Source organism: Klebsiella sp. OBRC7 (assembly GCF_000293135.1).
GTDB lineage: Bacteria > Pseudomonadota > Gammaproteobacteria > Enterobacterales > Enterobacteriaceae > Klebsiella > Klebsiella michiganensis.
In genome coordinates this window covers 57,672-115,342 of sequence record NZ_ALNJ01000076.1, presented here as the reverse complement: position 1 = coordinate 115,342, position 57,671 = coordinate 57,672, and the positions used below count along the sequence as shown (strand labels likewise).

Genomic DNA, 57,671 nt, shown 5'->3' with positions numbered 1-57,671 from the left:
GCGCTGCCCTACGTGTGGCTGATCCTGCTGTTTCTGCTGCCGTTCCTGATCGTCTTTAAAATCAGCCTGGCGGAGATGGCGCGGGCGATCCCACCCTATACCGATCTGCTGGAGTGGGCCGACGGTCAGCTTACGTTAACGCTGAATCTCGGGAATTTCCTGCAGCTCACCGACGATCCGCTCTATATTGAAGCCTATCTGCAATCGCTTCAGGTGGCGGCGATCTCGACGTTCTGCTGCCTGCTGTTGGGGTATCCGCTGGCATGGGCGGTGGCGCACAGTAAGCCATCGACGCGAAATATCCTGCTGCTGCTGGTGATCCTGCCGTCATGGACCTCGTTTCTGATCCGCGTCTACGCCTGGATGGGGCTGCTGAAAAGTAACGGCGTGCTCAATAACTTCCTGCTGTGGCTGGGGGTCATCGACCAGCCGCTGGAGATCCTGCACACCAACCTGGCGGTCTATATCGGTATTGTCTACGCCTATCTGCCGTTTATGGTGCTGCCTATCTATACCGCTCTCACGCGTATCGATTACTCGCTGGTTGAGGCATCGCTGGATTTGGGCGCCCGACCGCTGAAGACTTTCTTCCAGGTCATCGTTCCGCTCACCAAAGGCGGGATTATTGCCGGGTCGATGCTGGTGTTTATTCCGGCAGTCGGGGAGTTCGTTATCCCGGAACTGCTGGGCGGCCCGGACAGCATTATGATTGGCCGCGTGCTGTGGCAGGAGTTCTTCAATAACCGCGACTGGCCGGTCGCCTCGGCGGTGGCGATCGTGATGCTGTTGCTGCTAATCGTGCCGATTATGTGGTTCCACAAGCATCAGCAAAAACAGGTGGGGGAACACGGATGAATAATTTGCCGGTAGTCCGTTCGCCGTGGCGAATTTTAATACTGCTGCTCGGCTTTACCTTTCTGTATGCGCCGATGCTGATGCTGGTGATTTACTCGTTCAACAGCTCAAAGCTGGTGACGGTATGGGCGGGGTGGTCGACGCGCTGGTATCGCGAGCTATTTCATGACGATGCGATGATGAGCGCGGTCGGCTTAAGTCTGACCATTGCCGCCTGCGCCGCGACGGCGGCGGTGATCCTCGGTACCATTGCCGCAGTGGTGATGGTGCGTTTTGGCCGCTTCCGCGGTTCAAACGCCTTTGCTTTTATGATCACCGCGCCGCTGGTGATGCCCGATGTGATTACCGGCCTGTCGCTGCTGCTGCTGTTTGTCGCGCTGGGGCATTCAATTGGCTGGCCATCGGATCGCGGCATGCTGACCATCTGGCTGGCGCACGTCACCTTCTGTACCGCGTACGTCGCGGTGGTCATTTCATCGCGCCTGCGTGAGCTGGACCACTCTATTGAAGAGGCGGCGATGGATCTGGGCGCCGCGCCGCTGAAGGTCTTTTTCGTCATTACGCTGCCGATGATTATGCCGGCGGTGGTCTCCGGCTGGCTGCTGGCTTTTACGTTATCGCTCGACGACCTGGTTATTGCCAGCTTTGTTTCCGGGCCGGGGGCGACGACGCTGCCGATGCTGGTCTTCTCCAGCGTGCGCATGGGGGTCAACCCGGAGATTAACGCCCTGGCGACGTTAATCCTCGGCGTGGTCGGGATTGTTGGTTTTATCGCCTGGTATTTGATGGCCCGCGCGGAAAAGCAGCGGGTGCGCGATATCCAGCGTGCAAGAAGCGGCTGAACCACCTAAAATCTGCAATAGAGTTAACATCGGCGCCGCATTTGTGGCGCCGTTTTCATGGAAGACTTTACGTTGGGATTGTTTACTAAAACGCGTTCGTCTCATGCTCGTCTTAACGTTCCTGCGCTGGTGCAGGTGGCGGCCTTCGCCATTATTTTAATCCGCGGCCTGGATTTGCTGATGATCCTCAACCAGCTTGGCGTTCAGGGAATCGCGGATTTTGTCCATCGCAGCGTGCAGACGTGGGCGCTCACCCTGGTGTTTCTCTCAAGCCTGGTGCTGGTATTTATTGAAATCTGGTGCGCGTTTTCGCTGGTAAAAGGGCGCAACTGGGCGCGTTGGCTGTTCCTGATGACGCAGATTATCGTGATTGGCTATCTGTGGGCCGCTTCATTGGGCTACGGTTATCCCGAGCTGTTTAGTATTGCCGGGGAATCGAAGCGCGAAATCTTTCGCTCCCTGGTGCTGCAAAAACTACCGGATCTGCTGGTGCTGGCGATGCTGTTTGTGCCGGCCCCGTGCCGACGCTTTTTCCGTTTACAGTAACGGTGATACAATCCCCGCCCCTGTTTTTTTGAAGGTCTTGTTATGCATTGCGCACTTTATGACGCGGGCCGCTGCCGCTCCTGCCAGTGGCTGGAACTGCCGGTATCCCAACAGCTCGCCGATAAAATGGCCGATCTTCGCGCGCTTTTGGCCGATGCGCCCGTCGCTGAATGGTGCGCACCGGTTTGCGGGCCGGAAAGCGGGTTTCGCAACAAAGCGAAAATGGTGGTCAGCGGTAGCGTGGAGCGCCCACTGCTCGGGATGCTGCACCGTGATGGCGCCCCGGAAGACCTGACCGACTGCCCGCTTTATCCGCAAAGCTTCGCGCCCGTCTTCGCTGCGCTCAAGCCGTTTATCGCCCGCGCCGGGCTCACGCCCTATAACGTTGCCCGCAGGCGCGGAGAGCTGAAGTACATTCTGCTGACCGAAAGCCGGCTCGAAGGCGGTATGATGCTGCGCTTTGTCCTGCGCTCGGAGACCAAGCTTGCCCAGCTGCGCGCTGCGCTGCCGGAGCTTCAGGCGCTGCTGCCGCAGCTGCAGGTGATTACCGCCAATATTCAGCCGGTGCATATGGCCATCATGGAAGGAGAGCGGGAAATTTTCCTCACCGACCAGCAGGCGCTGGCGGAAAATTTCAACGGCGTGCCGCTGTGGATCCGCCCGCAAAGCTTCTTTCAGACCAACCCTGTGGTAGCCAGCCGTCTGTATGCCACCGCTCGCGACTGGGTGCGCCAGCTGCCGGTCAACCATATGTGGGATCTGTTCTGCGGCGTCGGCGGCTTTGGTCTGCACTGCGCCACACCGGATATGCGCCTGACCGGGATTGAAATTGCCCCGGAGGCGATCGCCTGCGCGAAGCAGTCGGCGGCAGAGCTCGGCCTGCATAACCTGCATTTCCAGGCGCTCGATTCCACGCAGTTTGCCACCGGCGAAGGCGACATTCCCGATCTGGTGCTGGTGAATCCGCCGCGTCGCGGCATCGGCGACGAGCTATGCGCGTATTTAAGCCGTATGGCGCCGGAGTTTATTATCTATTCCAGCTGCAACGCCCGGACGATGGCGAAAGATATCGCTCGCCTGGCCGGTTATCGCATTGAGCGCGTCCAGCTGTTCGATATGTTCCCCCATACCGCCCACTATGAGGTGCTGACCCTGCTGGTTCGCGAAGTATAAACAAAATGTGAACTCTTCAGGTGCTGAAGATCGGGTAAGCTTGGCTAATCAGAACGTAAGAATAGCGGAGTGCTGCCGGTGGCAAAAAAAATCCTGTTGGTTGAAGATGATGAAGATATCGCCGCGCTGCTGCGCCTGAATCTGCTGGATGAGGGCTATCAGATTGTCCACGTGGCGGACGGAGCCCAGGCCCTGCGCCTGCTGGAAAAAGAGCTTTGGGATGCGGTGATCCTCGACCTGATGCTGCCGGGCGTCGACGGTCTGGAAATTTGTCGGCGCATTCGTCAGCAAACCCGCTATCTGCCGGTGATTATTATCAGCGCTCGCGCCAGCGAAACCCAGCGGGTACAGGGGCTGGAGATGGGAGCGGATGATTATCTGGCCAAACCGTTTTCGATTCTCGAACTGACCGCCAGGGTCAAAGCGGTGTTCCGTCGTCAGGAGGCGATGGGGCAGAATCTGCTGATGGATGCCGGTCGTATCGCCAGCCATGGTTTAAGCATTGACCCCTTGTCGCGCGACGTTAAGCTGCGCGGCGAGACGGTGGATCTGACGCCGCGCGAGTTCGACCTGCTCTACTACTTTGCCCGCCATCCGGGGGAGGTCTTTTCCCGCCTTGAGCTGCTTGATCGGGTGTGGGGCTATCAGCACGACGGCTATGAGCATACCGTCAATACCCATATCAACCGCCTGCGCACCAAAATTGAGCGCGACCCGGCGGAGCCGGACATCATTCTGACCGTCTGGGGAAAAGGCTATAAATTTGCCGTGGAGCGCAAAGAGGCGCAGCCATGATCCGCCGTCTCAGCCTCAGCCAGCGCCTGGCGCTGGTGTTTACCTCACTGCTGCTGCTCTGCGCCATAGCCGTTTGCCTGATCCAGCTGTACAGCAGCGCGCAGTACGGCAATGTCATGGTCCAGCGTCTCTCCGCCGGGCTGGCGCAGCAGATCGCCGCCCGTGAGCCGCTGCTGGACGCTCAGGGGCAGGTTGATCGCCGGATGCTGAAGCCGCTTTTTGATCGGCTGATGACCTTCAATCCCAGCGTAGAGCTATATCTGCTTTCGCCCGACGGCGAGCTGCTGGCCGACGCCGCGCCGCCGGGGCATATTAAGCGCCAGCGCATCGATCTGGCGCCGGTGCAAACGTTCCTGTCCGGCGGCGCCTGGCCGGTGTACGGCGACGATCCGCGCAGCCTTGATAAGCAAAAGGTGTTTAGCGTCGCGCCGCTGCGCCAGGACGGCCAGCTGCGCGGCTATCTCTACATTATCCTGCAGGGTGAAACCTTTAATGAACTGGCGGCGAGCGCCTGGCAGAAAACCTTGTGGAGCCTGCTGCTTTGGACTCTGCTGCTGGTGGCCGGTCTCGGCGGGCTGGCGGGCTGGCTTGCCTGGTTCTGGGTAACGCGCCCGGTGCGTCAGCTCACCGCGCTGGTGGCAACCGACAGCCAGGACAGTATTCATGCGATCAAGGCGCTGGCGGCGCAAACTCCGGAGGTGAACCCGGGGAATGAAGTGGCCGTGCTGCATAATCGCTTTATTGAACTGGCCCGACAGATTGCCGGGCAGTGGGACCGTCTGGCCGACAGCGATCGCCAGCGGCGAGAATTTGTCGCCAATATCTCCCACGATTTACGCACGCCGCTCACCTCTTTGCTGGGATATCTGGAAACGTTAAGCCTGAAGGCCGATCGCCTGACGATGGAGGAGAACAAGCAGTATCTGAATATCGCCCTGCGCCAGGGGAACAAGGTCCGCCATCTTTCTCAGCAGCTGTTTGAGCTGGCTCGCCTGGAGCACGGCGGGATTAAGCCGCAGCCGGAAACCTTCGTGCTGGCTGAGCTGGTGCAGGATGTCGCGCAAAAATTTGACCTGGCAATCGCGACGCGCAATATCGGTTTACAGCTGGATCTGGCCGCCGGGCTACCGCCGATAACGGCGGATCTCTCGATGATTGAACGGGTGCTGACTAATCTGCTCGATAACGCCATTCGCCATACGCCGGAAGGTGGGCTTATCCGCCTGACGGCGCGTCGTTCAGGGCCGGAGTTTATCGTCGAGGTGGCCGATAGCGGGCCGGGCGTTGCCGGTGAGCTGCGGGCAACCTTGTTCGAACGGCCTTCGGTGCTTGAACCTGGCGCGCAAAGCGCATCACGAGGGGGGCTGGGTTTGATGATTGTGCGACGGATGCTGCAGCTGCACGGCGGCGATATTCGCCTGCTTGAAGCGCCGGCAGGGGCCTGTTTCCAGTTTACCCTGCCGATTTAAGGTGGCGGATTGGCCGATCGCGATACCGGTTTACCGCCATCTGCTAACCGGTAGCCCGGGTAAGGCGTTTACGCCGCAACCCGGGAAATGCGCCGGGATTGAGGCTTTAGTGCGGCTTCGTCCCGGGCCGCGCTGCGCTTGCCCGGGCTACGGGGCCACGGCTGTCTGCGGGCCGGTAGCCCGGACAGGCGCGTCAAGCGCCGCCTCCGGGAAATGCTTACTCCGGGAACCACTGCTTGCTGATTTTCTCGTAGGTGCCGTCGGCTTTAATCGCCTTCAGCGCGGCGTTCAGTTTTTCCAGCAGCGCTTTGTTATCCGGGCGTACCGCAATGCCGAGGCCGGTGCCGAAGTACTGCGCGTCGGTCACTTTTGGCGTTGCCGCGCCCAGCTGCGGGTTGGTTTTCAGCCACTCGTTGACCACGGCGGTATCGCCAAACACTCCATCAATACGACCATTTTTCAGGTCGATAAACGCATTCTGGTAGCTATCGTAAGCCACGGTTTTCACTTCCGGATGTTTATCCTGCAGGTATTTCTGGTGCGTGGTGCCGTTTTCCATCCCGATACGCTTGCCTTTCAGATCGGCGAAAGAGTGGAAGGCATCTTTCTTCGAGATAACCAGCGCGGAGTTGGCGTAGTACGGGTCGGTAAACGCCACCTGCTTGCTGCGCTCCGGGGTAATGTCCATGCCGGAGATGACCGCATCATATTTCTTGAATTTGAGCGCCGGGATCAGGCTGTCGAAGGCATGGTTGGTAAACGTACACTCAGCCTGCATCTGCTTACACAGCGCGTTTGCCAGATCGATGTCGAAACCGGCGATCTGGTTATTGGCGTCCATCGATTCAAACGGTGGGTAAGTTGCAGAAACGCCAAAGCTGATTTTTTCTGCGGCAGCGGCGCCAAAGGCGAAAGTGCTAAGCAGTGCGGCCATAACTAACTTTTTCATTGTGGAACTCCCGTCGGTCAATCTTATGATGTTGTGCCGTGTCTGCGGCTGGGTCTAACAATGCCATCAAATGAATTTATATTCAATAATGATGAATGATTATTTTTATTAATTTAAAAAAAGACGGATAATTCAGTGAAGTTATCCGTCTTGGTCTGGCTATTTATGCGATTTTAATTACGCCGCTCAAAGGCCAGCGCTTTATGTTCAATCAGGCGCATCAGCAGCGTCAGCAGGCCGTTGACCACCAGGTAGACAATACCGGCGGCGCCGAACACCATCACATCATAGGTACGCCCATAGAGCAGCTGGCTGTGACCCATCACTTCCATCAGGGTAATGGTGTAGGCCAGAGACGTACTCTTGAACACCAGCACCACTTCGTTGGAGTAGGAGGAGAGGGCGCGTTTAAAGGCGTACGGCAGCAGGATCGCCAGCGTATCTTTCTTACTCATTCCCAGCGCGCCGCAGGATTGCCACTGGCCATCCGGGATGGCGCGAATGGCGCCATAAAACAGCTGCGTGGTATAAGCGGCGCTGTTGAGAGAAAGGGCGATCAGCGCGCAGAGCCAGGGCTCGGAAATCAGATGCCAGAGTACCGGATACTCCTGCAGCGACGGAAACTGTCCCGGGCCGTAGTAAATCAGGAAGATCTGCACCAGCAGCGGCGTGCCGGTAAACAGGGTGATATAGCCGCGCACGATCCACACCAGCCCCGGCGTTTTTAGCGTCAGAATGATGGTGAAGATCAGCGACAGAATCAGCGCCACGACGATAGAGGCCGCCGTCAGCGTCAGGCTGGTATGCAGCCCTTTTAGCAGTTCGGGTAAGTAATCAAGCATCAGCCCGGTCTCCGTTCGAAGCGCGTCGCACGCTGGTCAATACGTTTCAGAATGTACTGACTCAACAGGGTGATGACCAGATAGATTGCCGCCGCGATGATATACCAGTTAAACGGCTCCTGGGTTCGGGTGGCGATGCTTTTGGTTTGCAGCATCAGATCGTTGACGCTGATCAGGCTCACCAGCGCGGTATCCTTCAGCAGCACCAGCCACTGGTTGCCGAGTCCTGGCAGCGCGTGGCGCCACATTTGTGGCATCACTAAGCGAAAGAAAATAGCGGCTTTCGATAATCCCAGCGCCTGACCGGATTCCCATTGCCCCTGCGGAACGGCTTTAAGCGCCCCGCGCAGGGTCTGCGATGCGTAAGCGGCATACAGCAGAGAAAGCGCGATAGCCCCGCAGAGGAACGGACTGACGTCGAAGTTTTCAATCTGCATCTGTACCGGGATCTGCACAATGCCGAGATTGATCGTAAAGCCGTCAGAAAGGGTCAGCAGCAGCTGTGAGGAACCAAAATAGATAAACAGAACCACCAGAATTTCCGGTAGTCCGCGCAAAAGGGTGACAATGCCGGTTGCGAGCCAGGCGACCGGACGCAGCTTTACCGACTCGAGGACGGCAAACAGCATCGCCAGCACCAGGCCGATGATCAGGGCGCAAACGGCAAGGCCGACGGTCATCCCGGCGGCGCTTGCTAATGGAAAAAATTCGTTCATTCAGCGTTACTTCTGGAACCATTTGTTATAGATAGACTGGTAAGTCCCATCGCTTTTCACTTTTTCCAGCGCAGCGTTAAATTTCTGCTGCAGTTCGGTATTGCCCTGGCGCAGCGCAATACCGAGACCGGTGCCGAAGTAGTCTTTATCGGTCACCTTGTCGCCCACCGCGGCCAGCTTCGGATTGCTCTTCAGCCATTCGGTCACCACGGCGGTATCGCCGAATACGGCATCAATACGGCCGTTCTGCAGGTCCAGCTTCGCATTCTGGTAGCTGTCGTAAGGAACGGTCGTGATTTCCGGGTGTTTGTCGGTGATAAATTTCTGATGAGTGGTACCGTTCTGCACGCCGACTTTTTTGCCTTTCAGGGCATCAATGCTGGTGAATTTACCCTGCTGGCCGACGAACAGCGCGGAGTTTTCATAGTACGGGGTGGTGAACAGCACCTGTTTTTCACGCTCAGGAGTGATGTCCATCCCGGCCATGACCGCGTCGAAACGGCGGAACTTCAGGCTGGGAATCAGGCTGTCGAAAGCCTGGTTGGTAAAGGTGCAGGTGGCATCAATCTCTTTACACAGCGCGTTCGCCAGATCGACATCAAAGCCGACAATTTTGTTATTGGCGTCAATCGATTCAAACGGAGGGTAGGAGGCCTCGGTGGCGAAACGAATGGTCTGGGCTGCGGTAGCGGAGAGGCTCATGCCCGCAAGAAGAGCGGCAATCAGTACTTTTTTCATCGTCATTTCCCCGAAAACATCAATGTGAAAGATAGTTTTTAAACGCGTCGGTCTGCGGATGCGCGAAGCAGCCGGCATCACCTTGTTCAACGATATGGCCATTTTCCATATAGACCACGCGGCTGGCTGTTTTGCGCGCCACTTCCACTTCGTGGGTGACGATAACCTGCGTAATACCGGTTTCAGCCAGTTCGCGGATAATACTGACGATCTGGGCGGTGATTTCTGGATCGAGCGCCGCCGTGGGTTCATCGAACAGCAGAACCTGCGGTTCCATCATCAGGGCGCGGGCAATAGCGACGCGCTGCTGCTGGCCGCCGGAAAGATGCAGCGGGTAGCGATCGCTATAGGGTTTCAGGCGCAGACGTTCGAGCAGCTTTTCAGCGCGGGCGAAAGCCTGATCTTTGCTCAAACCGAGCACGCGGCAGGGAGCTTCAATCAGATTTTGCTGCACGGTCAGATGCGGCCACAGATTGTACTGTTGGAAGACCATACCCACGTTCTGGCGCAGCTCGCGAATGGCTTTGTCAGAAGGCGCTTTGGTAAAGTCGAAATGATTTCCGGCGATATGCAGCGTACCGGAACGCGGCATCTCCAGCAGATTGAGGACGCGCAGCAGCGAGCTTTTACCGGCACCGCTTGGGCCGAGCAGCACCAGCGTTTCCCCCTGCGGGCAATCCAGCGTGATGTCGAACAGCGCCTGGTGTGCGCCGTAGAAGCAATTAATGCCGTTTAATTTTATGCTCATCTGGGCAGTCTGATACATATAGCAATTGAGGCCGCAAATAGTACCTTTGGCAGAATAGTTATGCAATATTTATGCGTTAAAAGTTAAATGTAAACCATGTTTACATTTAAAGTTAGCACAAAATATGGCTTCGTGAAGGCGGGAGACGTCAATGTCGGCATTACCAGTGGAAATGGCGACATTTTACCGGGGTTATTTCATTCGGCCCGAGCGGCCCAACGCCTGGGTTAGCGTTTTTCCAGACTCTGACGCAGGGTGCCCGCCGGCGCATGGGCGTTGTTGCCGAGATAGCGCACGTCATCCACGGCCCAGCACTGGCCTTCCTGAATCATCAGCACTTCGTCTTTCCAGCTTTGGGTGCCCTGTTTCAGCTCCACGCGCAGGGGAATATTGCGCGCGTCGCGATTAGGGATGGTAGAGGCGCTGGCGACATCGGCGCTGTCGGCTGGCGTTGTGCTACTGGAGAAAAGATTTGACTGCAGCAGGGCGTTGTTAGACGGGTCCTGACGCGCGTCGTTCAGCAGTTTTGCCAGACCGTCGCTCAGGTATGGGCGCAGCGCGGTTAAATCGCTGTTGCGGTGCTGTACCTGGTAGTCATAAAACTTCTGCGCTACGTCATCCGGGCCGCCTTCGATGCAGGGGCCGCTGCGGGTGCCGTTATCTTTGTACGCAGGCGTGACGGTAGTACAGGCGCTGAGCGCCAGCGCGCAGGGGAGGACTAATGCAAGAACTTTGTAGCGCATGATGATTTCCTTATGAGCTCACTACGTTAGAATATCTTTTCAAGCATAGTGTATCAGATAGGGATTGTGCTTGACCCTGAGAGCTAACGCATTGAACGCTAAAGAAGGAGTTTGAACATGCAATTTTCAACTACGCCAACCCTCGAAGGTCAACCCATCATTGAATACTGCGGCGTCGTCACGGGGGAAGCGATTCTGGGCGCCAACGTATTCCGCGATTTTTTCGCCAGCATCCGCGATATCGTCGGCGGTCGCTCCGGCGCCTATGAAAAGGAGCTGCGTAAGGCCCGTGAAATTGCCTTTGAAGAGCTGAGCGAGCAGGCGAAGGCGCTGGGCGCCAATGCGGTGGTCGGCATTGATATTGACTACGAAACCGTCGGTAAAGATAGCAGCATGCTGATGGTCAGCGTTAGCGGCACCGCGGTGAAGACCCGCCGATGAGAATTTGCCGGGCAGGCGTACTGCTGGCGCTGCTGCTGGCGGGCTGCGCCAGCGAAAAAGGTATTATCGATCGCGATGGCTATCAGCTGGATACGCGCCATCCGGCGCAGGCGGCTTATCCGCGCATCAAAGTGCTGGTGATCCACTACACCGCCGACGATTTCGACGTTTCGCTGGCGACGCTGACGGATAACCAGGTGAGCTCTCACTACCTGATCCCGGAGAAACCGCCGCTGCACGGAGGCAAACCGCGGATCTGGCAGCTGGTGCCGGAAGAGGATCTGGCCTGGCATGCGGGCGTCAGTTTCTGGCGCGGCAGCACGCGCATTAACGACACTTCGATTGGCATCGAGCTGGAGAACCGCGGCTGGCAAAAAACGGCGGGGGTGAAAAGCTTTACGCCGTTTAATCCGGCGCAGATTGACGCCCTGATCCCGCTGGCGAAAGACATTATCGCCCGCTACCACATCGCGCCGCAGAACGTGGTCGCCCATGCGGATATCGCGCCGCAGCGCAAAGACGATCCGGGGCCGCTGTTCCCGTGGCGCAGGCTGGCCGAGCAGGGGATTGGCGCATGGCCTGATGCCCGGCGCGTGGCGTTTTATCTGCAGGGCCGTCCGTCATACGAGCCGGTAGACGCCGCAGCGCTGCTGGACGTCCTGGCGCGCTACGGCTATCAGGTGACGCCGGAAATGACGCCAGCGCAGCAGAAGCGGGTCATTATGGCTTTCCAGATGCACTTCCGTCCCGCGCGCTGGGACGGGGTTGCCGATGCGCAAACCCTGGCGATAGCCGAAGCGCTGCTGGAAAAGTACGGGCGCGGTTAATAGTGCAGCTTGCCGTGGTCCTTCAACCACGCGGCGGTGCGGAGAATCCCTTCATCCATCGTGATGACCGGCTGATAGCCTAGCTCCTGCTGGGCGCGGGAGATATCAAGAGTAAAATCAAAGTTCAGCTTAGAGACGCCGTAGTGGGTAAAGGCGGGCTCTTTCGCTGACTTATTGCCAAAGCGCTCCATGCTGCGGGCGATGATATCCAGCATAGGATAGGGAACCGAACGGATGCGGCACTTAATCCCCAGCTCGTCGATGAGCTTCTGTACAATGCTGTGCAGGGTTTGCGGTTCGCCGTTAGTAATGTTGTACGCGCGGGCCGAGGGCAGAAGGTCACTCTGCGGCTGGCTGGCGAGCCACATCGCGTGTACCGCGTTTTCATAGTAGGTCATATCCACCAGCGCGCTGCCGCCGCGCGGCAACAGGACGCTGCCGTAGTGCTGCATCATCTGCGCCAGGCGCGGGATAAACACTTTATCATGCGGGCCAAACAGGCTTTGCGGGCGCAGGATCGTAAAACGGGTATTTGGGTTGGCCTGCGCCAGCAGATTGATCACATCTTCGCTTGCCGCCTTGCTGCGGGCGAATTCGTTGGCGAAACGCTGCGGGCGGAAATCTTCCGCAACATCGCGATGATGGTGATAATCAAAATAGAGCGACGGCGAAGAGATATGCACGAAGTTGCGCACGCCCCAGGCAACCGCCCACTCGCCGAGACGCCGGGTCGCGCGCACGTTAGCTAAATCGAAGGCCTGCTGGGTGCCCCACGGCGAGGTAAAGCTGGAACAGTGCCACAGGGTATCGATACCGGCGAGCATCACTTTGGCCTGCGAAGAGACCAGCTCGGTTAAATCCGCAGGGACGAACTCTGCGCCCATTTTGCTCAGAAGCTTGCCCATCGCTTCGTTGCGCCCGGTCGCTCTGACGCTAATGCCCCTGTTACGCAGATATTCCACCGCGTTGCGGCCCAATCCGCTGGTCGCACCGGTAACCAGTACCTTCATATCGATCCACTGTTAAACAAAAGAATTTCGTGCGCATTTTTCCGTGATTCTCACTGCGATGCAATGAGAATCATGAAAGAATTCTGCACCTATACTCTATTTGATGGTGATTTGCTCCGCCAGGTGGGCGATGCGTCGCGCCATACCGCGAAAAATAAACAGATGCGCCGGGATCATCAACAGCCAGTAGAAAAGCCCCGGCATACCGTGCGGGTGCCACCAGGCGCGCACGTCCAGTTCGCGATGATCGCCTTTATCGCGCAGGGTAAAGCTCAGGCGGCCAAGGCCGGGCGCTTTCATGCCGAATAACAGCGTCAGCTGCTTTTCCGGTTCGACGATAATCACTTTCCAGCTGTCCACCGCGTCGCCGGTTTGCAGATACGCCTTTTCCGGACGACCTTTTGCCAGCCGATGGCCGACCAGCAGGTCCATCGCCCCGCGCGTTTTCCACAGCACGTTGCCGAAGAAATAGCCCTCTTTACCGCCAATTTGGTTGACCACTTGCCATAGCGCGGCAAGGCTTGCGGAAGTGTTAACGGTACAGCCTGCCTGTTTCGGATAGTAGCCGTACTCGGGCCGCCAGCGGGCGAAGGCCTGCGCATCGTAGCCCCAGTCGCTGGAGTTCACCAGCTGCTCCTCTTCTTTAAGCGTAAGGCGCACCGCTTCATCAAACGCGATAAGCGATTGAGGAATTAAGGCCCGCAGGGCCCGATCGTCGGCGATCAGATCGTGCTTTAACCCCTGGATCAGCGCCTTGGCCGTGGTTGGCGGCACCGAGGTAATGACGTTGAGAAACCACACCGAAATCCAGCGGGTCGGGAAAGGGATGGGGATCAGCGGGCGGCGTTTGCCGCTGACCGCCATAAAGCGTATGAACTGCTGCTGATAGCTCAAAATTTCCGGTCCGGCGGCTTCAAACACCCGATGCTCGCGGGCCGGATGGTTTAGCAGCTGCAGCAGATAGTAGAGTAAATTTTCCAGCGCAATCGGCGTAGTACGCGAACGTACCCAGCGCGGCGGCGTCAGCACCGGCAGGTTGTAGACCATATCGCGCATCACTTCGAAGGCGGCGGAACCGGCGCCGACGATAATGCCGGCGCGAACTTCCGCTACCGGAACGCCTGATTCGCGCAGCAGATCGCCGGTGATCTGGCGGGCGCGCAGATGATCGGATTGCTCCTGCTTCGCCACCTGTAAGGAACTGAGAAAGATGACTTCGTTCACCGGCGACTTGCGCAGCGCGTCGCGAACGTTGAGGGCGACCCGCCGTTCGTGGCGGATAAAGTCCCCGCCTTCGCCCATCCCGTGCACCAGATAGTAAACGGTATCAGCCTGCGCCAGCAGGGCGGGTAGCGCATCCGGCTGGTTTAAATCGAGCGAATAGCACTCGACGCCGGGGAGCTGCTGTTTTTTAAGCCTGTCGATCTGGCGTGCCGCCGCCAGCACGGTGAAGCCCTGCTCGCTGAGCCTTTTCACCAGATGCTGGCCGATATAACCGCTGGCGCCAAGCACCAGAATTCGCTGCGACACGCCGGACTCCTTAACGGTTTAAAAATGCCTGCCAGTGGCTCACCACCTCGGTGAGCTGCTGGCGGTTAACGTCAATATGCGTCACCAGGCGCACGATGGGCGAGGCGTTGATCAGTACCCCGCGTTCGCGCAGATACTCGCCCAGCGCGGCAGCGCGCGCTTCGCCGACGCGAACAAACAGCATATTGGTATCATGACGCGTTACCTCGGCGCCGGCGGCGCGCAGCTGCTCCGCCATCCAAGCGGCGTTGTCGTGATCCTCTTTTAAGCGCGCGACGTTGTTCTGCAAGGCATACAGGCCTGCGGCCGCCAGAATCCCGGCCTGACGCATTCCGCCGCCGACCATTTTCCGCCAGCGGATAGCGCGATGAATATACTCTTCGCTCCCCACCAGCAGTGAGCCTACCGGCGCGCCGAGACCTTTGGACAGACAGATGGTGAAAGAATCGCAGTATCGGGTGATATCGCGCAGCTCGCAGCCGTAGTCCACGACGGCGTTAAAAATACGTGCGCCGTCCACGTGCAGCCCGAGGCCGCGCTGGCGCGTAAATTCCCAGGCATCTTTCAGATATTCACGCGGCAGCACTTTGCCGTTATGGGTATTTTCCAGCGACAGCAGGCGGGTGGGCGCGAAATGAATATCGTCCGGTTTGATTTTGGCCGCGACTTTGTCCAGCGGCAGGGAGCCGTCCGCTGCGGCATCGATGGGCTGCGGTTGGATGCTGCCAAGCACCGCCGCGCCGCCGGCTTCGTAGAGATAGTTATGCGCGCCCTGGCCGACGATATACTCTTCGCCGCGCTGGCAGTGGCTGAGCAGGGCGACCAGGTTGGCCTGGGTGCCGCTAGGCAGGAAGATAGCGGCCTCTTTGCCCGCCAGGTCGGCGGCAAAGCGCTGGAGTTCGTTAACGGTCGGGTCATCGCCATACACGTCATCCCCGACCGGGGCGGCCATCATGGCTTCCAGCATGGCGCGGCCCGGGCGGGTAACGGTATCGCTGCGTAAATCTATCATGTCATATCCTTATACACTTCATCCTTCGCGCTGCCCCGCGTTGGCTGCTCCCTCAAACCCCGGTCACAGAGTTATCTCTGCGCCCGGTGGGGCGGCCTTGCCGCCTTGAGGCAACACGAATAATTTTGCGTATGAATTGAAAAGGATATTTTTACCTTAGCCAGTTGGTTTTCGCCAGTTCAATAACCTCGTCGCCGCGGCCGCTGATAATCGCGCGCAGCATATACAGGCTGAAACCTTTGGCCTGCTCCAGTTTAATTTGCGGCGGCATCGCCAGCTCTTCACTGGCGACGACCACATCCACCAGGACCGGGCCATCGGTAGCGAAAGCGGTTTGCAGCGCTTCATCAACCTCTGACGCACTTTCAACGCGTATGCCCTTGATACCACACGCTTCAGCGATGCGGGCAAAGTTGGTGGCGTGAAGTTCAGTGCCGTCTGTCAGATAGCCCCCGGCCTTCATCTCCATCGCCACGAAGCCCAGGACGCTGTTATTGAAGATAACGATCTTCACCGGCAGCTTCATCTGCGCCAGCGAGAGAAAATCCCCCATCAGCATACTGAAGCCGCCGTCGCCGCACATTGCCACGACCTGGCGGTCAGGTGCCGTGGCTTTTGCGCCGATGGCCTGCGGCATGGCGTTGGCCATTGAACCATGGTTGAAGGAGCCGAGCAGGCGGCGCTTGCCGTTCATCTGTAGATAGCGCGCGGCCCAGACGGTCGGCGTACCCACGTCACAGGTAAAAATGGCGTCCTCGTCGGCAAAGTGGCTAATGCGCTGCGCCAGATACTGCGGATGAAGCGTTTTGTCGCTGGGCTTGGCCAGATCGTCGAGCCCTTTACGCGCGTCGCGATAGTGTTCCAGCGCTTTATCGAGGAACTTGCGGTCGGTTTTCTCTTCGAGAAGCTGCAGCAGCGCGCTGAGGGTCGATTTGATATCGCCAACCAGCGCCATATCCACTTTACTGTGGGCGCCAATACTGCCGGGATTGATATCAATCTGAATGATTTTGGCATCCGTCGGATAGAAGGCGCGATAGGGGAACTGGGTGCCGAGCAGAACCAGGGTGTCGGCGTTCATCATGGTGTGGAAGCCGGAGGAGAAGCCAATCAGTCCGGTCATCCCCACATCATAAGGGTTGTCGTATTCTACGTGCTCTTTGCCGCGCAGCGCGTGAACGATAGGCGCTTTGAGTTTCGCGGCGAAGTCTACCAGCTCTTTATGCGCTCCGGCGCAGCCGCTGCCGCACATCAGGGCGATGTTGCTTGAATAGCGCAGCAGCTGGGCCAGCTTTTTCAGCTCTTCTTCCGCCGGCGTCACCTGCGGCAGCGGCGCGTGGTACCAGTGGCTGCTGGCGCTTTCCGGCGCGGCTTTTAGCGCAACGTCGCCGGGAAGCACCACTACCGAGACGCCGCGGTTAATCACCGCTTTGCGCATGGCGATGGCCAGCACCTGCGGAATTTGTTCCGGGGATGAGACCAGTTCACAGTAGTGGCTGCATTCCCGGAACAGCTCCTGCGGATGCGTTTCCTGAAAATAGCCGCTGCCGATTTCGCTGGAAGGAATATGGGCGGCGATGGCCAGAACCGGAACGTGATTGCGGTGGCAGTCGAAAAGGCCGTTAATCAGATGCAGGTTGCCCGGCCCGCAGGAGCCTGCGCAGACCGCCAGTTCGCCGGTAAGCTGCGCTTCCGCCCCGGCGGCGAAGGCGGCCACTTCTTCATGGCGCGTGGGCATCCAGTCGATGGTCCCCATACGGTTCAGGCTGTCGCTTAAGCCGTTGAGCGAATCCCCGGTTACGCCCCAAATACGTTTAACGCCAGCCTGTTCAAGAGTTTTGGCAATGTATGCCGCCACGGTCTGTTTCATGGTTCTCCATCTCCTTTTTGTGATAACGCTTACAAGCTTAGATGAAACTGCCAGTTACGCTCGCTTTAACCTCTCATTTTCCGCTGGTTTTTTTCAGCGAAAACTCCGCATAATCTGAGCTCACATAAAGTGGTAAACAGGAATCATTTCAAATGGTTAAATCGCTGTTAAATGCTGTTAATAAACTGCTATCCCATGACGATTTCGGCAAACTCTTGTTACGACTTGCCGTTGGCGGGCTGATGCTGTTTCATGGGTTTCATAAGCTATTTGATGGCGTAGGGGGAATCAGCAATATGCTGGTAGCAAAAGGATTGCCGGGGTTTATCGCTTATGGGGTTTTAGTGGGCGAGGTGGTAGCGCCTTGCCTGCTGATTCTGGGCGTGCTTACGCGTCCGGCGGCGCTGGTGCTGGCGTTTACGATGGTCGTGGCCTGGCTGATGGTAGGGACGGGCAAAACCTTTGCGCTGGATGCGGTAGGCGCGTGGGCGATTGAGAGTCTGGTCTATTTCTTTGTGGGCGCGCTGGCGATTGCCTTCCTCGGGGCAGGGCGCTATGCCATCGTCGGCAATGCGGCCTGGCGGTAAACATTGCCGGACGGCGTTGTGCCATCCGGCAGTTGAGGGTTAAGCCAGTACCAAATCACCCTGCGGGTGGCAGGAGCAGGCCAGTACGTAGCCTTCAGCGATTTCCGCATCGGTTAACGTCATGGTGCTGCTGACGATATATTCTCCGGAAATCACTTTGGTTTTGCAGCAGCCGCAGACGCCTGCGCGACAGGCGACGGTAACCGGCACCTTATTGCTTTCCAGCGCTTCGAGCAGCGTGGTGCCGACCGGCGCATAGAACGCTTTCGCCGGCTGCAGTTTGGTGAACTTCAGGCCGCTGGTAGCGGCTTCGGCTAGCGGCGTAAAGAACTGTTCTTTAAAGAAACGCGTCGCGCCCAGCGCTTTCACCTCCTGCTCAACCCAATCCATATACGGCGCCGGGCCGCAGGTCATCACGGTACGAGAGGTCAGATCCGGTACACTTTTCAGCAGATCGGTCGTCAGTCGGCCAGAAACAAAACCGTGGGTGGCATTGTTTTCAGCGACTAAGGTCACCGGATATTCGCGCCATTCGTCGGCGAAAATAACATCTTGCGGTGAACGAACGTTAAAGATCACCTGCACATCGGCCTGCGGGCGGTACTTTGCCAACCAGCGACGCATTGACATGATTGGCGTAACGCCGCAGCCAGCAGCCAGCATCAGGAACTTATCTTCAGCCTTATCTTCACAGGTAAATTCGCCCATGGCATCGGACAGCCAGATATAGTCGCCGCGCTTCACGTCGCGGGTCAGCCACTGTGAGCCTGCGCCATCGTCAATCCGACGGATGGTCAGCGTGATGTACTCGCTTACACCCGGCGTCGATGAAATGGTGTAAGCACGCAGCGTCTCCGCTGAATTACGTACGCTGACCAGTGCATACTGCCCGGCGCGGTACGGATAATAGTCGTGGCAGAGCAACGAAATTGTCCACACATCCGGCGTTTCCTGATGGATGTGATGAACCTGCATCCGCCATGGGCACTGATGAGTTGGCATTGTCATTCTTTACTCCTTACGCGCTCAGCAGCTGCTGCATGTCTTCTTCAACGGTGGTCACGGAACGCAGACCGAACTTCTCGTTGAGAACGGCCAGCAGGTCCGGCGTAAAGAAGCCCGGCGCCGTCGGGCCGGTGACGATATTTTTCACGCCCAACGACAGCAGGGTCAGCAGAATAACAATCGCTTTCTGTTCAAACCAGGAGAGCACCAGAGACAGCGGCAGGTCGTTCACGCCACAACCCAGTTTCTCAGCCAGAGTCACCGCCAGGATGATGGCAGAGTAAGCGTCGTTACACTGACCGGCATCGACCAGACGCGGCAGACCTTCGATATCGCCGAATTCGAGTTTGTTGAAACGGTATTTACCGCAGGCCAGGGTCAGGATCAGGCAGTCGTCCGGTACGCTGGTGGCGAAATCGGTGAAGTAGTTACGTTCGCCGCGCGCCCCGTCGCAGCCGCCCACCAGGAAGATATGGCGCAGTTTTTCACGGCTCACCAGGTCGATCAGCGTATCAGCCGCGCCCAGCAGGGTCTGACGACCGAAGCCAACGGTGATCAGGTGCGGGATCTCGCTGTACGGGAAGCCCGCCATCTGCTGCGCCTGGGCGATAACCGGGGCGAAATCTTCGCCTTCCAGATGATTGACGCCTGGCCAGCCGACGATGCTGCGGGTCCAGATGCGGTCGTCATAGGCGCCGACGGTTGGGTCGATGATGCAGTTAGAGGTCATCACAATCGGGCCAGGGAAGCGGGCAAACTCAACCTGCTGGTTTTGCCAGCCGCTGCCGTAGTTACCAATCAGATGTTTGAATTTACGCAATTCCGGGTAACCGTGCGCTGGCAGCATTTCACCGTGGGTGTAGACGTTAACCCCGGTACCTTCGGTTTGCTCCAGCAGGTTGTACAGATCTTTCAGGTCATGGCCGGAAATCAGAATGCATTTGCCTTCGGTCGCTTTGACGTTGACCTGAGTCGGGGTGGGGTGACCATATTTGGTGGTCTCACCAGCGTCCAGAATGCTCATCACTTTGAAGTTCATCTGGCCGATTTCCATCGAGCACTCCAGCAGCGCGTTCATATCGGCAGGCCAGGTACCGAGCCACGCCATGATTTTATGGTACTGGGCGTAGATGTCGTTGTCGTACTGACCCAGAACGTGCGCGTGCTCCATATAAGCCGCAGCGCCTTTCAGGCCGTACAGGCATAGCAGGCGCAGGCCGAGAATGTTCTCGCCGATGGCCGCTTTGTCTTTGTTCGGAGTGAATTCCGCCGCCTGGCGCTGCAGGTCGCCCAGATCGTCGCTCGCCAGCTGCAGATCGGCCATCGGGTTGTTAACCGTCGCGTGGGCATCAATGTTCAGGCACTGGGCCTTCAGCGCTTCACGCAGGGTGATGGCCTCGCGCGCATAGCCAACGATGCGCGGGGAATCGAAGTTAACGTTGGTCAGCGTGGAGAAAAAAGCGCGCGGCGCGAAGCTATCGATACCGTGGTCGATGATGCCGTATTCACGGGCTTTAAGCGCCCAGGCGGAGAGCCCCTGCAGAGAGGCAATCAGCAAATCCTGCAGATCGGACGTTTCGGCCGTTTTCCCGCACATACCCTGCGCGTAAGAGCAGCCGTTCCCTGCCGGGGTACGGATGGTTTGTTCACATTGCACACAAAACATGGTCACACCTTTTTTAAAGTTATATTTAATATACATGTTTAAGGTTATGCCCGAGCGCGAGAAGAGAAAAGGTATTTCTGATACAACTTACGGGGAGATTGATTTAGCGCAAAATTGGCGGCAGAAGACTACCGCCAGAGAGGTATTAAGCGGAGAAGAAAGCCATCAATATGGGCACCAGCAGACTGAGAATGAAGCCATGAACGATGGCCGCCGGCACAATTTCCACCCCGCCAGAGCGTTGCAGTACCGGCAGCGTAAAGTCCATTGATGTCGCGCCGCAAAGGCCCAGCGCGGTGGAACGGCTGCGGCGCACCAGTCCGGGGATAAGCATTATCGCCAGCAGCTCGCGGGCAAGATCGTTAAAGAAGGCGGCGCTGCCAATCACCGGGCCATAGGATTCGGTCAACAGGATCCCGGAGAGCGAATACCAGCCAAAACCGGATGCCATGGCCAGTCCGGTTTTTAGCGGCAGGTCGAGAATAAAGGCGTTGATGATACCGCCCAGCAGTGAACTGACCATGACCACCACCGCGACAATCATTCCGCGGCGATTCAGTACGATCTGCCGCAGCGTCATGCCATTATTGCGCAGTTGAATACCGATGAGGAACAAAAGGAAGATCAGAGTATATTCGCTGGCCTCAGTGGCGTGTTGTAAAAAGGATATGCCGCTCAGACCAATCAGAAAACCAATAAATACCACGCCGCATAGCTGAAGGGATTCCAGAGCCATTGCCAGACGGGAGGGTAATTTTTCCTGGCGATGATGATTTTGCCAGGGCATTTTTTGCTCAAGCCACATCAGGGCGGCAATATTGCACAGCAGAATAATAACGACGCTGACGGCCGCATAATGAAGGATCGCCAGGAGATTGCTGGCCAGATTATCCAGGAAGGCCAGGCTAATGCCCATAAAAAAGAGAATAACGTAGACAATCCAGCTCAGAAGTCGCGCGATGAGTTTAAGGGCTGATGGCCGATGAAGAGGAATAAGATAGCCTATAACCAACGGCAGCAGAATGATTAAAAGTCCCGAAAACATGAACAACCTGGTCCTTGCAGAATGAAAATAGCGCCCCTGACACTACCCAAATCGCCGGACTGAGTAAAGTGGTGGAAAAAAAGAAAGGCCCGGCAGCACCGGGCCTCAAGAAAAGTGGAGGAAGTTTAGCTGCGTTTTTCCAGCAGGGTGCGGTAGAGCACGCCGCCGAGAATGCCGCCGATAATCGGCATCACCCAAAATAGCCACAGCTGCTGCAGCGCCCAGCCGCCCTGGAATATCGCTACCGCGGTACTGCGCGCCGGGTTTACCGATGTGTTGGTGACCGGAATGCTGATCAGGTGGATAAGCGTTAGCGCCAGGCCAATAGCGATAGGGGCGAAGCCGGCCGGTGCGTTTTTATCCGTGGCGCCGTGAATGACCAGCAGGAAGCCGCAGGTCAGGACGATCTCAATCACAATAGCGGAGAGCATGGAGAAACCGCCGGGAGAATGTTCGCCATAGCCGTTCGATGCGAATCCGCTAGCGGCGGCGTCAAAGCCCGCTTTACCGCTGGCGACAACGTACAGAATAGCGGCGGCGATAATACCGCCGACAACCTGGGCGATAATATAACCAATCACGTCCCTGGCCGGGAAACGACCGCCAGCCCATAAACCTAAAGTTACCGCCGGGTTAAAGTGTCCGCCGGAAATATGACCGACGGCATACGCCATGGTTAATACGGTTAAACCGAAAGCCAGCGCGACACCGGCAAAACCAATTCCCAGCTCAGGGAATGCCGCAGCCAGAACGGCGCTGCCGCAACCACCAAATACCAGCCAGAATGTACCAAAGCATTCAGCTGCTAATTTTCTAAACATAACCACCTCAATAAAAACGTAAACGCGCACGAGTTTTCGTGCCGGCCTTTATTTTCGCCACAAAGAATGACGACCAGAATAAAGCGACGCTATTCTAGGGACGATCGCCATCTTGGGACCAGTTAAATAAATTGATGTAATTTGATTTAGAACAATGCGCTGGGATTCCTTTTTATGTCGGATTTTTTAAAAGTGTAGAACAAAAACGGTTAAAAAAACGACTTTCAATGATGAATGCGTTTCTCAATTAAGTGAAGTACGGCGCATCACATTCCCCCCTGCAGCCATGAGCGATTCGCAGACGCCCGGAGTGTCATGTTGATGCTCACCTCGCTATACTGCTGATAACTGAAGGAGATAGTCGCCACCGAGCGGAGGGCATATGCATCTTGAGCGCGTAGAAATAGTCGGTTTTCGCGGCATTAACCGATTATCGTTGATGCTTGAACAAAATAACGTGCTGATTGGCGAAAATGCCTGGGGTAAATCCAGCCTGCTGGATGCCCTGACGCTGCTCCTGTCGCCGGAGTTCGATCTCTATCATTTTGTTCGGGAAGATTTTTGGTTTCCGCCCGGCGATATTCAGGGGCGCGAGCATCATCTGCATATCATCCTGACCTTCCGTGAAAATGAACCCGGTCGCCATCGGGTTCGACGCTATCGTCCTCTCAGCAGCTGCTGGGTTCCCTGCGACGATGGCTATCAGCGCGTTTTCTATCGCCTGGAGGGGGAGCTTGCCGATGACGACAGCGTGATGACCCTGCGCAGCTTTATTGATGGTGAAGGGAAAGCGCTGGAGCTTGACGATATTGATGAACTTGCCCGTCACCTGGTACGGCTGATGCCGGTTCTGCGGTTACGCGACGCCCGCTTTATGCGACGGATCCACAACGGCACCGTTCCGCACTCGCCGCAGATCGAAATTACCGCTCGCCAGCTTGATTTCCTCTCTCGCGAACTGGTACATCATCCGCAAAATTTAACCGATGGGCAGATCCGCCAGGGGCTGTCGGCTATGGTGCAATTGCTGGAGCACTATTTTGCCGAGCAGAGCAGCGCGCAGTCGCGCCATCGTCTGATGCGCCGTCATTCACATGATGAACAGCGCAGCTGGCGCTACCTGGATATTATCAACAGGATGATCGACAAGCCCGGCGGGCGCAGCCATCGGGTGATTTTATTGGGGCTGTTTTCGACTCTGCTGCAGGCGAAAGGCACGGTAAGACTCGATCGCGATGCGCGGCCGCTGTTGTTGATTGAGGACCCGGAAACCAGGCTGCATCCTATTATGCTGTCAGTGGCCTGGCATTTGCTCAATTTACTGCCGCTGCAGCGGGTGACGACAACGAACTCCGGCGAATTGCTGTCATTAACGCCCGTCGAGCACGTCTGTCGGCTGGTGCGTGAATCTTCACGAGTGTCGGCCTGGCGGCTGGGGCCCGGCGGGATGAATGCGGAAGACAGCCGGCGCATCGCGTTTCATATTCGCTTTAACCGCGCTTCATCGCTGTTTGCCCGCTGCTGGCTGCTGGTGGAGGGGGAGACGGAAACCTGGGTTATCAACGAGCTGGCCCGCCAGTGCGGCCATCATTTTGATGCGGAAGGGGTGAAGGTCATTGAGTTTGCCCAGTCGGGTTTGAAACCGCTGATAAAATTCGCCCGGCGAATGGGTATTGAGTGGCATGTGCTGGTGGATGGCGATGAAGCCGGGAAAAAATACGCTGCCACCGTGCGCGGGCTGTTGAATGACGACAAAATGCTCGAACGCGACCATCTTACTGCGCTACCGGCGATGGATATGGAGCATTTTATGTACCGTCAGGGCTTCGACGATGTTTATCACCGGGTCGCGCAGCTGCCGATGAATATACCTATGAATATGCGGCGGGTGATCACCAAAGCGATTCACCGTTCGTCAAAACCGGACCTGGCGATTGAAGTGGCGATGGAGGCCGGACGGCGCGGGGTGGACGCCATTCCTGCGCTGTTGAAAAAAATGTTCTCTCGCGTGCTATGGCTGGCGCGCGGACGCGCGGATTAGCGCTGACCGCTGTTTCTCTCTTTCTGCCGGGCGATCCATCCCGGCAGGTCTTCATCTGCACACCATCAACTTCAGTTAAACAAAAATGAAGCGCATCTAAAAATGCGCGTTATTCTATTGCCGCATTTAGATAGAATTGTCGCGGGTTCTGCGGGTTAAAACATCAGGAATTGTTATGAAATTAAATGGAAAGCGCAGGAAAGTTTGGTGGCTGCTGGCGATTGTCGTGCTGGCCCTCGCCGTCTGGGGATGGCGAATTCTGAATGCGCCGCTGCCGCAGTATCAGACGCTGGTGGTGCGTAAAGGCGACCTTCAGCAGAGCGTGCTGGCGACCGGTAAGCTCGATGCGTTAAAAAAAGTTGACGTCGGGGCGCAGGTGAGCGGGCAGCTAAAAACGCTGCGCGTCGAGATTGGCGACAAAGTCAAAAAAGACCAGCTGCTGGGGGTTATCGATCCCGAGCAGGCGGAAAACCAGATAAAGGAAGTCGAAGCGACGTTAATGGAGCTACGGGCACAGCTGAACCAGGCGCGCGCGGAACGTAAGCTGTCTGCGGCGACGCTGGCTCGTCAGCAGCAGCTGGCGCAGCGGCAACTGGTCTCTCGTCAGGACCTCGATACCGCCGCGACCGACTTAGCGGTCAAAGAGGCGCAAATCGGCACGATTGAAGCCCAGATTAAACGCAATCAGGCGACCCTGGATACGGCCAAAACCAACCTCGACTACACCAAAATTCTGGCGCCGATGTCCGGAGAAGTGACGCAAATCACTACCCTGCAGGGGCAGACGGTGATTGCCGCCCAGCAGGCGCCGAATATTTTGACCCTGGCCGATCTCAGCACCATGCTGGTGAAGGCGCAGGTCTCGGAAGCGGACGTCATTCATCTTAAGCCAGGGCAAAAGGCCTGGTTTACCGTACTGGGCGATCCGTTGACGCGCTATGAAGGGACGCTGAAGGATATTCTCCCGACGCCCGAAAAGGTCAACGACGCTATTTTCTACTACGCCCGTTTTGAAGTGCCGAACCCGCAGGGCATCCTGCGCCTGGAGATGACCGCCCAGGTGCATATTCAGCTCTCAGAAGTGAAAAATGTTATCACCATCCCGCTGAGCGCGCTAGGTGAGGCCATCGGCGATAACCGCTATCACGTGCGTCTGCTGCGTACCGGTGAAGTTAAAGAGCGTGAAATTGTTATCGGCGCGCGTAACGACACCGATGTGGCGGTGGTGAAAGGGCTAGACGAGGGGGATGAAGTCATTATCGGCGAAGGTGCGGCCGGAGCGGCGAAATGACGGCGTTACTGGAACTGCGTGATATTCGCCGCAGCTACCCCTCCGGTGATGGCAACATTGAGGTGCTGAAAGGCATTACGTTGAACATTGCCGCCGGTGAGATGGTGGCAATCGTCGGCGCGTCCGGCTCCGGGAAATCCACGCTGATGAATATTCTCGGCTGTCTGGATAAACCCACCAGCGGCACCTATCGGGTTGCCGGAACCGACGTAGCACGTCTCAACGGCGACGAGCTGGCGCGCCTGCGGCGGGAACATTTCGGTTTTATTTTTCAGCGCTATCACCTGTTATCGCATCTCACCGCGGCGCAGAACGTCGAAGTTCCTGCGGTTTATGCCGGCGCCGAGCGCAAAGCGCGCCTGGCCCGGGCCCATGAGCTGCTGGTTCGGCTGGGGCTGGGCGACAGAGCTGAATATCAGCCTTCGCAACTCTCCGGCGGCCAGCAGCAGCGGGTGAGTATCGCCCGCGCCCTGATGAACGGCGGGGAAGTGATTCTGGCGGATGAGCCAACCGGTGCGCTGGACAGCCGCTCCGGCGAAGAGGTCATGGGGATCCTTCACCAGCTAAAAGCGCAGGGGCATACGGTGATTATCGTCACCCATGACCCGCAGGTGGCGGCTCAGGCGGAGCGGGTGATTGAGATCCACGACGGTGAAATCGTGCGTAATCCGCCCGCGCTGAGTCCGGCGCAAGGCGGCGTACTGCGCCAGCGCACGGCGGCCGAACCGTCGGCGTGGCGTCAGTTCAGCAGCGGCTTTCGCGAAGCGCTGATCATGGCCTGGCGCGCGATGGCGGCGAATAAAATGCGTACGCTGCTGACGATGCTCGGGATTATTATCGGCATCGCATCTGTGGTGTCGATTGTGGTGGTGGGCGATGCCGCGAAGCAGATGGTGCTGGCCGATATCCGCGCCATCGGCACCAATACCATTGATGTATATCCCGGCAAGGATTTCGGCGATGACGATCCCCGCTATCAGCAATCGCTCAAGTACGACGATCTGTTAGCTATTCAGAAACAGCCGTGGGTGAGCTCGGCGACCCCGGCGGTATCAAAAAGCCTGCGCCTGCGGGCGGATAACATCGACGTTGCCGCCAGCGCCGAGGGCGTGGGGGCGCAGTACTTTAACGTCTACGGCATGACCTTTAGCGAAGGCAATACCTTTAACGAGCTTCAGCTAAATAGCCGCGCGCAGGTGGTGGTGCTCGACAGCAACGCGCGCCGACAGCTATTTCCGCACAAAGCGCGGGTCGTCGGCGAGGTGATTCTGGTCGGCAATATGCCCGCGACGGTGATCGGCGTGGCGGATGAAAAACAGTCAATGTTCGGCAGCAGCAAAATTCTGCGCGTCTGGTTACCCTATACCACGATGGCTGGCCGGGTGATGGGGCAGTCGTGGCTGAATTCCATCACCGTGCGCGTCAATGAAGGCTACGACAGCGCGGTTGCCGAGCAGCAACTGTTGCGTCTCCTGGAACTGCGTCACGGTAAGAAGGATGTTTTCACCTGGAATATGGACAGCATCTTGAAAACGGCGGAACGGACCACACATACATTACAGCTGTTTCTGACGCTGGTGGCGGTGATTGCGCTGGTGGTCGGCGGGATTGGCGTGATGAATATTATGCTGGTCTCCGTCACCGAACGCACGCGGGAGATCGGTATCCGTATGGCGGTCGGGGCGCGGGCCAGCGATGTCTTACAGCAGTTTTTGATCGAGGCGGTGCTGGTTTGCCTGGTCGGCGGGGCGCTGGGCGTCACGCTTTCGCTGCTGATTGCCTTTGTATTACAGCTGTTTTTACCCGGCTGGGAGATTGGTTTTTCACCGTTGGCGCTATTGACCGCGTTTTTATGCTCCACGCTGACCGGGGTGCTGTTTGGCTGGCTACCGGCGCGCAATGCGGCTCGTCTGGACCCCGTCGACGCCCTGGCGCGCGAGTAGCGATAAAAAAATGCCAGTCAGAAGGACTGGCATTTTGCTGGCGGGATGTACACAATGAAGCAAAAGAGTTATGCGGCTGTTTCTGTTTCTTCAGCTTCAACAGGGACAATCACGCTGGCGTGGTTACCTTTTGGCCCCTGGTGAACATCAAACCGAACCGCTTGTCCGGCTTTTAGCGTTCTGTAACCATCCATCTGGATGGTCGAGTAATGGGCGAAAATGTCTTCGCCGCCGCCCTCAGGGCAGATAAAACCGAACCCTTTGGCATTGTTGAACCACTTAACAGTACCCATTTCCATACTTCGACATCCTTCGTAAATCTTATAAGTAAGATGGAATGAACCGGTAGTGGAGTGACGAGTTGTTCATTTGCTCGCCAACTCTCGCCACTACAATTTAGAGAAATCAGGAAATGCGTCAAGCGATTGACGCCAGGGGACGGTGAAAAATGCGTCAAAATTTGAAGCAGTTAACGCTATTGCCGGGGAATGTGACAGACGTCGCGGATGGAAGTAATAGATGATAATTATCTATGATCTATTGTAGATTTGTGATGTGCATAGCCTCTGGTCATCGACAGGCCACCGCCTGTTGGCAACAGCAACCGATGATGAACACTGACGATGAGTAAGAGAGACTGGTTGGACTTCGATCAGCTAATTGAGGACGAAGTTAAAGATGCGCTTAAACCGCCATCTATGTATAAAGTGATATTAGTCAATGATGACTACACTCCAATGGAGTTTGTTATTGACGTGTTACAAAAATTCTTTTCTTATGATGTTGAACGTGCAACGCAACTGATGCTGACGGTTCACTATCAAGGTAAAGCGATTTGCGGGGTGTTTACCGCAGAAGTCGCAGAAACCAAAGTATCGATGGTGAACCAGTATGCGAGGGAGAACGAACATCCGTTGTTGTGTACGCTAGAAAAAGCCTGAATGCAGGCAATAAACTTGGGGGAGGTGCCTATGCTCAATCAAGAACTGGAACTCAGTTTAAACATGGCTTTCGCCAGAGCGCGCGAGCACCGTCATGAGTTCATGACCGTCGAGCACTTGTTGCTGGCGCTGCTTAGCAACCCTTCGGCCCGCGAAGCGCTTGAAGCGTGTTCAGTGGACCTGGTCGCGCTGCGTCAGGAGCTTGAAGCCTTCATCGAACAGACCACACCCGTACTGCCTGCAACGGAAGAAGAGCGCGACACTCAGCCGACGCTGAGCTTCCAGCGCGTGCTGCAACGTGCTGTTTTCCACGTCCAGTCTTCCGGCCGCAGCGAAGTGACCGGCGCCAACGTTCTGGTCGCGATTTTTAGCGAACAGGAATCTCAGGCGGCATACCTGCTGCGTAAACATGAAGTCAGCCGACTTGATGTGGTGAATTTTATCTCTCACGGTACGCGTAAAGACGAGCCGAGCCAGTCTTCCGATAACAGCGGAAGTCAGCCTGGCAGCAGCGAAGAGCAAGCAGGCGGGGAGGATCGTATGGAAAACTTCACCACCAACCTCAACCAGCTTGCCCGCGTAGGCGGTATCGATCCGCTGATCGGCCGCGAGAAAGAGCTGGAACGTGCTATTCAGGTTCTGTGCCGCCGCCGCAAGAACAACCCGCTGCTGGTGGGGGAATCCGGCGTTGGTAAAACCGCTATTGCTGAAGGTCTTGCCTGGCGTATCGTTCAGGGCGACGTGCCGGAAGTGATGGCCGATTGCACTATCTATTCACTGGATATTGGCTCGCTGCTGGCAGGTACCAAATACCGCGGCGACTTTGAAAAACGCTTTAAGGCGCTGCTTAAGCAGCTGGAGCAGGACACCAACAGCATTCTGTTCATCGATGAGATCCACACCATTATCGGTGCGGGGGCGGCTTCCGGCGGGCAGGTCGATGCCGCTAACCTGATTAAACCGCTCCTTTCCAGCGGAAAGATTCGGGTCATTGGCTCGACGACCTATCAGGAGTTCAGCAACATCTTTGAAAAAGATCGTGCTCTGGCGCGGCGTTTCCAGAAAATTGATATCACCGAACCTTCCGTGGAAGAGACGGTGCAGATTATTAACGGCCTGAAGCCGAAGTATGAAGCGCACCACGACGTCCGTTACACCGCGAAAGCGGTACGTGCGGCGGTAGAGCTGGCGGTGAAGTACATTAACGATCGTCATCTGCCGGATAAGGCGATTGACGTGATTGATGAAGCCGGGGCGCGCGCGCGCTTGATGCCGGTGAGCAAACGTAAGAAAACGGTTAACGTGGCGGATATTGAGTCCGTGGTGGCGCGGATTGCGCGTATACCTGAGAAGAGCGTTTCCCGCAGCGATCGCGATACGCTGAAAAACCTCGGCGATCGCCTGAAAATGCTGGTCTTTGGCCAGGATAAGGCGATTGAGGCCTTAACCGAAGCGATCAAGATGGCGCGCGCCGGGCTTGGCCATGAGCACAAACCCGTCGGCTCTTTCCTGTTCGCCGGGCCTACCGGGGTCGGTAAAACCGAGGTTACCGTACAGCTGGCGAAGTCGCTGGGCATTGAGCTGCTGCGTTTTGATATGTCCGAATATATGGAACGTCATACCGTCAGCCGCTTAATCGGTGCGCCTCCGGGCTACGTCGGTTTCGATCAGGGCGGGCTGCTGACCGATGCGGTTATTAAGCATCCGCACGCGGTGCTGCTGCTGGATGAAATTGAAAAAGCGCATCCGGACGTCTTTAACCTGCTGCTGCAGGTGATGGATAACGGGACGCTGACCGATAACAACGGCCGCAAAGCGGATTTCCGCAACGTGGTGCTGGTGATGACCACCAACGCCGGGGTGCGTGAAACCGAGCGTAAATCCATTGGCCTTATTCATCAGGACAACAGTCCGGATGCGATGGATGAGATCAAAAAGATCTTTACGCCGGAATTCCGTAACCGTCTCGACAACATTATCTGGTTCGATCATCTGTCTACGACGGTTATCCATCAGGTGGTGGATAAATTTATCGTCGAGCTGCAGGTTCAGTTGGATCAGAAAGGCGTCTCTTTGGAAGTCAGCCAGGAAGCCCGCGATTGGCTGGCCGAGAAAGGCTACGACCGGGCCATGGGCGCGCGTCCAATGGCGCGGGTGATTCAGGACAACCTGAAAAAACCGCTGGCCAACGAGCTGCTGTTTGGCTCACTGGTTGACGGCGGACAGGTGACCGTTGAACTGGATAAAGAGAAAAATGCGCTGACCTACGACTTCCAGAGTGCGCAGAAGCACAAACCGGAAGCGGCGCACTAAGTTTCGGTACTCAGTGACAAAACCGGCCTCAGGGCCGGTTTTTTTATCTGCGCGCTTTAAGTTGTAAATGACGCAGAAATGAAAAGACCGGGAATTATCCCGGCCTTCAGCATCTGGCGCGCTAAGCGCGAAAACGATCAGCGACTACGGAAGACAATGCGGCCTTTGCTCAGGTCGTACGGGGTCAGCTCAACAGTCACTTTGTCGCCCGTCAGAATGCGGATGTAGTTTTTACGCATTTTACCGGAAATATGCGCAGTTACCACGTGACCGTTTTCCAGTTCTACGCGGAACATAGTGTTAGGCAGCGTATCAAGTACGGTGCCCTGCATTTCAATATTGTCTTCTTTGGCCATCTAGTCCTCTGGGGTATCACTACCGTAGTTTTGAACCGGCAAGATAATGCCGAAGTTCAGCAAGTATGTAAAGTTTTACGTCAAATCGCCGAAGTAGTTTTGGCGCATTACCCGTAATTCACGCGGATAAACCGGGTGACAGGCGCAAACGTAAAGGGGGAGTGACAGAACAATGGGTGTTATCTGACTCTTATTATTCCCAAACGGCGGCGGGGCAACGGGCAGAAGCTACTCTACCGCGCAATTATAACATCCCAACAAAAAATGTGCTGAAAACATTTATGCTTCTCCTGCAAATAGCACCCTTGGTACCCAGAATCGCTCCGGCAGACGATACGTCCGCAGCACGGAAAGATAGTCGAGGTAATCGCGGCGGGGAATTTCCACTGCGCCCAGCGACGCCGTATGCTTATTCAGCACCTGACAATCGATTAATTTTCCGCCATCCTGCGAAAATATCTGGCTAAAGACCAGCAGCGCGGTTTTAGAGGCGTTTTCGGCACGGCTGAACATCGACTCTCCGCAAAATAGCGCGCCCTGCGCGACGCCGTACATCCCGCCGACTAATTCCTTTCCCTGCCATACTTCAACAGAATGAGCATGTCCCAGCTCATGCAACTGGTGGTACGCCTGAACGATCCCTGGCGTTATCCATGTTCCCTCATCGCGGTGGTCGGCGCAGCCCTCGATAACCTGACCAAAGGCGTGATTCAGCGTGACGCGATAAGGCGAGCGCTGATGGAAACGCTTCATGCTGCGGCTGAGATGAAATTTCTCTGGCCACAGCACCGCTCGCGGATCGGGGGACCACCACAAAATAGGGTCGCCGGGCGAAAACCACGGAAAAATACCGCGCTGATAGGCCATCAGTAAACGCGCCGGGCTAAGATCGCCGCCCAGCGCTAACAGGCCATTAGGTTCGCGTAAAGCGCCTTCCGGGGAGGGGAAGGCGATGGAATGATGAGAGAGCTGAACCAGCCGCATTTTTACCTCAACGCATCAGGCAATGATTCAATAGTAGCCTACAGGCGCTGCTTAAACTGGTAGTAACGCCCCTGTTCAGCCAGCAGTTCTGCGTGACTACCTTGCTCAATAATCTTCCCGTTGTCCATGACTATTATCTGATTAAAACGCGCCAGTCCGCGCAGACGATGGGTTACCATTAACACGGTTTTTTCACGCATCACTTCCGCCAGTAAATCAAGGATTTGACTTTCGGTCGTCGCATCGAGGCCTTCAGTAGGTTCATCAAGCAGCATGAGCGGCGCATCGTGAAGCAGGGCGCGGGCGATAGCCAGCCTGCGCAGCTCGCCGCCGGAAAGCTGACGACCGCCTTCACCCAGCCAGCTGTTCAGACCGCTATCTTCCAGTAATTTCGCTAAGCCGACGCGTTCAAGCGTTTGGGCAAGCCGGGCATCGCTGGCACCGGGAGAAGCCAGCAGCAGGTTGTCGCGCAGCGTAGCGCTGAACAGATGCACACGCTGCGGCACGACGCTCATCGCCCGGCGCAGCGTCGCCTCATTAAACTGCCCCAGCGGCTGATTGTTGAGTAAGATTTCCCCTTCAGCCGGATCCCAGGCACGGGTCAGCAGCTGCAGCAGGGTCGATTTACCGCAGCCTGTTCGTCCGAGGATGGCGATATGCTCTCCGGCCTCGATCTGCAATGACACTTTATCCAGCGCGGGGGAGGGCTGCTGCGGATAGCTGAAGGTGACCTGATGTAAACGTAACGAGACGCGATCCAGCGTCTGGCCTTCGCCCTGAGGGAAGGCCACTTCCGGCTCTTGCTCGGTAATTTGCGTGATGCGCTTTGCGGAGGCGATCACCTGTCCCAAATGCTGAAATGCACCGGTTACCGGCGCCAATGCTTCAAACGCCGCCAGCGCGCAGAAGACAAACAGCGCAATCAGCGCCCCCGGCTGAGTATCGCCGCCAACGCCCGCGGAGGCGAGCCACAGCATAGCAATAACCGCAATACCGCCAATCAGCAGCATCAGAGCCTGGGAGAGCGCGGTCAGCTCAGCCTGGCGACGCTGCGCATCCAGCCAGCGCGCTTCTGTTTTTTCCATTTGCTGCCGGTAGCGGTCGCTGGCGTTGAACAGCATGAGTTCCGCCTGTCCCTGGAGCCATGAGGTCAGATGCTGGCGATATTGCCCGCGAAGCCGGGTTATGCTTTCACCTGCGGGTTTACCTGCGCGATAGAACAGCGGCGGCATCACCAGCAGGGTGAGCAGCATAATACCACCGAGGGTCAGGGCCAGAGTGACGTCCAGTACGCTCAACCCTACGGTGACGACCAGGATCACCACCAGCGCGCCTACCAGCGGTGATATGACGCGCAAATAGAGATGATCCAGGGTATCGACATCTGCAACCACCCGGTTAAGCAGTTCGCCCTGACGAAAACGCGCCAGCCCGGCGGGGGAGAGCGGCAGCAGCTTACTGAAGGTAAAGACCCGCAGGTGCTGCAGAACGCGGAAGGTGGCGTCATGGCTGACCAGACGCTCAAAGTAGCGGCCCGCGGTGCGAATAATCGCCGCGCCGCGCACGCCCGCGGCTGGCAGCATATAGTTAAAGCTGTAGATGCCCGCCACGCCAACGACGGCTGATGCCGACAGGAACCAGCCGGATAGCGTTAATAAGCCAATGCTGGCCAGCAGCGTCACGATCGCCAGCACGATACCGAGCACCAACAGCCATTTGTGTCGTTTGTACAGCGCCAGGTAAGGCCATAATGCGCGCATTTAAATCTCCTCCTGACGATGGGCGAGTAGGGTCGCGAAGGGGCCGCCAGCGGCCGCCAGCTGCGAATAGCTGCCTTGCTCAACAACTCGACCATCCTGCATAACCCAGATCGCGTCCCAGTTCGCCAGTCCTTCCAACTGATGGGTAACCATTAGCGTGGTTTGCTGCGTTGATGCATTGGTCAGCGCCTGCATCACGCGCTGTTCGCTATGTGCGTCAAGGCTGGCGGCAGGCTCATCAAGCAGCAGCAGACGACAGGGCACCAGCAGCGCGCGTGCGACGGCGACGCGCTGAGCCTGCCCGACCGACAGCCGGCCGGCCTGATCGCCAACAGGCGTATTAATACCCTGCGGCAGAAGAGAGACGAACTCGCTAACCCAGGCTTTATCCAGCGCAAGCTGCAGCTGCGCTTCGGTGGCTTCAGGGCAGGAGAGCAGGACGTTTTCGCGCAGCGTCGCCGCGGGCAGCTGCGGATTTTGCCCGACCCAGCTCAGGAGACGACGCCAGCGGTCGGCATCCAGACTCTTTAACTCGACGCCATTGACCTTGAGCGAGCCGTCATAGGGAAGAAAACCCGTTAACGTATTCAGTAGCGAGCTTTTGCCCGAGCCGCTTTGCCCAACCAGCACCACGCGTTCACCGGCGCGCAGGGAAAAATTCAGCGGCCCGGCCAGCACTTTCCCTTCGGGAGACTTAATCAGCAGGTCGCGAGCTTCAAGGCTTACCGTTTCATCATCTTTTAATGCCTTTTCCCCACGCTCTGCCTGCGCCAGCGGCGTTTCCATAAAGGTCTTCAGGCTATCGGCGGCGCCAATCGCCTGCGCTTTCGCATGATAAAAGGTGCCTAAATCGCGCAGTGGCTGGAAAAACTCAGGAGCCAGAATCAGGGCGAGGAAACCGGACATCAACGTCACCCCGGCACCGTAATGGCCAAAGTTGAGCTCTCCCAGATAGGAAAAACCAAAGTAAACGGCGACCAGCGCAATCGACAGCGAGGTGAAAAACTCCAGGACTCCGGAGGAGAGAAACGCCAGGCGCAGTACTTCCATTGTTCGCTGGCGGAAATCCTGCGAGGCCTCGCGTATGTTATCCGTCTCCGCTTCGCCGCGATGAAAAATACGCAGCGTTTCCATACCGCGCAGGCGATCGAGAAAATGGCCGCTTAAACGCGCCAGAGCGAGAAAGTTGCGTCGGTTGGCATCGGCCGCGCCCATCCCCACCAGCGCCATAAACAGCGGAATAAGCGGGGCGGTGCCCAGCAGAATAAGCGCTGCAGCCCAGTTGACCGGGAAAATAGTGATGACAATCAGCAAAGGGATAGAGGCCGCCAGCGTCATCTGCGGCAAATAGCGAGCATAGTAATCATGCATATCGTCGATCTGCTCAAGGATCAGCGTGGCCCAGCTACCGGCGGGTTTGCCCTGTATCCACGCCGGCCCCGCCTGCTGTAAGCGATCCAGAACCTGACGGCGGATCTCCAGTCGGATATGTTGACCTGCCTGAAACCCCACTCTTTCACGCAGCCAGACCACCCAGGCGCGCAGCACAAAGACCAGCACCAGTAACGTAAAGGGCAGCAGCAGCGCCGTTGCGGGGATATTTTCCATAATCATTCGATGGAGGATCCTCGCCAGGAACCAGGCCTGGGCGACGATCAACAGGCCGCTAACGACGCCCAATACGCGGGAAATCATCAACCAGCGACGGGAGATAATGCTTTGATCTTTTAACCAACGGGTTAACTCTTGTTGACGGGTTTTATTCATTGCGCGCTTAGCAGGTGTAGTTATGAGTTTTTTGGGCACGGCAATGTTACAACGAGGCAAAAATAAAGGCGACTTTTCGTCGCCTTCTTTACCTTTGTTACTGACTTGTAAAGATTATTTGCAAGCGTCGGCTAAACCATCCAGATAGCGCTCCGCGTCCAGCGCTGCCATGCAGCCGGTACCCGCAGAAGTAATCGCCTGACGGTAGATATGATCCATCACGTCGCCGGCGGCGAAGACGCCCGGGATGCTGGTCTGGGTAGCGTTGCCGTGGATGCCGGACTGGACTTTAATGTAGCCGTTTTCCAGCTCCAGCTGACCGGCGAAAATTGCCGTGTTCGGGCTGTGGCCGATAGCCACGAACAGCCCCGCAACCTCGAGGGATTCAACGTTATCCGCATTCTGGGTATCGCGCAGACGCAAGCCGCTTACGCCCATCTGGTCGCCGGTCACTTCTTCCAGCGTACGGTGGGTGTGCAGCACGATATTGCCGCTCTCCACTTTGTCCATCAGGCGTTTGATAAGGATTTTTTCCGCGCGGAAGCCGTCACGACGGTGGATCAAATGCACTTCGGAAGCGATGTTAGACAGGTACAGCGCCTCTTCGACGGCCGTATTGCCGCCGCCGATGACGGCAACCTTCTGGTTACGATAGAAGAAACCGTCGCAGGTCGCGCAGGCAGACACGCCGCGGCCCTTAAACGCTTCTTCCGAGGGAAGACCCAGATAGCGTGCTGAAGCGCCGGTGGCAATAATCAGGGCATCGCAGGTGTATTCGCCGCTGTCGCCGACCAGACGGAACGGACGGTTTTGCAGGTCGACGCTGTTGATATGATCGAAAATAATTTCGGTTTCAAATTTGGTGGCATGTTCATGCATGCGCTCCATCAGCAGCGGTCCGGTCAGATCGTTAGGATCGCCTGGCCAGTTTTCCACTTCAGTGGTGGTGGTCAACTGACCGCCTTTTTCCATTCCGGTAATCAGTACCGGCTGCAGATTTGCGCGCGCTGCGTAGACCGCAGCGGTGTATCCCGCAGGTCCAGAACCAAGAATAAGCAGTTTACTGTGTTTGGCCGTGCCCATGAGATCCTCATAATTTATTGGCATACATGAGCTGGATTGTAGGGAATTTGTGGACGTAAAAAAAGAGCGCGGCGGTTTTGTTAACGATATGTGCAATAGAAGCTGCCGATTAATCGGCGATTTAACGAACGAAGAATATAACTAATTCTACTGTTAGCGAGACAATTATAAGAGGAAAACATGAGAATCAACCGGGGAGGATAATGAATATCTGGCATCTTGTACTAAAAATCGATGTTTTGCTTTGACAATCCCCTGTGCTTTTGCGAAAACATTCATGGAAGAAGAAAAGCAGTGTTTCGCGTGTGGCGAATTTTCATGCACGCAAATGCCATTTTTATCCGGGTTAGCGAAATCTACGCATGGTGTGGACAGACGCCATGCGTGATGTCGGTGACTGCCGTCAGGCAACGGGCTTCTCACGTACCCCTGGGTTACCCAACGTCGTACGGGTGATAACAGGATGGACTCTGGCAGTGAAGGCTCAGAGTCGGAACAGGAGTAGGGAAGGAATACAGAGAGACAATAATAATGGTAGATAGCAAGAAGCGCCCTGGCAAAGATCTCGACCGCATTGATCGTAATATATTGAATGAATTGCAAAAAGACGGGCGTATTTCCAACGTCGAGCTTTCTAAACGGGTGGGACTTTCTCCGACGCCTTGCCTTGAGCGCGTGCGTCGACTGGAAAGACAGGGTTTTATTCAGGGCTATACAGCGCTGCTCAACCCGCACTATCTGGATGCATCACTTCTGGTATTTGTTGAGATTACTCTGAATCGTGGCGCGCCGGATGTGTTTGAGCAATTTAACTCCGCTGTGCAAAAACTTGAAGAAATTCAAGAGTGTCATCTGGTTTCCGGGGATTTTGACTACCTGTTGAAAACCCGCGTACCGGATATGTCAGCGTATCGTAAATTACTGGGCGAGACCTTGCTGCGCCTGCCGGGCGTAAATGACACCCGTACCTATGTGGTAATGGAAGAAGTCAAGCAGAGTAATCGTCTGGTAATCAAGACGCGCTAACACGGAACAGGTGCAAAATCGATGTAGTTTGATTACACTCCTGTTAATCCATACAGCAACAGTGCCGGGGAGACCCGGCACTGTTGTCCGTTTTAGCCGAAGGCAGGAAACAGCCTGATACCTGGAGAGCCTTTCTTGAGCCAGGAATACACTGAAGACAAAGAAGTCAAATTCACAAAGCTGAGTAGCGGACGCCGGCTCCTTGAGGCGTTACTCATTCTTTGCTCCCTTTTTGCCATCTGGTTGATGGCGGCCTTACTCAGCTTTAATCCCTCGGATCCTAGCTGGTCGCAAACGGCGTGGCATGAGCCTATTCACAACATAGGCGGGACGCCGGGAGCCTGGCTTGCCGATACGCTATTTTTTATTTTTGGCGTAATGGCCTATACCATTCCGGTCATCATTATCGGCGGCTGCTGGTTTGCCTGGCGTCATCAAGAAAACGACGAGTACATCGACTATTTCGCCGTCTCGCTGCGTTTAATTGGCGCGCTGGCGCTGATCCTCACTTCCTGCGGTCTGGCGGCAATCAACGCTGATGATATCTGGTATTTCGCCTCCGGCGGCGTGATCGGCAGCCTGTTGAGCACTACCCTGCAACCGCTGCTGCACAGCAGCGGCGGCACAATCGCGCTGCTCTGCATCTGGGCGGCAGGACTGACGCTATTTACCGGCTGGTCCTGGGTTAGCATCGCTGAAAAACTCGGCGGTGCGATTCTTTCTATTCTCACGTTTGCCAGCAACCGTACCCGTCGTGACGATACCTGGGTTGATGAAGGGGAATATGAAGATGATGAAGAAGAATATGAAGATGATGAACCCGCGAAGCCGCAGGGTTCTCGACGCGCGCGAATTTTACGCAGCGCCTTAGCTCGCCGCCAGCGTCTGGCTGAGAAGTTCTCTAATCCGATGGGGCGTAAGACCGATGCGGCGCTGTTCTCGGGTAAACGGATGGATGACGCCGAAGACGAGGTTCAGTACAGCGCCGGCGGTGCGCCTGTTGCCGCTGACGATGTTCTTTTTTCTGGCTCCAGCGCAGCGCGTCCGGCAAATGCTGATGATGTTCTGTTCTCCGGCGTCAGTGCTGCACGTCCCGGCGATTTTGATCCTTACGATCCTCTGTTGAACGGTCATAGCATTGCCGATCCGGTGGCTTTGGCCGCGCAGGATACCGCTGCGCCGCAGGCATGGTCTGAACCGCTGCCAGGGTATGAGGCTCAGCCGGTCTATCATCCGGAACAGGCGCAGGTACAGCAGCCAGCATATCAGTCTGAACCGGCTTATCAGCCGCAGCACGGGTATCAGCCGGAACAGGCTCCGGTACAGCAGCCAGCCTATCAGCCGGAACCGGCATATCAGCCGCAGCACGGGTATCAGCCGGAACAGGCCCCGGTACAGCAGCCAGCGTATCAGCCAGCACCGGCTTACCAGCCGCAGCACGGATATCAGCCGGAACAGGCCCCGGTACAGCAGCCAGCATATCAGCCGGAACAGGCCCCGGTACAGCAGCCAGCATATCAGCCGGAACCGGCTTACCAGCCGCAGCATGCGTACCAGCCGGAACAGGCCCCGGTACAGCAGCCAGCGTACCAGCCGGAACCGGCTTACCAGCCGCAGCACGCGTACCAGCCGGAACAGGCCCCGGTACAGCAGCCTGAGCCTTACGCCGCCTCCGTTGTGCCTGAGTCTCCGCAAGAGGAGGTGAAGCCTCAGCGTCCGCCGATGTACTATTTCGAAGAAGTGGAAGAGAAACGCGCGCGTGAACGCGAGCAGCTTGCCGCATGGTATCAGCCGATTCCGGAGCCGGTCAGTCCGGTTGCGACAAAACCGATCTCGCCTCCGCCTGCTCCGGCGGCTGATGTTGCCGCGGTGAGCGCGCTGGCGGCTGGCGTCCATCAGGCCACTGGGGCGGCCTCTGCTAGCGCCGCGGCGGCCTCCGTCGCATCTGCCGCATCCAGCGCCGCGCCGCTATTTAGCCCGGCGTCGGGCGGCCCGCGTGCGCAGGTAAAAGAGGGCATAGGCCCGAAATTGCCGCGTCCAAACCGCGTTCGTGTACCCACGCGCCGTGAGCTGGCTTCCTATGGCATTAAGCTGCCTTCGCAGCGGTTGGCTGAAGAACGTGCGCGTCAGGCAGAGCATCAGCACTATGATGACGATGCGCTGACGGACGAGGAAGTAGCAGAGCTTGAGCAGGGTGAGCTGGCGCGTCAGTTCGCGGCTGCGCAAAATCAGCGCTATGGAGATAGCTACGCTGCGCAAGAGGATGATGGAGACGAGGATTCTGCCGCTGAAGCCGAACTTGCCCGTCAGTTTGCCGCTTCCCAGCAGCAGCGCTACGCCAGCGAGCAGCCGCTGGGATCGCATCCGTTCTCTGCGGCGGATTATGAACTCTCACCAATGAAAACGTTAGTTGATGATACGCCGAGCGAGCCTGTCTTCACGCCGTTGCCAGAAGTACAGCAGCCTGCCCCGCAGTATCAGCAGCCGGCCCAGCATTCGCAGCCCGTACAGCAGCCGATGCCGCACCAGCAGATGCCTCAGCCGCCGCAACATGCGCAGCAGCAGGCTTATCAACCCGCGCAGCAGCCGGTTCACCATCAGCCGATACCGCAGCAGGCTCCTGGCAGCTATCCGCAACAGCAGGCTCCGCAGCAGCCGATCCCGCAGCCGCAGGAAAGTCTCATTCACCCGCTGTTGATGCGCAATGGCGACAGTCGCCCGTTACAGAAGCCGACAACGCTGCTGCCCTCGCTTGACCTGCTCACGCCGCCACCGGCTGAAGTTGAGCCGATCGATACCTTTGCGCTTGAGCAAATGGCGCGTCTGGTTGAAGCTCGTCTGGCCGATTTCCGCATTAAAGCCGATGTGGTGAACTACTCACCTGGCCCGGTCATTACCCGCTTTGAGCTTAATCTGGCGCCGGGCGTGAAAGCGGCGCGCATTTCCAACCTGTCGCGCGATCTGGCCCGTTCTCTGTCCACTGCGGCGGTTCGCGTGGTGGAAGTGATCCCGGGTAAACCCTACGTTGGCCTGGAGCTGCCTAACAAAAAGCGCCAGACCGTTTACCTGCGCGAAGTGCTGGATAATGCGAAATTCCGCGATAATCCTTCACCGCTCACGGTGGTCCTCGGAAAAGACATTGCGGGCGAACCTGTCACCGCCGATCTGGCGAAGATGCCGCACCTGCTGGTGGCGGGTACCACCGGTTCCGGTAAATCCGTTGGGGTCAACGCCATGATCCTCAGCATGCTCTATAAAGCGCAGCCGGAAGACGTGAAATTCATCATGATTGACCCGAAAATGCTCGAGCTGTCGGTCTATGAGGGAATACCGCATCTGTTAACGGAAGTCGTGACGGATATGAAAGACGCGGCCAATGCTTTGCGCTGGAGCGTTAACGAGATGGAGCGCCGGTATAAACTGATGTCTGCTCTGGGCGTACGTAATCTCGCGGGTTATAACGAGAAGATTGCTGAAGCCGCACGTATGGGACGGCCCATTCCGGATCCTTACTGGAAGCCTGGCGACAGCATGGATGCGACGCACCCGGTACTGAAAAAAGAGCCTTATATCGTTGTGCTGGTCGACGAGTTTGCCGACCTGATGATGACCGTCGGCAAGAAAGTGGAAGAGCTGATTGCGCGCCTGGCGCAGAAAGCGCGCGCCGCGGGGATCCACCTGGTGCTGGCGACCCAGCGACCGTCGGTTGACGTTATCACCGGCCTGATTAAAGCCAACATCCCGACGCGTATCGCCTTTACCGTATCGAGTAAAATTGACTCGCGCACTATCCTTGACCAGGGCGGTGCGGAATCTCTGCTGGGAATGGGCGATATGCTCTACTCCGCGCCGAACTCGACGATCCCTGTGCGCGTCCACGGCGCTTTTGTACGCGATGAGGAAGTTCACGCCGTCGTTCAGGACTGGAAGGCGCGCGGGCGTCCGCAGTATGTCGATGGCATCACCTCCGATAGCGAAAGCGAAGGCGGCGGCGGTGGCTACGAGGGGGGTGAAGAGCTCGATCCGCTGTTCGATCAGGCCGTCAACTTTGTGACGGAAAAACGCAAAGCCTCCATATCCGGGGTACAGCGTCAGTTCCGCATTGGCTATAACCGCGCCGCGCGTATCATTGAGCAAATGGAAGCTCAGGGGATCGTGAGCGAGCAGGGGCATAACGGTAACCGTGAAGTGCTGGCTCCGCCGCCTTTTGAGTAACCGCAAAGTTGGGTAAATAAGTGAAAATCAGCCTGTTCTGCTGTTTTACGGTCATTGGCCGTTCTACATTAGCAGCAGACCAGGCTCCCGCGTCGGGAGTGACGCACATTAAGGAATAACAATGAAAAAACTCGCAATCACCTGTGCATTACTGTCCAGTTTTGCCGTCAGTCAGGTATGGGCGGATGCCGCCAGCGATTTAAAAAGCCGCCTTGATAAAGTGAGCAGCTTTCACTCCAGCTTTACGCAGAAGGTCACAGACGGCAGCGGTAATGCCGTGCAGGACGGGCAGGGGGACCTGTGGGTCAAGCGGCCTAATCTGTTCAACTGGCATATGACCCAGCCGGATGAAAGCGTGCTGGTTTCCGACGGCAAAACGCTGTGGTTTTACAACCCGTTTGTTGAGCAGGCTACCGCTACCTGGCTGAAAGATGCGACCAGCAACACGCCGTTTATGCTGATTGCCCGCAATCAGGCCAGCGACTGGCAGAACTACAACATTAAGCAGAACGGTGACGATTTTGTTCTGACGCCGAAAAACGGCAGCGGTAATCTGAAGCAGTTCACCATCAACGTGGGTCGCGACGGTACGATTCATCAGTTCAGCGCCGTGGAACAGGACGATCAACGCAGCAGCTATCAGCTGAAATCGCAACAAAATGGTGCCGTGGATGCATCTAAGTTCACCTTTACGCCGCCGCAAGGGGTTACGGTGGACGATCAACGTAAATAGAGGCGAACGTGAGCAACCTGTCGCTCGATTTTTCCGACAACGCGTTTCAACCTCTGGCCGCCCGTATGCGGCCAGAAAATTTAGCGCAGTACATTGGCCAGCAGCACCTGCTGGCGCCGGGTAAACCCTTACCGAGGGCGATTGAGGCCGGGCATCTACACTCGATGATCCTCTGGGGGCCGCCCGGGACAGGAAAAACAACCCTGGCCGAAGTGATAGCGCGCTACGCCAGTGCCGACGTTGAACGCATCTCAGCGGTGACCTCCGGGGTGAAAGAGATCCGCGAGGCCATTGAACGCGCGCGCCAAAACCGCAACGCGGGTCGCCGCACGATCCTGTTTGTCGACGAAGTGCACCGTTTCAATAAAAGCCAGCAGGACGCCTTTCTGCCGCATATTGAAGACGGGACCATCACCTTTATCGGCGCGACGACGGAAAATCCCTCCTTTGAACTCAATTCCGCGCTGTTATCCCGCGCGCGCGTTTATCTGCTGAAGTCGCTGACCAGCGACGACATCGAGCAGGTGCTCAACCAGGCGATGAGCGACAAAACGCGCGGCTACGGCGGGCAAAATATCGTCCTGCCGGACGAGACGCGCAAGGCCATCGCCGACCTTGTCAACGGTGATGCGCGCCGGGCGCTGAATACGCTGGAAATGATGGCCGATATGGCCGAAGCCGACGCCTCCGGCAATCGCGTGCTGAAAGTTGAGCTGCTGACTGAAATTGCCGGTGAGCGCAGCGCGCGTTTCGACAACAAAGGCGATCGCTTTTACGATTTAATCTCCGCACTGCACAAATCGGTTCGCGGCAGCGCCCCGGACGCCGCCCTCTACTGGTACGCGCGGATTATTACCGCCGGCGGCGATCCGCTCTACGTTGCCCGCCGCTGCCTGGCGATTGCCTCGGAAGATGTCGGCAACGCCGATCCGCGCGCGATGCAGGTTGCGATCTCCGCATGGGACTGCTTTACCCGTGTCGGACCGGCGGAAGGCGAACGGGCAATTGCTCAGGCCATTGTCTATCTTGCCTGTGCACCCAAAAGCAACGCGGTTTACACCGCGTTTAAAGCGGCGATGGCCGACGCCCGTGAACGTCCCGATTACGACGTCCCGGTTCATTTGCGCAATGCCCCAACGAAGCTGATGAAAGAGATGGGCTACGGGCAAGAGTATCGCTATGCTCACGATGAACCGAATGCTTATGCCGCCGGGGAGCAGTACTTCCCGCAGGAAATGGCGCAAACGCGCTATTATAAGCCGACAAACCGGGGGCTGGAGGGCAAAATAGGCGAAAAGCTCGCCTGGTTAACCGAACAGGATCAAAATAGCCCGATAAAACGCTACCGATAATTGAGGCGTTGCGGTAAGGTTGTCACACTATTTCCGTGGTCGCGCTCTGCGGCCATTTTTCTTTTATTAATTCGATAAGCACAGGATAAGCATGCTCGATCCCAATCTGCTGCGTACCGAGCCAGACGCAGTCGCAGAAAAACTGGCACGCCGGGGCTTTAAGCTGGATGTAGATAAACTTCGCGCTCTGGAAGAGCGTCGTAAAGTTCTGCAGGTTCAAACTGAAAACCTGCAGGCGGAGCGCAACTCCCGATCGAAATCCATTGGCCAGGCGAAAGCGCGCGGGGAAGATATTGAGCCATTACGCCTGGAAGTGAACAAACTCGGCGAGCAGCTTGATGCCGCTAAGACCGAGCTGGACGCGCTGCTGGCGGAGATCCGCGATATCGCGCTGGCTATCCCTAATATCCCGCACGACGACGTTCCGGCCGGTCGCGACGAAAACGACAACGTTGAAGTCAGCCGCTGGGGAACACCGCGCGAGTTCGATTTTGACGTTCGCGATCACGTCACGCTGGGCGAAATGCATGGAGGGCTGGATTTTGCCGCCGCCGTGAAGCTGACAGGTTCTCGCTTTGTGGTCATGAAGGGCCAGCTGGCACGCCTGCACCGCGCGCTGGCGCAGTTTATGCTGGATCTGCATACCGAACAGCACGGCTACAGCGAAAACTACGTTCCGTATCTGGTTAACCAGGACACGCTGTACGGTACCGGTCAGCTGCCGAAATTCGCCGGCGACCTGTTCCATACCCGTCCGCTGGAAGAAGAAGCTGACAGCAGCAACTACGCGCTGATCCCGACGGCGGAAGTTCCGCTGACCAACCTGGTTCGCGATGAAATCATTGATGAAGACGATCTGCCGATCAAAATGACCGCGCATACGCCGTGCTTCCGCTCTGAAGCCGGATCTTACGGCCGCGATACCCGCGGTCTGATCCGTATGCACCAGTTCGACAAAGTCGAGATGGTGCAGATTGTACGTCCGGAAGATTCCATGGCGGCGCTGGAAGAGATGACCGGCCACGCTGAGAAAGTGCTGCAGCTGCTGGGTCTGCCGTATCGTAAAGTGGCTTTGTGCACGGGTGATATGGGCTTCAGCGCATGCAAAACCTACGATCTGGAAGTGTGGGTGCCGGCGCAGAATACCTATCGTGAGATCTCTTCCTGCTCCAACGTCTGGGATTTCCAGGCGCGCCGCATGCAGGCACGCTGCCGCAGCAAATCTGACAAGAAAACTCGCCTCGTACACACGCTGAACGGTTCTGGCCTGGCGGTTGGACGTACGCTGGTCGCGGTGATGGAAAACTATCAGCAGGCGGATGGTCGCATCGAGATCCCGGAAGTTCTGCGCCCGTATATGCGCGGCCTTGAATTTATCGGCTGATTTTTCAACGCTCTTCTCAAAAGCGCCTGCGGGCGCTTTTTTTTACCCCCTTCTTGATACGGGGCAATAATCGCCTTCGCGATTACGAAGATACTCCCTTTGGATTAAACAGGATAAAAAACTATTAAAGGTTAATCTCGTTGTATATGTAACTATATAACGGCATTAAGTTAATTGTGAGCAACCAAAGCGAGTATCTATGAAAACCAAAACCTCCGATGCTTTACTGGCTGCTGAGGTGAGCCGGCGTGGTTTAATGAAAACCACGGCGATTGGCGGGCTGGCGATGGCCAGCAGCGCTTTTACCTTACCCTTCACGCGCATTGCCCAAGCCGCAGACAACCTCAACCCCGCCAGCGAAACGGTCACCTGGAGCGCCTGTACGGTGAACTGCGGCAGCCGCTGCCCGCTGCGGATGCATGTGGTGGGTGGTGAGATAAAATATGTTGAAACGGACAATACCGGCGACGATAGCTACGACGGTCTGCATCAGGTTCGCGCCTGTCTGCGCGGCCGCTCGATGCGTCGACGCGTCTACAACCCGGACCGCCTGAAATATCCGATGAAGCGCGTGGGCAAACGCGGCGAGGGCAAATTCGAGCAAATCAGCTGGGAAGAAGCGTTCGATACTATCGCCAGTAATATGCAGCGCCTGATAAAAGAGTACGGTAATGAGTCCATCTATCTGAACTACGGAACGGGAACCCTCGGCGGAACCTTGACTCGCTCATGGCCACCGGGGAAAACCCTGATTGCCCGCCTGATGAACTGCTGCGGCGGCTATCTCAACCATTATGGCGACTACTCCACCGCGCAAATTGCCGCGGGACTGAACTACACCTACGGCGGCTGGGCCGATGGCAATAGCCCGTCGGATATCGAAAACAGCAAGCTGGTGGTGCTGTTTGGCAACAACCCCGGGGAAACCCGCATGAGCGGCGGCGGGGTGACCTACTACCTGGAACAGGCGCGGGAGAAATCCAACGCCAGGCTGATTATTATCGATCCACGCTATACCGACACCGGCGCCGGACGCGAAGACGAGTGGATCCCTATCCGCCCGGGAACCGATGCCGCGCTGGTCTCCGCGCTGGCGTGGGTGATGATTAACGAGAACCTCGTTGACCAGCCTTTCCTCGACAAGTACTGCGTAGGCTATGACGAGAAAACGCTGCCGGAAGGGGCGCCGGCCAATGGCCACTATAAGGCCTATATTCTCGGTCAGGGCAAAGACGGTATCGCGAAGACCCCTGAGTGGGCGTCGACGATTACCGGCATTCCCCAGGCGCGTATCGTGCAGCTGGCGCGCGAAATCGCCAGCGCTAAACCTGCCTATATTTCTCAGGGCTGGGGCCCACAGCGCCATGCCAACGGTGAGCTGGTTTCCCGCGCGATTTCCATGCTGGCAATCTTAACCGGCAACGTCGGGATTAACGGCGGCAATACCGGCGCGCGTGAAGGTTCTTACTCTCTGCCTTTTGAACGTATGCCGACGCTGGATAATCCGGTGGAAACCAGTATTTCCATGTTTATGTGGACCGATGCGATTGAGCGCGGGACGGAAATGACCGCGCTGCGCGACGGCGTGCGCGGCAAAGATAAGCTCGACGTGCCTATTAAAATGGTCTGGAACTATGCCGGTAACTGCCTGGTCAACCAGCATTCAGAGATTAACCGTACCCATGACATCCTTCAGGATGACAAGAAGTGCGAGATGATTGTGGTCATTGATTGCCATATGACCTCCTCGGCGAAATATGCCGATATTCTGCTGCCGGACTGTACGGCCTCGGAGCAGATGGATTTTGCCCTCGATGCCTCCTGCGGCAACATGTCCTACGTGATTTTTGCCGATCAGGCCATCAAGCCGCGTTTTGAATGCAAAACCATCTATGAGATGACCACGGAGCTGGCGAAGCGCATGGGCGTTGAGCAACGTTTCACCGAAGGCCGCACTCAGGAAGAGTGGCTGCGTCACCTCTATGAGCAATCCCGTAAAGCGATCCCGGCGCTGCTGCCGTTTGATGAATTCCGCAAGCAGGGAATCTTCAAACAGCGCGATCCGGAAGGCCACCACGTTGCCTATAAAGCTTTCCGCGAAGATCCCGCCGCCAATCCGCTTACGACGCCGTCAGGGAAAATTGAAATCTACTCTGCGCAGCTGGCGGAAATTGCCGCGACCTGGGAGCTGAAAGAAGAGGATGTTATCGACCCGCTGCCGATATACAGCCCTGGGTTTGAAAACTATGACGATCCGCTGGCGAAAAAGTATCCGCTGCAGCTGACCGGTTTTCACTATAAAGCCCGCACGCACTCCACCTACGGCAACGTTGACGTACTGAAAGCGGCTTGCCGTCAGGAGATGTGGATCAACCCGCTTGATGCCCAGAAGCGCGGTATCGCCAATGGCGATCGGATCCGCATTTTTAACGATCGCGGTGAAGTGCATATCGAGGCCAAAGTGACCCCGCGCATGATACCGGGCGTGGTCGCGCTGGGTGAGGGGGCCTGGTATAACCCGGACGCAGGCCGCGTGGATCAGGCTGGCTGCATTAACGTGCTGACCACCCAACGCCCATCGCCGCTGGCGAAAGGCAATCCATCGCATAGCAACCTCGTCCAGGTTGAAAAGCTGTAAGGAGTAACCGATGACAACTCAATATGGATTTTTTATTGATTCCGCCCGTTGCACCGGTTGCAAAACCTGCGAACTGGCTTGTAAAGACTATAAAAACCTCACGCCGGAAGTGAGCTTCCGTCGTATCTACGAATACGCCGGCGGCGACTGGCAGGAGGATAACGGCGTCTGGCAGCAAAACGTCTTTGCCTATTACCTCTCTATTGCCTGCAACCATTGTGAGGATCCGGCCTGCACCAAAGTTTGCCCGAGCGGGGCGATGCATAAACGTGAAGATGGCTTTGTCGTTGTCGATGAAGATGTCTGTATTGGCTGTCGCTATTGCCATATGGCCTGCCCGTACGGCGCGCCGCAGTACAATGCGACAAAAGGTCATATGACCAAATGCGATGGCTGCCACGAGCGCGTCGCCGACGGCAAAAAGCCGATTTGCGTGGAATCTTGCCCGCTGCGCGCGTTAGATTTCGGCCCGATTGAAGAGCTGCGCCAAAAACACGGCCAGCTGGCCGCCGTTGCGCCGCTGCCTTCGGCCCACTTCACTAAACCGAGTATCGTGATTAAACCTAACGCCAACAGCCGACCGTGTGGAGATACCACCGGCTACCTGGCTAACCCGAAGGAGGTGTGAGATGGGGAGTGGATGGCATGAATGGCCGCTGATTATTTTCACGGTCTTTGGTCAGTGCGTGGTGGGCGGTTTTATTGTGCTGGCTCTGGCGCTAATGAAAGGCGACTTATCGCGTGAACAGCAGCAGCGCGTCGTGTGGAGCATGTTTGGCCTGTGGGTGCTGATGGGCGTGGGCTTTATTGCCTCAACCCTGCATCTTGGGTCGCCCATGCGCGCGTTTAACTCGCTCAATCGCGTAGGCGCCTCGTCGCTCAGTAACGAAATCGCCAGCGGGGCGCTTTTCTTCGCCGTCGGCGGTATTGGCTGGCTGCTGGCGGTGGTCAATAAGCTACCGGCGGGGCTGCGTCATCTCTGGCTGGTCATTACCATGGTGCTGGGGATTATCTTCGTCTGGATGATGGTCCGCGTCTATAACACTATTGATACGGTACCCACCTGGTATACGGTCTGGACGCCGCTTAGCTTCTTCCTGACGATGTTTATCGGCGGTCCATTGCTGGGATATCTGCTGCTGCGCGTTGCCGATGTCAACGGCTGGGCGATGCGCCTGCTGCCGGCGGTGACCCTGCTGGCGCTGGTGATTAGCGCCATCGTGGTGCTGATGCAGGGCAGCGAGCTGGCGACAATCCATAGCTCTATTCAGCAGGCCTCGGCGCTGGTGCCGGCCTACGGCTCGCTGATGGCGTGGCGCCTGGTTGCGCTGGCGTTGGCGCTGGTCTGCTGGATTGCCCCTCAGCTCAAAGGCTATCAGCCCGCATTGCCGATGCTGGGGCTGGCTTTTGTGCTGGTGCTGATCGGCGAGACGATCGGCCGCGGCGTCTTCTACGGCCTGCACATGACCGTTGGAATGGCAATCGCCAGCTAATCGCCCTTTATCGCGCCAGAAATACTTATTCTGGCGCGATAAAAAATGCGGTCGATTCATGAAATATTTCTACCGATATTCCCAACGCTATTTTCCAATAAATTAATAAAAACAATGGAATAATATAAATATCTATTCTGTTGTCGATCCGCTGGATAAAAAACTTCTATCGTTCCCCCGCAAACCGCGTCACGCCTGATTTCAGGCGGATTGACAATGTTTGCAGCAGTGGCATGATGCGCACGAAATCTGAACTCCATCACGGTTTATATCCATGACCATCTACACCCGGCCAGTGCAAATGTTGCTCTGTGGCCTGCTTCTGTTGACCCTGGCGATAGCGGTTTTAAATACGCTCGTCCCGCTTTGGCTCGCCCATGAAAATATGCCGACCTGGCAGGTCGGGATGGTGGGCTCGTCCTATTTTACCGGTAATCTGGTGGGAACATTGCTTGCCGGATGGGTAATTAAACGTCTGGGCTTTAACCGCAGCTATTACCTGGCATCGGTTATCTTTGCCGTGGGCTGCGTGGGTCTTGGTATTACGCTGGGCTTCTGGAGCTGGTTCAGCTGGCGCTTTATCGCCGGCGTCGGCTGCGCGATGATTTGGGTGGTGGTGGAGAGCGCGCTGGTCTGTAGCGGCACTTCGCGGAGCCGGGGTCGCCTACTGGCGGCGTATATGATGATTTATTACGTTGGCACGGTGCTGGGCCAGTTAATGGTCAGCAAACTGCCGACGGATCTGATGAGCGTTCTGCCGTGGGTGACGGCGCTGGCGCTGGCGGCCATTCTGCCGCTGCTGTTTGCTCGCGTGGCGACTCAGGCCGATGAGCCGCACGAACCGGCGCGTATCTGGCCAATGTTAAGGCTGCGTCAGGCCCGCCATGGCGTCAACGGCTGCATTATTTCCGGCATTGTGCTCGGTTCGCTGTATGGCCTGATGCCGCTGTGGCTTAACCACCAGGGCGTTAGCGATTCCGGCATCGGCTTCTGGATGGCGGTGATGGTGAGCGCGGGTATCGTGGGGCAGTGGCCGATTGGCCGGCTCGCCGATCGCTACGGCCGTCTGCTGGTCCTGCGCGTTCAGGTGTTTGTGGTGATTCTCGGCTGTCTGGCGATGTTAAGCCAGGCCGCAATGGCGCCCGCGCTGTTCGTGCTGGGCGCTTCCGGCTTCACGCTCTATCCGGTGGCTATGGCCTGGGCCTGCGAAAAAGTTGAACGTCATCAGCTGGTGGCGATGAACCAGGCGCTGTTAATGAGCTATACCGTGGGCAGCCTGCTTGGGCCGACGCTGACCGCCATGCTGATGCAGAACTTCTCTGACAATCTGTTGTTTATCATGATTGCCAGCGTGTCATTCATCTACCTGTTGACGCTGCTGCGCAAAGCGGGGCACCATCCTACGCCGGTGGCGCACGCCTGATTTTTCAGAACATAGCCAGGGCACGACCCTGGCTATGGATTAATGCGACGCAAGAAGCGCAATAAACTGTGCCCGGTTTTGCACCGTGCTGTATCGCTGAAGTCTCTCCCCCTCATCCAGCCAGCAGACTAACCGCTGGATGGTCTGGATATGCTGTTCACTATCGGCCGCCGCCAGTACGACTATCAGCCGAATGCCGGGATGCTCCGGAAAATCAACGGCCTCGCTACAGCAAAGCAGCGAAAGCGCGCTGTTTCTGCTCAGCACGCCGGCTTCCGGACGCGCGTGCGGTAGCGCAAACGCCGGGCTCAATATATACCAGGGGCCATCCTGCTCCGTGGCGCTGATAATAGCCCTGGCATAGCCCACGGTGATTTTTCCCTGCTCCTCAAGCGGGCGGCAGGCGAGATGAACGGCGCTGCGCCAGCTCAGGCAGTCGCTGGTGAACTGACGGGCGGAAAATAGCCTCTCTTCCATAAACGTTCCCTTTACGCGCGAGCCGATCGCCAACTGACCGGCTCGCCTGGCGGTTAGCGTAGCGCGTTAAACAGCGCGTCTCCCGAGATGCCATATTTCGCTTTTAGCTGCCTGCTATTTCCCGATTCGGTAAATGTGTCCTGCGTTCCCAGACGCGTAAGGCGCGCCGGATGTGCCTTTTGCGCCAGGGTTTCCGCGATTAGGCCACCGAGGCCGCCGTTGACGGTATGATTTTCAAGCGTAGCGATAAGCGGGCAGCCTTCGACCAGCCGATAAAACGCCTGCTGATTGAAGGGTTTAACGGTTGCAACGTGAATAAGTTTTCCTTTTTTGCCACTGGCGAGCAGCTTTTCATAGCCGTCGGTAGCCTGTTCCAGTACCGTTCCTTCAAACAGAATCGCAAAATCCGTGCCGCTGTCGGCGATGGCAGCGATATCGTTGACCCGCGGAACGACGCTTTTGTCGCGAACCGGCATCGGCTCGCGCGCCACGCGAATATAAACGGGTCCCTTTATTTTTGCCGCCTGCTCGAAGGCCTCGGCGATTTCTTCCGCATCTGCCGGGGTCAGGACGGTTAACCCCGGAAGGACGCGGGTCAGCGCTAAATCCTCCAGCGCATGGTGCGAAGCGCCGTCCGGGCCATCATCCATACCGGGGTGGCTACCGACGAGTTTGATGTTGGCTTTGGCGTAGCAGGCCTGCCGCAGCTGGGTCCAGGCGGTGCCGGTGACGAACATCGCAAAGTTAACATAGAAGGGCATAAAGCCTTCCAGCGCCTGGCCGACCGCGAAGCTCATGGCGGAACCTTCCGCAATGCCCATTTCGAAAAAGGCCTCAGGATAGATGGCCTGAAACTGGTCGGTACGGGTAGAGCTGGCTAAATCGCTGTCGATAACAACAACGGGATAGCCTTTTTCTTTTAGCGCAATCAGGGCATGTCCGATCTCATCACGGGGTGCTTTCATCACTGTAACTCCTCCATCGCCTGCTGAAATTGTTCTTTGCTCGGGGTTTTTGAGTGCCAGTCGCCGTTGTTTTCCATATAGCTGACGCCGGAACCTTTGGTGGTGCACGCCACAATGGCGACAGGTTTACCTTTCAGGTGACGGGATAGCATCAGGGTATCGGCAACCTGATGCATATCATTGCCGTTGTGCAGTTCCAGTACATGCCAGCCAAAGCTGCGGATTTTGTCCGCCAGCGGCTCGAGATTAACGACGTCATTGACCGGATCGTGGGAAGAGAAGCCGTTGTAATCGATGATGGCGACCAGATTATCCATTTTCATATGCCCGGCCTGCTGTAAGGTTTCCCAGATTTGGCCTTCATGCATTTCGCCATCGCCAACGATGGCAAATACCCGGTGCGGATCGTTGCGCCGCTTTTTGGCGGCCGCCATACCAAAAGCAATCGACAGCCCCTGGCCAAGCAGTCCGGTTGTCGCATCGACTTCCGGCAGCGACTTAATGCTCGGGTGCCCCTGCAGGCGCGAGTTGATCTGTCGGAACGTATTGAACTCGCTGCGCTCGATCTTGCCTTGTTGATACAGCATGGCGTACTGCGCGGCGACGGCGTGGCCTTTACTCATCACCACGCGCGAGCGGGGGGTGGCGGCCAGATCGACTTCCTGGTAATAGAGCCAGGTAAGCACGTCGATTATCGACAGCGCCCCGCCCGGGTGGCCAATTCCGGACTCGTAAATCATGGTGACGATCTCGCGGCGGGCGGCAAGCGCGTGGGATTTCAGTTCATCAATATTCATGTTCATTCCTTCTTAGGGCAGCATTTTACCGATGTAGTACACGACCAGACCCAGAGCGACGAAGTCGGTTTCCGGGAAGCTGGTGCCTGAAAGACCGACGGATTCCATAATCGGGTAAATCAGCGCCGGGCCGATGCCGATCAGGATCCCGGTGATGAAGCTTCCGGCAATCGCGCCTTTCCAGCCGCCGGAGGCATTACCAAATACCGCTGCGGTCGCGCCAATAAAGAAGTAGGGAATGGCTACCGGGATAATCACGGTTTGGCCAAGGATCGCCAGAAAACCCATCACCACCAGTCCGCCGACAAACGAAGAGATAAAACCCAGCACCGTGGCGGTCGGGGCGTAGGGGAAGACCACCGGGCAGTCGAGCGCGGGTTTGGCGTTAGGAATAAACTTCTCCGAGATGCCGAGGAAGGCCGGAACAATTTCTGATAGCAGCAGGCGTACGCCGGTAATGATGATGTACAGCGAAGCGGTAAAGGTCAGCGACTGAAAGAGCGGGTAAACCAGCCAGTGCATCCCGCCTGCCGCTGCGGTGACCGCGGCTTTTCCGGCAGCGAGCGCGGCGATGTAGTAGAAGATGCTCACCGAGATCGACACCGAGACGATGTAATCTTTAAAGATCCCCAGCCAGCCGGGAAGATTCAGCTTTTCGGTGGATTGTCTCGGATCGCCGACCTTTGCGCCAATCCAGCCGGAGGCGGCGTAGGCCAGGGTGACGTAATGCCCCATCGCGATCTCATCATTACCGGTAATTTTTCGCATCCACGGCTGCGCAATGGCCGGATAGAGGCAGGCGGCGAGACCCAGCAGCACGGAGCCGGCAATGATGGTCGTCATGTCGCTGTAGCCCAGCGCCTTCAGCGTTATGGTAAGCAGCGCGGAGAGATAAAGATTATGTTGCCCGGTAAGAAAGATGTATTTAAACGGCGTCACGCGGGCAAAAAACAGGTTCCAGCCAAAACCAATCACCATGATCAGCGACACGCACATGGCGAATTTGGTTTGCGCCAGTCCGGTTAGCGCTTCTGCCAGCGGCATTACGCCCTTCAGACCAAATCCATCGCTGAATAAGGTCTGAAAGTTACCCAGGGAAGTGACTGCCAGACCTGCGCCGCCGGCAAAAACCAGAAATCCGACGATGGTTTTGAAGGTGCCGGAAAGGATTTTTTCAATCGGCTTGCGTTGGATTAACAGGCCGATTAATGCAATAAAGCCAACTAAAAGTGGGGTTACGCCCAGAATGTCGAATACAATAAATCTGAGGAAATCCATATTGCCTCCGGGAGAGGTTAGTTGCTTTGAACGATGTCAGTGAGCGCAGACTCCATCTCTTCACTGTTCATCAGGTCGGTAATGCCGACAGCTCTGAATCCGGCGGCTTCGACTTCATCGGTGAGATCGCGCATAGTGATGACAAAATCAATGTCTCGCCAGGTGCGTAAGCCTGAGAGGACGTCATGTTCCAGCTCGATATCCCAGCCGTGTTTGTCGATGATTTTTTGGGCTTTGATTTTGAGCATTAAGGAGCTGCCCATACCGGTACGACAGACTATGAGACCTTTCATTCGATGTTCTCCTGTTTGTAAAAATAATTATTTTTATTTATTTGTATGAGATAATAATTATTATCTTTGCAGCAGGACGAAAGATGTGACTGTGTTTGCATTTTGAGCAAATAAGGCAAAACATGAGCCAGATAGACAATAACTTGTTGATAAGCATAAGAAATGGAGCTTCCGGGCTAAGCCCGATACTGGAGAAGGTTGGCCGTTTTATTACGGAAAATCCTGACTTTGTGATGCGTCACACGATTTCAGAACTGGCCGACTCCATTGATACCAGTGAGGGGAGTATCACCCGTTTTTGTCGGGCCTTTGGTTTTAAAGGTTTCTCGGATTTCAGAACCGCGCTGGCGATGGAGCAGGGCGCCGCGCGCTCGGAAGACCACGGTACCAACGAGAGCGAAGAGATTGCGCCGGTGCTGGCGAGCATTCGCGACAGTAATGCCATTGTCGATAGCCAGGAGCTGAAAGCCGCGGCCGACTGGCTTAATACCCTGAACAGCATTGCTATCTATGCCGTGGGCACGGCGGTGCCGGTGGCGTTATTCCTGCAGATGAATTTAATCAATATGGGTAAGGCGGCCAGCTTTATCGATCGCTCCTATCCGGCGGCGATGCCGCTGCTGGCTGACAGTCAAAAAACCGGCATCATCGTCGTTCACAGCGAACAGGCATCGGCGGATATGATGCAGGCCCTGTCGCTGGCAAAGCAGCAGGGCGTTAAAATTTTATCGCTGACCCGCGGGACGTTTGCGCCGCTGGCCCGTTTATCTGACTGGAATCTTCAGGCGGCGGTGGCTTTACAGGGGGAAGGGGAGTCGGGGTTTGCGGAAATCGCCGGCGCAATGATGGTGGCCGACCGGATCCTCAGCGCGCTGGAAGAGCAGGATGAACGCTATGCGGAATACCGAAAAGCGCATCAGAAGCGCATTTTCTCGATTGAGAGCGTGGCGAACAAGCTGTCGGAATATTTTATGTCCTGACGCTGATTTTGTTGGGGAAACACCCGGTAGCGCAATCTCTACCGGGCGGGGATTTTAATACATCACTTTATGACCGTACTGTTCCAGAATGCCCTTCACGCGTTCCATGGTCTCTTTCTTTGGCGGATGGACGCCATCCAGCTTGTACTCTTCGCCCATGGCTACCCATTTGTGCTTGCCCAGCTCGTGGTACGGCAGCAGTTCGATTTTCTCGACGTTGCCCATGTCACGAGTAAACTCACCCAGGCGATGCGCTGAATCATCATCGTCGGACCAGCCCGGAACCACAACGTAGCGGATCCAGACGTTGATGTTTTTGTTTGACAGGTAACGGGCAAACTCCAGCGTCCGATGGTTAGAGACACCTACCAGATTCTGGTGAATTTCATCATTCATTTGCTTGAGGTCGAGCATCACCAGATCGGTGACTTCCAGCAGTTCATCAATAACCGGGTCGTAGCGGCGCACAAAGCCGTTGGTATCGAGACAGGTATGAATACCTTCTTTCTTACAGGCGCGGAACCAGTCGCGAACAAATTCGGCCTGCAGGATAGCCTCGCCGCCGGATGCCGTCACGCCGCCGCCGGAAGCGTTCATAAAGTGGCGATAGGTCACCACCTCTTTCATCAGCTCTTCAACGGTAATCTCTTTGCCACCGTGGGTATCCCAGGTGTCGCGGTTGTGGCAATAGAGGCAGCGCATCAGGCAGCCCTGGAAGAAGGTGATAAAGCGGATCCCCGGGCCATCGACGGTGCCACAGGATTCAAAGGAGTGAATGCGACCAATTGTTGACATTGCGGTGATATCTCCGAATTTGGCCCATCCGGGGCCTATGTAGATGCACAGCTCAAAGGCTATGTCGAGTCTGTTTTGGCTGTTATCCATAAAGTATAGACAGCAGACAAAAGAGACTGGGGCAGGATGATATTGCTAAAAAGGCCCCACTTGCGTGGAGCCTTTATTGTACGCTTTTTACTGTACGATTTCAGTCAATACCATTACATGGTCTGAGTGAAGGTACGAGTAATAACGTCCTGCTGCTGTTCTTTCGTCAGGGAGTTAAAACGTACAGCGTAGCCGGATACGCGGATGGTCAGCTGCGGATATTTTTCCGGGTTTTCCATCGCGTCGAGCAGCATTTCGCGGTTCATAACGTTGACGTTCAGATGCTGACCGCCTTCGATGGATGCTTCGTGGTGGAAATAACCATCCATCAGGCCGGCGAGGTTAGTTTTACGTACTTCGTCGTCTTTACCCAGCGCGTTCGGCACGATAGAGAAGGTGTAAGAAATACCATCTTTCGCGTAAGCAAACGGCAGTTTCGCAACGGAGGTCAGAGAGGCAACAGCACCTTTCTGGTCACGGCCGTGCATCGGGTTAGCACCTGGTCCGAACGGCGCGCCAGCGCGACGACCGTCAGGGGTGTTACCGGTTTTCTTACCATACACAACGTTAGAGGTGATGGTCAGAACGGACTGAGTCGGGATAGCGTTGCGGTAGGTGTGCAGTTTCTGAATTTTCTTCATGAAACGTTCAACCAGGTCAACGGCCATATCATCGACGCGAGAGTCGTTGTTACCAAACTGCGGGTATTCGCCTTCGATTTCGAAGTCGACAGCCAGACCGTTTTCATCACGAATCGGTTTAACTTTCGCATATTTGATTGCAGACAGAGAGTCAGCCGCAACGGACAGACCTGCGATACCACATGCCATGGTGCGGATAACATCACGGTCGTGCAGCGCCATCAGGGAAGCTTCGTAGCTGTACTTGTCGTGCATGTAGTGGATGATGTTCAGCGCAGTGACGTACTGTTTAGCCAGCCAGTCCATGAAGTGATCCATGCGGTCCATCACTTCGTCGAAGTTCAGAACGTCGCCTTTGATCGGTTCAGATTTAGGACCAACC

Annotated in this window: 51 protein-coding genes (2 of these 51 cut by a window edge); 24 read left to right on the top strand and 27 right to left on the bottom strand. The window is 56.5% G+C overall.

Annotated features, from left to right (window positions below):
• The 6 genes from potH to HMPREF1144_RS15275 form a co-directional block, all read left to right on the top strand.
• A protein-coding gene (gene potH, locus HMPREF1144_RS15300) for a putrescine ABC transporter permease PotH (protein ID WP_004849373.1) crosses the window boundary here: on the top strand, window positions 1-855 show its 3' portion. 99 nt of this gene lie to the left of the window's left edge; the window shows 855 of its 954 coding nt (coding positions 100-954); its start codon lies beyond the left edge, outside the window; the stop codon is at window positions 853-855.
• On the top strand, window positions 852-1,697 hold the full coding sequence (gene potI / locus HMPREF1144_RS15295; protein ID WP_009653295.1) for a putrescine ABC transporter permease PotI: 846 nt from the start codon (window positions 852-854) through the stop codon (window positions 1,695-1,697). The genes potH and potI overlap by 4 nt, the downstream gene beginning before the upstream one ends.
• A 57-nt stretch (window positions 1,698-1,754) precedes the next feature.
• A complete protein-coding gene (locus HMPREF1144_RS15290; RefSeq protein ID WP_004849377.1) occupies window positions 1,755-2,243 on the top strand; it encodes a YbjO family protein in 489 nt (162 codons plus the stop codon).
• A 42-nt stretch (window positions 2,244-2,285) separates the two neighbouring features.
• Window positions 2,286-3,416, top strand: coding sequence for a 23S rRNA (uracil(747)-C(5))-methyltransferase RlmC (gene rlmC / locus HMPREF1144_RS15285; protein ID WP_004849379.1), 1,131 nt, complete (start codon window positions 2,286-2,288; stop codon window positions 3,414-3,416).
• Window positions 3,417-3,494: 78 nt separating this feature from the next.
• Window positions 3,495-4,211, top strand: coding sequence for a response regulator transcription factor (locus HMPREF1144_RS15280; protein ID WP_004849381.1), 717 nt, complete (start codon window positions 3,495-3,497; stop codon window positions 4,209-4,211).
• Window positions 4,208-5,680, top strand: a complete 1,473-nt coding sequence (locus HMPREF1144_RS15275; RefSeq protein ID WP_009653288.1) for an ATP-binding protein — start codon at window positions 4,208-4,210, stop codon at window positions 5,678-5,680. Before HMPREF1144_RS15280 ends, HMPREF1144_RS15275 begins: the two co-directional genes overlap by 4 nt.
• Window positions 5,681-5,897: 217 nt before the next feature.
• Here the strand turns inward: HMPREF1144_RS15275 and artJ are convergent, their stop codons facing one another.
• From artJ to HMPREF1144_RS15245, 6 genes are all read right to left on the bottom strand, one after another.
• Window positions 5,898-6,629, bottom strand: coding sequence for an arginine ABC transporter substrate-binding protein ArtJ (gene artJ / locus HMPREF1144_RS15270; protein ID WP_009653299.1), 732 nt, complete (start codon window positions 6,627-6,629; stop codon window positions 5,898-5,900).
• A gap of 173 nt (window positions 6,630-6,802) precedes the next feature.
• Window positions 6,803-7,471 carry an arginine ABC transporter permease ArtM gene (gene artM / locus HMPREF1144_RS15265; RefSeq protein ID WP_004849385.1) on the bottom strand — a complete coding sequence of 223 codons (669 nt, stop codon included), beginning with the start codon at window positions 7,469-7,471 and terminating at the stop codon, window positions 6,803-6,805.
• Complete coding sequence (gene artQ / locus HMPREF1144_RS15260) at window positions 7,471-8,187, bottom strand: arginine ABC transporter permease ArtQ (RefSeq protein WP_004100599.1); 717 nt, start codon at window positions 8,185-8,187, stop codon at window positions 7,471-7,473. The genes artM and artQ overlap by 1 nt, the downstream gene beginning before the upstream one ends.
• A 6-nt stretch (window positions 8,188-8,193) precedes the next feature.
• Window positions 8,194-8,925: an arginine ABC transporter substrate-binding protein ArtI gene (gene artI / locus HMPREF1144_RS15255; RefSeq protein WP_004130868.1), complete on the bottom strand. Its 732-nt coding sequence runs from the start codon at window positions 8,923-8,925 to the stop codon at window positions 8,194-8,196.
• 19 nt (window positions 8,926-8,944) lie between these two features.
• Entirely contained in the window at window positions 8,945-9,673 is a 729-nt protein-coding gene (gene artP / locus HMPREF1144_RS15250) for an arginine ABC transporter ATP-binding protein ArtP (protein WP_032721773.1), read from the bottom strand.
• A gap of 227 nt (window positions 9,674-9,900) precedes the next feature.
• On the bottom strand, window positions 9,901-10,416 hold the full coding sequence (locus HMPREF1144_RS15245) for a lipoprotein (RefSeq protein ID WP_004849391.1): 516 nt from the start codon (window positions 10,414-10,416) through the stop codon (window positions 9,901-9,903).
• Between the two features lie 117 nt (window positions 10,417-10,533).
• Between HMPREF1144_RS15245 and HMPREF1144_RS15240 the strand changes: the two genes are divergently transcribed.
• Window positions 10,534-10,857, top strand: a complete 324-nt coding sequence (locus tag HMPREF1144_RS15240) for a heavy metal-binding domain-containing protein (RefSeq protein WP_004100606.1) — start codon at window positions 10,534-10,536, stop codon at window positions 10,855-10,857.
• Window positions 10,854-11,684 (top strand): N-acetylmuramoyl-L-alanine amidase, encoded by an 831-nt coding sequence (locus HMPREF1144_RS15235; protein WP_009653276.1) that lies wholly within the window; start codon window positions 10,854-10,856, stop codon window positions 11,682-11,684. The genes HMPREF1144_RS15240 and HMPREF1144_RS15235 overlap by 4 nt, the downstream gene beginning before the upstream one ends.
• On the opposite strand, the gene HMPREF1144_RS15230 is transcribed toward HMPREF1144_RS15235, so the two are convergent.
• From HMPREF1144_RS15230 to poxB, 4 genes are all read right to left on the bottom strand, one after another.
• Window positions 11,681-12,694 (bottom strand): NAD-dependent epimerase/dehydratase family protein, encoded by a 1,014-nt coding sequence (locus tag HMPREF1144_RS15230; protein ID WP_009653274.1) that lies wholly within the window; start codon window positions 12,692-12,694, stop codon window positions 11,681-11,683. The genes HMPREF1144_RS15235 and HMPREF1144_RS15230 overlap by 4 nt on opposite strands.
• A gap of 96 nt (window positions 12,695-12,790) precedes the next feature.
• On the bottom strand, window positions 12,791-14,224 hold the full coding sequence (locus HMPREF1144_RS15225) for a DUF2867 domain-containing protein (RefSeq protein WP_009653300.1): 1,434 nt from the start codon (window positions 14,222-14,224) through the stop codon (window positions 12,791-12,793).
• Between the two features lie 10 nt (window positions 14,225-14,234).
• Window positions 14,235-15,236, bottom strand: a complete 1,002-nt coding sequence (gene ltaE / locus HMPREF1144_RS15220; protein WP_004849402.1) for a low-specificity L-threonine aldolase — start codon at window positions 15,234-15,236, stop codon at window positions 14,235-14,237.
• 151 nt (window positions 15,237-15,387) lie between these two features.
• Window positions 15,388-17,106: a ubiquinone-dependent pyruvate dehydrogenase gene (gene poxB / locus HMPREF1144_RS15215; protein ID WP_009653279.1), complete on the bottom strand. Its 1,719-nt coding sequence runs from the start codon at window positions 17,104-17,106 to the stop codon at window positions 15,388-15,390.
• A gap of 152 nt (window positions 17,107-17,258) precedes the next feature.
• Between poxB and HMPREF1144_RS15210 the strand changes: the two genes are divergently transcribed.
• Window positions 17,259-17,693: a DoxX family protein gene (locus HMPREF1144_RS15210; RefSeq protein ID WP_009653266.1), complete on the top strand. Its 435-nt coding sequence runs from the start codon at window positions 17,259-17,261 to the stop codon at window positions 17,691-17,693.
• A 39-nt stretch (window positions 17,694-17,732) separates the two neighbouring features.
• Here HMPREF1144_RS15210 and hcr read toward each other — a convergent pair whose 3' ends face one another.
• The 4 genes from hcr to aqpZ all read right to left on the bottom strand — a co-directional run bounded on the left by hcr (window position 17,733) and on the right by aqpZ (window position 22,230).
• Window positions 17,733-18,701 (bottom strand): NADH oxidoreductase, encoded by a 969-nt coding sequence (gene hcr / locus HMPREF1144_RS15205; RefSeq protein ID WP_009653292.1) that lies wholly within the window; start codon window positions 18,699-18,701, stop codon window positions 17,733-17,735.
• Window positions 18,702-18,711: 10 nt separating this feature from the next.
• On the bottom strand, window positions 18,712-20,364 hold the full coding sequence (hcp, locus tag HMPREF1144_RS15200) for a hydroxylamine reductase (RefSeq protein ID WP_042927855.1): 1,653 nt from the start codon (window positions 20,362-20,364) through the stop codon (window positions 18,712-18,714).
• Window positions 20,365-20,509: 145 nt separating this feature from the next.
• Window positions 20,510-21,409: a lysine exporter LysO family protein gene (locus tag HMPREF1144_RS15195; RefSeq protein WP_004849412.1), complete on the bottom strand. Its 900-nt coding sequence runs from the start codon at window positions 21,407-21,409 to the stop codon at window positions 20,510-20,512.
• Window positions 21,410-21,534: 125 nt separating this feature from the next.
• Window positions 21,535-22,230: an aquaporin Z gene (gene aqpZ / locus HMPREF1144_RS15190; protein WP_004849414.1), complete on the bottom strand. Its 696-nt coding sequence runs from the start codon at window positions 22,228-22,230 to the stop codon at window positions 21,535-21,537.
• A gap of 382 nt (window positions 22,231-22,612) precedes the next feature.
• Between aqpZ and HMPREF1144_RS15185 the strand changes: the two genes are divergently transcribed.
• From HMPREF1144_RS15185 to macB, 3 genes are all read left to right on the top strand, one after another.
• Window positions 22,613-24,271, top strand: coding sequence for an ATP-dependent endonuclease (locus tag HMPREF1144_RS15185; protein WP_004849416.1), 1,659 nt, complete (start codon window positions 22,613-22,615; stop codon window positions 24,269-24,271).
• Window positions 24,272-24,446: 175 nt separating this feature from the next.
• Window positions 24,447-25,562 (top strand): macrolide transporter subunit MacA, encoded by a 1,116-nt coding sequence (gene macA, locus HMPREF1144_RS15180; protein WP_004849420.1) that lies wholly within the window; start codon window positions 24,447-24,449, stop codon window positions 25,560-25,562.
• The gene (macB, locus tag HMPREF1144_RS15175) at window positions 25,559-27,505 is read left to right on the top strand and encodes a macrolide ABC transporter ATP-binding protein/permease MacB (protein WP_009653277.1); all 1,947 of its coding nucleotides are present in this window, start codon (window positions 25,559-25,561) and stop codon (window positions 27,503-27,505) included. The genes macA and macB overlap by 4 nt, the downstream gene beginning before the upstream one ends.
• A gap of 68 nt (window positions 27,506-27,573) precedes the next feature.
• Here the strand turns inward: macB and cspD are convergent, their stop codons facing one another.
• Window positions 27,574-27,804: a cold shock-like protein CspD gene (cspD, locus tag HMPREF1144_RS15170; RefSeq protein ID WP_004100627.1), complete on the bottom strand. Its 231-nt coding sequence runs from the start codon at window positions 27,802-27,804 to the stop codon at window positions 27,574-27,576.
• A gap of 324 nt (window positions 27,805-28,128) precedes the next feature.
• On the opposite strand from cspD, the gene clpS reads away from it, so the two are divergent.
• A complete protein-coding gene (gene clpS, locus HMPREF1144_RS15165) occupies window positions 28,129-28,446 on the top strand; it encodes an ATP-dependent Clp protease adapter ClpS (protein ID WP_004100628.1) in 318 nt (105 codons plus the stop codon).
• Window positions 28,447-28,476: 30 nt separating this feature from the next.
• Window positions 28,477-30,759 carry an ATP-dependent Clp protease ATP-binding subunit ClpA gene (gene clpA / locus HMPREF1144_RS15160; RefSeq protein WP_004849425.1) on the top strand — a complete coding sequence of 761 codons (2,283 nt, stop codon included), beginning with the start codon at window positions 28,477-28,479 and terminating at the stop codon, window positions 30,757-30,759.
• Window positions 30,760-30,896: 137 nt separating this feature from the next.
• Here clpA and infA read toward each other — a convergent pair whose 3' ends face one another.
• The 5 genes from infA to trxB all read right to left on the bottom strand — a co-directional run bounded on the left by infA (window position 30,897) and on the right by trxB (window position 36,709).
• Window positions 30,897-31,115: a translation initiation factor IF-1 gene (infA, locus tag HMPREF1144_RS15155; protein WP_002211347.1), complete on the bottom strand. Its 219-nt coding sequence runs from the start codon at window positions 31,113-31,115 to the stop codon at window positions 30,897-30,899.
• A gap of 279 nt (window positions 31,116-31,394) precedes the next feature.
• Window positions 31,395-32,099 carry a leucyl/phenylalanyl-tRNA--protein transferase gene (aat, locus tag HMPREF1144_RS15150; RefSeq protein ID WP_009653303.1) on the bottom strand — a complete coding sequence of 235 codons (705 nt, stop codon included), beginning with the start codon at window positions 32,097-32,099 and terminating at the stop codon, window positions 31,395-31,397.
• Between the two features lie 38 nt (window positions 32,100-32,137).
• Complete coding sequence (cydC, locus tag HMPREF1144_RS15145; protein WP_009653280.1) at window positions 32,138-33,859, bottom strand: heme ABC transporter ATP-binding protein/permease CydC; 1,722 nt, start codon at window positions 33,857-33,859, stop codon at window positions 32,138-32,140.
• Window positions 33,860-35,626: a heme ABC transporter permease/ATP-binding protein CydD gene (cydD, locus tag HMPREF1144_RS15140; RefSeq protein WP_009653289.1), complete on the bottom strand. Its 1,767-nt coding sequence runs from the start codon at window positions 35,624-35,626 to the stop codon at window positions 33,860-33,862.
• A 114-nt stretch (window positions 35,627-35,740) separates the two neighbouring features.
• Window positions 35,741-36,709 (bottom strand): thioredoxin-disulfide reductase, encoded by a 969-nt coding sequence (gene trxB / locus HMPREF1144_RS15135; RefSeq protein ID WP_004849433.1) that lies wholly within the window; start codon window positions 36,707-36,709, stop codon window positions 35,741-35,743.
• 531 nt (window positions 36,710-37,240) lie between these two features.
• On the opposite strand from trxB, the gene lrp reads away from it, so the two are divergent.
• From lrp to HMPREF1144_RS15090, 9 genes are all read left to right on the top strand, one after another.
• Window positions 37,241-37,735, top strand: a complete 495-nt coding sequence (gene lrp / locus HMPREF1144_RS15130) for a leucine-responsive transcriptional regulator Lrp (RefSeq protein ID WP_002439523.1) — start codon at window positions 37,241-37,243, stop codon at window positions 37,733-37,735.
• A 135-nt stretch (window positions 37,736-37,870) separates the two neighbouring features.
• Window positions 37,871-41,950: a DNA translocase FtsK gene (gene ftsK / locus HMPREF1144_RS15125; RefSeq protein WP_009653268.1), complete on the top strand. Its 4,080-nt coding sequence runs from the start codon at window positions 37,871-37,873 to the stop codon at window positions 41,948-41,950.
• 121 nt (window positions 41,951-42,071) lie between these two features.
• Window positions 42,072-42,683: an outer membrane lipoprotein chaperone LolA gene (gene lolA, locus HMPREF1144_RS15120; RefSeq protein ID WP_009653286.1), complete on the top strand. Its 612-nt coding sequence runs from the start codon at window positions 42,072-42,074 to the stop codon at window positions 42,681-42,683.
• Window positions 42,684-42,691: 8 nt separating this feature from the next.
• Window positions 42,692-44,035, top strand: a complete 1,344-nt coding sequence (gene rarA, locus HMPREF1144_RS15115; protein WP_004849446.1) for a replication-associated recombination protein RarA — start codon at window positions 42,692-42,694, stop codon at window positions 44,033-44,035.
• Window positions 44,036-44,126: 91 nt separating this feature from the next.
• Entirely contained in the window at window positions 44,127-45,419 is a 1,293-nt protein-coding gene (gene serS, locus HMPREF1144_RS15110; RefSeq protein ID WP_009653254.1) for a serine--tRNA ligase, read from the top strand.
• A gap of 199 nt (window positions 45,420-45,618) precedes the next feature.
• Window positions 45,619-48,057 (top strand): dimethylsulfoxide reductase subunit A, encoded by a 2,439-nt coding sequence (gene dmsA, locus HMPREF1144_RS15105; protein WP_004849448.1) that lies wholly within the window; start codon window positions 45,619-45,621, stop codon window positions 48,055-48,057.
• A 10-nt stretch (window positions 48,058-48,067) separates the two neighbouring features.
• Entirely contained in the window at window positions 48,068-48,685 is a 618-nt protein-coding gene (locus HMPREF1144_RS15100) for a DMSO/selenate family reductase complex B subunit (protein ID WP_009653301.1), read from the top strand.
• A gap of 1 nt (window position 48,686) precedes the next feature.
• On the top strand, window positions 48,687-49,550 hold the full coding sequence (locus HMPREF1144_RS15095; protein ID WP_009653264.1) for a dimethyl sulfoxide reductase anchor subunit family protein: 864 nt from the start codon (window positions 48,687-48,689) through the stop codon (window positions 49,548-49,550).
• 274 nt (window positions 49,551-49,824) lie between these two features.
• Window positions 49,825-50,973: an MFS transporter gene (locus tag HMPREF1144_RS15090; protein WP_009653261.1), complete on the top strand. Its 1,149-nt coding sequence runs from the start codon at window positions 49,825-49,827 to the stop codon at window positions 50,971-50,973.
• Window positions 50,974-51,012: 39 nt separating this feature from the next.
• Here the strand turns inward: HMPREF1144_RS15090 and HMPREF1144_RS15085 are convergent, their stop codons facing one another.
• From HMPREF1144_RS15085 to HMPREF1144_RS15065, 5 genes are read right to left on the bottom strand one after another with little or no spacing between them, the layout of a single operon-like run.
• On the bottom strand, window positions 51,013-51,450 hold the full coding sequence (locus HMPREF1144_RS15085; protein ID WP_004849454.1) for a PTS sugar transporter subunit IIA: 438 nt from the start codon (window positions 51,448-51,450) through the stop codon (window positions 51,013-51,015).
• Between the two features lie 53 nt (window positions 51,451-51,503).
• The gene (locus tag HMPREF1144_RS15080) at window positions 51,504-52,415 is read right to left on the bottom strand and encodes a transketolase family protein (protein ID WP_009653298.1); all 912 of its coding nucleotides are present in this window, start codon (window positions 52,413-52,415) and stop codon (window positions 51,504-51,506) included.
• On the bottom strand, window positions 52,415-53,212 hold the full coding sequence (locus HMPREF1144_RS15075) for a transketolase (RefSeq protein ID WP_009653310.1): 798 nt from the start codon (window positions 53,210-53,212) through the stop codon (window positions 52,415-52,417). The genes HMPREF1144_RS15080 and HMPREF1144_RS15075 overlap by 1 nt, the downstream gene beginning before the upstream one ends.
• A 12-nt stretch (window positions 53,213-53,224) precedes the next feature.
• The gene (locus HMPREF1144_RS15070) at window positions 53,225-54,490 is read right to left on the bottom strand and encodes a PTS ascorbate transporter subunit IIC (RefSeq protein WP_009653269.1); all 1,266 of its coding nucleotides are present in this window, start codon (window positions 54,488-54,490) and stop codon (window positions 53,225-53,227) included.
• Between the two features lie 17 nt (window positions 54,491-54,507).
• Entirely contained in the window at window positions 54,508-54,783 is a 276-nt protein-coding gene (locus HMPREF1144_RS15065) for a PTS sugar transporter subunit IIB (RefSeq protein ID WP_004100672.1), read from the bottom strand.
• A gap of 122 nt (window positions 54,784-54,905) precedes the next feature.
• Between HMPREF1144_RS15065 and HMPREF1144_RS15060 the strand changes: the two genes are divergently transcribed.
• Window positions 54,906-55,763, top strand: a complete 858-nt coding sequence (locus tag HMPREF1144_RS15060; protein WP_009653306.1) for a MurR/RpiR family transcriptional regulator — start codon at window positions 54,906-54,908, stop codon at window positions 55,761-55,763.
• A 54-nt stretch (window positions 55,764-55,817) separates the two neighbouring features.
• On the opposite strand, the gene pflA is transcribed toward HMPREF1144_RS15060, so the two are convergent.
• Window positions 55,818-56,558, bottom strand: coding sequence for a pyruvate formate lyase 1-activating protein (gene pflA, locus HMPREF1144_RS15055; protein WP_004871674.1), 741 nt, complete (start codon window positions 56,556-56,558; stop codon window positions 55,818-55,820).
• 203 nt (window positions 56,559-56,761) lie between these two features.
• Window positions 56,762-57,671, bottom strand: partial view of a formate C-acetyltransferase gene (pflB, locus tag HMPREF1144_RS15050; RefSeq protein ID WP_004130933.1) — the 3' end only. 1,373 nt of this gene lie beyond the right edge of the window; the window shows 910 of its 2,283 coding nt (coding positions 1,374-2,283); its start codon lies beyond the right edge, outside the window; its stop codon occupies window positions 56,762-56,764.

Bases quoted from the DNA above. Each gene is read 5' to 3' on its own strand.
- potI (WP_009653295.1), top strand. From the start codon at position 852: ATGAATAATTTGCCGGTAGTCCGTTCGCCGTGGCGAATTTTAATACTG.
- HMPREF1144_RS15290 (WP_004849377.1), top strand. From the start codon at position 1,755: ATGGAAGACTTTACGTTGGGATTGTTTACTAAAACGCGTTCGTCTCAT.
- rlmC (WP_004849379.1), top strand. From the start codon at position 2,286: ATGCATTGCGCACTTTATGACGCGGGCCGCTGCCGCTCCTGCCAGTGG.
- HMPREF1144_RS15275 (WP_009653288.1), top strand. From the start codon at position 4,208: ATGATCCGCCGTCTCAGCCTCAGCCAGCGCCTGGCGCTGGTGTTTACC.
- artJ (WP_009653299.1), bottom strand. From the start codon at position 6,629: ATGAAAAAGTTAGTTATGGCCGCACTGCTTAGCACTTTCGCCTTTGGC.
- artM (WP_004849385.1), bottom strand. From the start codon at position 7,471: ATGCTTGATTACTTACCCGAACTGCTAAAAGGGCTGCATACCAGCCTG.
- artQ (WP_004100599.1), bottom strand. From the start codon at position 8,187: ATGAACGAATTTTTTCCATTAGCAAGCGCCGCCGGGATGACCGTCGGC.
- artI (WP_004130868.1), bottom strand. From the start codon at position 8,925: ATGAAAAAAGTACTGATTGCCGCTCTTCTTGCGGGCATGAGCCTCTCC.
- artP (WP_032721773.1), bottom strand. From the start codon at position 9,673: ATGAGCATAAAATTAAACGGCATTAATTGCTTCTACGGCGCACACCAG.
- HMPREF1144_RS15245 (WP_004849391.1), bottom strand. From the start codon at position 10,416: ATGCGCTACAAAGTTCTTGCATTAGTCCTCCCCTGCGCGCTGGCGCTC.
- HMPREF1144_RS15240 (WP_004100606.1), top strand. From the start codon at position 10,534: ATGCAATTTTCAACTACGCCAACCCTCGAAGGTCAACCCATCATTGAA.
- HMPREF1144_RS15235 (WP_009653276.1), top strand. From the start codon at position 10,854: ATGAGAATTTGCCGGGCAGGCGTACTGCTGGCGCTGCTGCTGGCGGGC.
- HMPREF1144_RS15230 (WP_009653274.1), bottom strand. From the start codon at position 12,694: ATGAAGGTACTGGTTACCGGTGCGACCAGCGGATTGGGCCGCAACGCG.
- ltaE (WP_004849402.1), bottom strand. From the start codon at position 15,236: ATGATAGATTTACGCAGCGATACCGTTACCCGCCCGGGCCGCGCCATG.
- poxB (WP_009653279.1), bottom strand. From the start codon at position 17,106: ATGAAACAGACCGTGGCGGCATACATTGCCAAAACTCTTGAACAGGCT.
- HMPREF1144_RS15210 (WP_009653266.1), top strand. From the start codon at position 17,259: ATGGTTAAATCGCTGTTAAATGCTGTTAATAAACTGCTATCCCATGAC.
- hcr (WP_009653292.1), bottom strand. From the start codon at position 18,701: ATGACAATGCCAACTCATCAGTGCCCATGGCGGATGCAGGTTCATCAC.
- hcp (WP_042927855.1), bottom strand. From the start codon at position 20,364: ATGTTTTGTGTGCAATGTGAACAAACCATCCGTACCCCGGCAGGGAAC.
- HMPREF1144_RS15195 (WP_004849412.1), bottom strand. From the start codon at position 21,409: ATGTTTTCGGGACTTTTAATCATTCTGCTGCCGTTGGTTATAGGCTAT.
- aqpZ (WP_004849414.1), bottom strand. From the start codon at position 22,230: ATGTTTAGAAAATTAGCAGCTGAATGCTTTGGTACATTCTGGCTGGTA.
- HMPREF1144_RS15185 (WP_004849416.1), top strand. From the start codon at position 22,613: ATGCATCTTGAGCGCGTAGAAATAGTCGGTTTTCGCGGCATTAACCGA.
- macA (WP_004849420.1), top strand. From the start codon at position 24,447: ATGAAATTAAATGGAAAGCGCAGGAAAGTTTGGTGGCTGCTGGCGATT.
- macB (WP_009653277.1), top strand. From the start codon at position 25,559: ATGACGGCGTTACTGGAACTGCGTGATATTCGCCGCAGCTACCCCTCC.
- cspD (WP_004100627.1), bottom strand. From the start codon at position 27,804: ATGGAAATGGGTACTGTTAAGTGGTTCAACAATGCCAAAGGGTTCGGT.
- clpS (WP_004100628.1), top strand. From the start codon at position 28,129: ATGAGTAAGAGAGACTGGTTGGACTTCGATCAGCTAATTGAGGACGAA.
- clpA (WP_004849425.1), top strand. From the start codon at position 28,477: ATGCTCAATCAAGAACTGGAACTCAGTTTAAACATGGCTTTCGCCAGA.
- infA (WP_002211347.1), bottom strand. From the start codon at position 31,115: ATGGCCAAAGAAGACAATATTGAAATGCAGGGCACCGTACTTGATACG.
- aat (WP_009653303.1), bottom strand. From the start codon at position 32,099: ATGCGGCTGGTTCAGCTCTCTCATCATTCCATCGCCTTCCCCTCCCCG.
- cydC (WP_009653280.1), bottom strand. From the start codon at position 33,859: ATGCGCGCATTATGGCCTTACCTGGCGCTGTACAAACGACACAAATGG.
- cydD (WP_009653289.1), bottom strand. From the start codon at position 35,626: ATGAATAAAACCCGTCAACAAGAGTTAACCCGTTGGTTAAAAGATCAA.
- trxB (WP_004849433.1), bottom strand. From the start codon at position 36,709: ATGGGCACGGCCAAACACAGTAAACTGCTTATTCTTGGTTCTGGACCT.
- lrp (WP_002439523.1), top strand. From the start codon at position 37,241: ATGGTAGATAGCAAGAAGCGCCCTGGCAAAGATCTCGACCGCATTGAT.
- lolA (WP_009653286.1), top strand. From the start codon at position 42,072: ATGAAAAAACTCGCAATCACCTGTGCATTACTGTCCAGTTTTGCCGTC.
- serS (WP_009653254.1), top strand. From the start codon at position 44,127: ATGCTCGATCCCAATCTGCTGCGTACCGAGCCAGACGCAGTCGCAGAA.
- dmsA (WP_004849448.1), top strand. From the start codon at position 45,619: ATGAAAACCAAAACCTCCGATGCTTTACTGGCTGCTGAGGTGAGCCGG.
- HMPREF1144_RS15100 (WP_009653301.1), top strand. From the start codon at position 48,068: ATGACAACTCAATATGGATTTTTTATTGATTCCGCCCGTTGCACCGGT.
- HMPREF1144_RS15095 (WP_009653264.1), top strand. From the start codon at position 48,687: ATGGGGAGTGGATGGCATGAATGGCCGCTGATTATTTTCACGGTCTTT.
- HMPREF1144_RS15090 (WP_009653261.1), top strand. From the start codon at position 49,825: ATGACCATCTACACCCGGCCAGTGCAAATGTTGCTCTGTGGCCTGCTT.
- HMPREF1144_RS15085 (WP_004849454.1), bottom strand. From the start codon at position 51,450: ATGGAAGAGAGGCTATTTTCCGCCCGTCAGTTCACCAGCGACTGCCTG.
- HMPREF1144_RS15080 (WP_009653298.1), bottom strand. From the start codon at position 52,415: ATGAAAGCACCCCGTGATGAGATCGGACATGCCCTGATTGCGCTAAAA.
- HMPREF1144_RS15075 (WP_009653310.1), bottom strand. From the start codon at position 53,212: ATGAATATTGATGAACTGAAATCCCACGCGCTTGCCGCCCGCCGCGAG.
- HMPREF1144_RS15070 (WP_009653269.1), bottom strand. From the start codon at position 54,490: ATGGATTTCCTCAGATTTATTGTATTCGACATTCTGGGCGTAACCCCA.
- HMPREF1144_RS15065 (WP_004100672.1), bottom strand. From the start codon at position 54,783: ATGAAAGGTCTCATAGTCTGTCGTACCGGTATGGGCAGCTCCTTAATG.
- HMPREF1144_RS15060 (WP_009653306.1), top strand. From the start codon at position 54,906: ATGAGCCAGATAGACAATAACTTGTTGATAAGCATAAGAAATGGAGCT.
- pflA (WP_004871674.1), bottom strand. From the start codon at position 56,558: ATGTCAACAATTGGTCGCATTCACTCCTTTGAATCCTGTGGCACCGTC.